64 protein-coding genes, 1 tRNA gene and 1 CRISPR repeat array (2 of these 66 running past the window's edge) are annotated in these 56,270 nt (G+C 46.0%); of the genes, 16 read left to right on the top strand and 49 right to left on the bottom strand.

Annotated elements, in window-relative coordinates:
- A protein-coding gene (locus T2812B_RS06370; RefSeq protein WP_008194834.1) for a ribonuclease H-like YkuK family protein crosses the window boundary here: on the bottom strand, positions 1–342 show its 5' portion. 78 nt of this gene lie to the left of the window's left edge; the window shows 342 of its 420 coding nt (coding positions 1–342); it begins with the start codon at positions 340–342; its stop codon lies beyond the left edge, outside the window.
- Between the two features lie 34 nt (positions 343–376).
- Entirely contained in the window at positions 377–1,522 is a 1,146-nt protein-coding gene (locus T2812B_RS06365) for an alkaline phosphatase family protein (RefSeq protein ID WP_008194831.1), read from the bottom strand.
- A gap of 118 nt (positions 1,523–1,640) precedes the next feature.
- Between T2812B_RS06365 and T2812B_RS06360 the strand changes: the two genes are divergently transcribed.
- Entirely contained in the window at positions 1,641–2,576 is a 936-nt protein-coding gene (locus tag T2812B_RS06360) for a helix-turn-helix domain-containing protein (RefSeq protein WP_081502011.1), read from the top strand.
- On the opposite strand, the gene prfB is transcribed toward T2812B_RS06360, so the two are convergent.
- The 6 genes from prfB to truA are packed head-to-tail and all read right to left on the bottom strand — an operon-like array spanning position 2,568 to position 10,349.
- Entirely contained in the window at positions 2,568–3,671 is a 1,104-nt protein-coding gene (gene prfB, locus T2812B_RS06355) for a peptide chain release factor 2 (protein WP_008194827.1), read from the bottom strand. The two genes, T2812B_RS06360 and prfB, sit on opposite strands and share 9 nt — an antisense overlap.
- A 5-nt stretch (positions 3,672–3,676) precedes the next feature.
- A complete protein-coding gene (gene secA / locus T2812B_RS06350) occupies positions 3,677–6,292 on the bottom strand; it encodes a preprotein translocase subunit SecA (RefSeq protein WP_008194824.1) in 2,616 nt (871 codons plus the stop codon).
- Position 6,293: 1 nt separating this feature from the next.
- Positions 6,294–7,520: a hypothetical protein gene (locus T2812B_RS06345; RefSeq protein WP_008194822.1), complete on the bottom strand. Its 1,227-nt coding sequence runs from the start codon at positions 7,518–7,520 to the stop codon at positions 6,294–6,296.
- Positions 7,517–8,320, bottom strand: coding sequence for a TlyA family RNA methyltransferase (locus tag T2812B_RS06340; protein WP_008194820.1), 804 nt, complete (start codon positions 8,318–8,320; stop codon positions 7,517–7,519). The genes T2812B_RS06345 and T2812B_RS06340 overlap by 4 nt, the downstream gene beginning before the upstream one ends.
- Positions 8,299–9,576, bottom strand: a complete 1,278-nt coding sequence (locus tag T2812B_RS06335; RefSeq protein ID WP_008194817.1) for a PQQ-binding-like beta-propeller repeat protein — start codon at positions 9,574–9,576, stop codon at positions 8,299–8,301. The genes T2812B_RS06340 and T2812B_RS06335 overlap by 22 nt, the downstream gene beginning before the upstream one ends.
- 35 nt (positions 9,577–9,611) lie before the next feature.
- Positions 9,612–10,349 carry a tRNA pseudouridine(38-40) synthase TruA gene (gene truA, locus T2812B_RS06330; protein WP_008194815.1) on the bottom strand — a complete coding sequence of 246 codons (738 nt, stop codon included), beginning with the start codon at positions 10,347–10,349 and terminating at the stop codon, positions 9,612–9,614.
- A gap of 69 nt (positions 10,350–10,418) precedes the next feature.
- Between truA and T2812B_RS06325 the strand changes: the two genes are divergently transcribed.
- Complete coding sequence (locus T2812B_RS06325; RefSeq protein WP_008194814.1) at positions 10,419–12,230, top strand: PQQ-binding-like beta-propeller repeat protein; 1,812 nt, start codon at positions 10,419–10,421, stop codon at positions 12,228–12,230.
- Here the strand turns inward: T2812B_RS06325 and lepB are convergent.
- The 22 genes from lepB to amrA form a co-directional block, all read right to left on the bottom strand.
- Positions 12,227–13,147 (bottom strand): signal peptidase I, encoded by a 921-nt coding sequence (gene lepB, locus T2812B_RS06320; protein WP_008194811.1) that lies wholly within the window; start codon positions 13,145–13,147, stop codon positions 12,227–12,229. The genes T2812B_RS06325 and lepB overlap by 4 nt on opposite strands.
- A complete protein-coding gene (gene rplS, locus T2812B_RS06315; RefSeq protein WP_004081989.1) occupies positions 13,147–13,494 on the bottom strand; it encodes a 50S ribosomal protein L19 in 348 nt (115 codons plus the stop codon). The genes lepB and rplS overlap by 1 nt, the downstream gene beginning before the upstream one ends.
- A 2-nt stretch (positions 13,495–13,496) precedes the next feature.
- Positions 13,497–14,075: an RNA methyltransferase gene (locus T2812B_RS06310; protein ID WP_008194808.1), complete on the bottom strand. Its 579-nt coding sequence runs from the start codon at positions 14,073–14,075 to the stop codon at positions 13,497–13,499.
- Entirely contained in the window at positions 14,069–14,806 is a 738-nt protein-coding gene (gene trmD / locus T2812B_RS06305; protein WP_008194806.1) for a tRNA (guanosine(37)-N1)-methyltransferase TrmD, read from the bottom strand. The genes T2812B_RS06310 and trmD overlap by 7 nt, the downstream gene beginning before the upstream one ends.
- On the bottom strand, positions 14,806–15,336 hold the full coding sequence (rimM, locus tag T2812B_RS06300; protein ID WP_008194804.1) for a ribosome maturation factor RimM: 531 nt from the start codon (positions 15,334–15,336) through the stop codon (positions 14,806–14,808). Before rimM ends, trmD begins: the two co-directional genes overlap by 1 nt.
- Positions 15,337–15,340: 4 nt before the next feature.
- Positions 15,341–15,568, bottom strand: a complete 228-nt coding sequence (locus tag T2812B_RS06295) for a KH domain-containing protein (RefSeq protein WP_004081981.1) — start codon at positions 15,566–15,568, stop codon at positions 15,341–15,343.
- Entirely contained in the window at positions 15,565–15,852 is a 288-nt protein-coding gene (rpsP, locus tag T2812B_RS06290) for a 30S ribosomal protein S16 (protein WP_004081979.1), read from the bottom strand. Before rpsP ends, T2812B_RS06295 begins: the two co-directional genes overlap by 4 nt.
- A 13-nt stretch (positions 15,853–15,865) precedes the next feature.
- Positions 15,866–17,167 (bottom strand): signal recognition particle protein, encoded by a 1,302-nt coding sequence (gene ffh / locus T2812B_RS06285; protein ID WP_008194800.1) that lies wholly within the window; start codon positions 17,165–17,167, stop codon positions 15,866–15,868.
- Between the two features lie 151 nt (positions 17,168–17,318).
- Positions 17,319–17,591, bottom strand: coding sequence for an acylphosphatase (locus tag T2812B_RS06280; RefSeq protein ID WP_008194799.1), 273 nt, complete (start codon positions 17,589–17,591; stop codon positions 17,319–17,321).
- Positions 17,566–18,372, bottom strand: coding sequence for a mechanosensitive ion channel family protein (locus tag T2812B_RS06275; protein WP_008194796.1), 807 nt, complete (start codon positions 18,370–18,372; stop codon positions 17,566–17,568). The genes T2812B_RS06280 and T2812B_RS06275 overlap by 26 nt, the downstream gene beginning before the upstream one ends.
- Positions 18,373–18,376: 4 nt before the next feature.
- Positions 18,377–19,177 carry a hypothetical protein gene (locus T2812B_RS06270; protein WP_008194794.1) on the bottom strand — a complete coding sequence of 267 codons (801 nt, stop codon included), beginning with the start codon at positions 19,175–19,177 and terminating at the stop codon, positions 18,377–18,379.
- Positions 19,174–20,283: a tRNA guanosine(34) transglycosylase Tgt gene (gene tgt, locus T2812B_RS06265; protein ID WP_008194792.1), complete on the bottom strand. Its 1,110-nt coding sequence runs from the start codon at positions 20,281–20,283 to the stop codon at positions 19,174–19,176. The genes T2812B_RS06270 and tgt overlap by 4 nt, the downstream gene beginning before the upstream one ends.
- A complete protein-coding gene (locus tag T2812B_RS06260) occupies positions 20,268–20,876 on the bottom strand; it encodes a cyclodeaminase/cyclohydrolase family protein (protein ID WP_008194790.1) in 609 nt (202 codons plus the stop codon). Before T2812B_RS06260 ends, tgt begins: the two co-directional genes overlap by 16 nt.
- Positions 20,866–21,612, bottom strand: coding sequence for a deoxyribose-phosphate aldolase (deoC, locus tag T2812B_RS06255; protein WP_008194788.1), 747 nt, complete (start codon positions 21,610–21,612; stop codon positions 20,866–20,868). Before deoC ends, T2812B_RS06260 begins: the two co-directional genes overlap by 11 nt.
- Positions 21,613–21,623: 11 nt before the next feature.
- Positions 21,624–22,172, bottom strand: coding sequence for an HD domain-containing protein (locus T2812B_RS06250; protein WP_008194785.1), 549 nt, complete (start codon positions 22,170–22,172; stop codon positions 21,624–21,626).
- Complete coding sequence (radC, locus tag T2812B_RS06245) at positions 22,169–22,837, bottom strand: DNA repair protein RadC (RefSeq protein WP_038050999.1); 669 nt, start codon at positions 22,835–22,837, stop codon at positions 22,169–22,171. The genes T2812B_RS06250 and radC overlap by 4 nt, the downstream gene beginning before the upstream one ends.
- Positions 22,764–23,378 carry a Maf family nucleotide pyrophosphatase gene (locus T2812B_RS06240; protein WP_038050996.1) on the bottom strand — a complete coding sequence of 205 codons (615 nt, stop codon included), beginning with the start codon at positions 23,376–23,378 and terminating at the stop codon, positions 22,764–22,766. Before T2812B_RS06240 ends, radC begins: the two co-directional genes overlap by 74 nt.
- Complete coding sequence (locus tag T2812B_RS06235; RefSeq protein WP_038050993.1) at positions 23,302–23,847, bottom strand: Gx transporter family protein; 546 nt, start codon at positions 23,845–23,847, stop codon at positions 23,302–23,304. Before T2812B_RS06235 ends, T2812B_RS06240 begins: the two co-directional genes overlap by 77 nt.
- A complete protein-coding gene (locus T2812B_RS06230) occupies positions 23,844–24,194 on the bottom strand; it encodes a NusG domain II-containing protein (RefSeq protein ID WP_008194777.1) in 351 nt (116 codons plus the stop codon). The genes T2812B_RS06235 and T2812B_RS06230 overlap by 4 nt, the downstream gene beginning before the upstream one ends.
- 5 nt (positions 24,195–24,199) lie before the next feature.
- Positions 24,200–25,249 carry an FAD:protein FMN transferase gene (locus T2812B_RS06225; protein WP_038050987.1) on the bottom strand — a complete coding sequence of 350 codons (1,050 nt, stop codon included), beginning with the start codon at positions 25,247–25,249 and terminating at the stop codon, positions 24,200–24,202.
- Positions 25,216–26,211, bottom strand: a complete 996-nt coding sequence (gene amrS / locus T2812B_RS06220; protein WP_004081949.1) for an AmmeMemoRadiSam system radical SAM enzyme — start codon at positions 26,209–26,211, stop codon at positions 25,216–25,218. Before amrS ends, T2812B_RS06225 begins: the two co-directional genes overlap by 34 nt.
- Before the next feature lie 12 nt (positions 26,212–26,223).
- On the bottom strand, positions 26,224–26,748 hold the full coding sequence (amrA, locus tag T2812B_RS06215) for an AmmeMemoRadiSam system protein A (protein ID WP_008194772.1): 525 nt from the start codon (positions 26,746–26,748) through the stop codon (positions 26,224–26,226).
- A gap of 76 nt (positions 26,749–26,824) precedes the next feature.
- On the opposite strand from amrA, the gene T2812B_RS06210 reads away from it, so the two are divergent.
- Positions 26,825–27,715, top strand: a complete 891-nt coding sequence (locus T2812B_RS06210; protein ID WP_008194769.1) for a DUF1385 domain-containing protein — start codon at positions 26,825–26,827, stop codon at positions 27,713–27,715.
- Here T2812B_RS06210 and T2812B_RS06205 read toward each other — a convergent pair.
- Genes T2812B_RS06205 through T2812B_RS06195 form a run of 3 tightly spaced genes read right to left on the bottom strand, consistent with a single transcriptional unit; the run spans position 27,611 to position 31,690 of the window.
- A complete protein-coding gene (locus T2812B_RS06205) occupies positions 27,611–28,486 on the bottom strand; it encodes a glycosyltransferase family 4 protein (protein WP_008194766.1) in 876 nt (291 codons plus the stop codon). The two genes, T2812B_RS06210 and T2812B_RS06205, sit on opposite strands and share 105 nt — an antisense overlap.
- Positions 28,467–30,284: a nucleoside-diphosphate sugar epimerase/dehydratase gene (locus tag T2812B_RS06200; RefSeq protein WP_008194763.1), complete on the bottom strand. Its 1,818-nt coding sequence runs from the start codon at positions 30,282–30,284 to the stop codon at positions 28,467–28,469. Before T2812B_RS06200 ends, T2812B_RS06205 begins: the two co-directional genes overlap by 20 nt.
- Positions 30,278–31,690, bottom strand: a complete 1,413-nt coding sequence (locus T2812B_RS06195; protein ID WP_008194761.1) for an HD domain-containing protein — start codon at positions 31,688–31,690, stop codon at positions 30,278–30,280. Before T2812B_RS06195 ends, T2812B_RS06200 begins: the two co-directional genes overlap by 7 nt.
- Positions 31,691–31,768: 78 nt before the next feature.
- Between T2812B_RS06195 and recJ the strand changes: the two genes are divergently transcribed.
- The 10 genes from recJ to T2812B_RS06145 all read left to right on the top strand — a co-directional run bounded on the left by recJ (position 31,769) and on the right by T2812B_RS06145 (position 40,703).
- Entirely contained in the window at positions 31,769–34,636 is a 2,868-nt protein-coding gene (gene recJ, locus T2812B_RS06190) for a single-stranded-DNA-specific exonuclease RecJ (protein ID WP_008194759.1), read from the top strand.
- Positions 34,633–35,253, top strand: a complete 621-nt coding sequence (locus T2812B_RS09575; protein ID WP_008194757.1) for a RuvX/YqgF family protein — start codon at positions 34,633–34,635, stop codon at positions 35,251–35,253. Before recJ ends, T2812B_RS09575 begins: the two co-directional genes overlap by 4 nt.
- Positions 35,244–35,319, top strand: a tRNA-Arg gene (locus T2812B_RS06180). Before T2812B_RS09575 ends, T2812B_RS06180 begins: the two co-directional genes overlap by 10 nt.
- A 67-nt stretch (positions 35,320–35,386) precedes the next feature.
- On the top strand, positions 35,387–36,397 hold the full coding sequence (locus T2812B_RS06175) for a rod shape-determining protein (RefSeq protein ID WP_004081933.1): 1,011 nt from the start codon (positions 35,387–35,389) through the stop codon (positions 36,395–36,397).
- A 4-nt stretch (positions 36,398–36,401) separates the two neighbouring features.
- A complete protein-coding gene (gene flgF / locus T2812B_RS06170; protein WP_008194753.1) occupies positions 36,402–37,151 on the top strand; it encodes a flagellar basal-body rod protein FlgF in 750 nt (249 codons plus the stop codon).
- A gap of 17 nt (positions 37,152–37,168) precedes the next feature.
- Positions 37,169–37,954, top strand: coding sequence for a flagellar basal-body rod protein FlgG (gene flgG / locus T2812B_RS06165; RefSeq protein ID WP_008194751.1), 786 nt, complete (start codon positions 37,169–37,171; stop codon positions 37,952–37,954).
- A gap of 6 nt (positions 37,955–37,960) precedes the next feature.
- Positions 37,961–38,821, top strand: a complete 861-nt coding sequence (gene flgA, locus T2812B_RS06160) for a flagellar basal body P-ring formation chaperone FlgA (protein ID WP_008194749.1) — start codon at positions 37,961–37,963, stop codon at positions 38,819–38,821.
- Positions 38,818–39,417, top strand: a complete 600-nt coding sequence (locus tag T2812B_RS06155; protein ID WP_008194747.1) for a flagellar basal body L-ring protein FlgH — start codon at positions 38,818–38,820, stop codon at positions 39,415–39,417. Before flgA ends, T2812B_RS06155 begins: the two co-directional genes overlap by 4 nt.
- A gap of 10 nt (positions 39,418–39,427) precedes the next feature.
- On the top strand, positions 39,428–40,423 hold the full coding sequence (locus tag T2812B_RS06150) for a flagellar basal body P-ring protein FlgI (protein ID WP_008194744.1): 996 nt from the start codon (positions 39,428–39,430) through the stop codon (positions 40,421–40,423).
- A 10-nt stretch (positions 40,424–40,433) separates the two neighbouring features.
- Positions 40,434–40,703, top strand: coding sequence for a rod-binding protein (locus tag T2812B_RS06145; protein WP_008194742.1), 270 nt, complete (start codon positions 40,434–40,436; stop codon positions 40,701–40,703).
- Here the strand turns inward: T2812B_RS06145 and T2812B_RS06140 are convergent.
- The 10 genes from T2812B_RS06140 to menA form a co-directional block, all read right to left on the bottom strand.
- A complete protein-coding gene (locus T2812B_RS06140; RefSeq protein WP_008194740.1) occupies positions 40,700–42,016 on the bottom strand; it encodes a radical SAM protein in 1,317 nt (438 codons plus the stop codon). The genes T2812B_RS06145 and T2812B_RS06140 overlap by 4 nt on opposite strands.
- Before the next feature lie 57 nt (positions 42,017–42,073).
- Positions 42,074–42,658 carry a DUF981 family protein gene (locus tag T2812B_RS06135; RefSeq protein WP_008194737.1) on the bottom strand — a complete coding sequence of 195 codons (585 nt, stop codon included), beginning with the start codon at positions 42,656–42,658 and terminating at the stop codon, positions 42,074–42,076.
- 12 nt (positions 42,659–42,670) lie between these two features.
- Complete coding sequence (locus T2812B_RS06130) at positions 42,671–43,570, bottom strand: polyprenyl synthetase family protein (RefSeq protein WP_008194735.1); 900 nt, start codon at positions 43,568–43,570, stop codon at positions 42,671–42,673.
- The gene (locus tag T2812B_RS06125) at positions 43,536–43,877 is read right to left on the bottom strand and encodes a hypothetical protein (protein ID WP_008194733.1); all 342 of its coding nucleotides are present in this window, start codon (positions 43,875–43,877) and stop codon (positions 43,536–43,538) included. The genes T2812B_RS06130 and T2812B_RS06125 overlap by 35 nt, the downstream gene beginning before the upstream one ends.
- 9 nt (positions 43,878–43,886) lie before the next feature.
- Positions 43,887–44,165 carry a ferredoxin family protein gene (locus T2812B_RS06120; RefSeq protein ID WP_008194730.1) on the bottom strand — a complete coding sequence of 93 codons (279 nt, stop codon included), beginning with the start codon at positions 44,163–44,165 and terminating at the stop codon, positions 43,887–43,889.
- Positions 44,166–44,171: 6 nt separating this feature from the next.
- On the bottom strand, positions 44,172–45,488 hold the full coding sequence (locus tag T2812B_RS06115) for an NAD(P)/FAD-dependent oxidoreductase (RefSeq protein WP_008194728.1): 1,317 nt from the start codon (positions 45,486–45,488) through the stop codon (positions 44,172–44,174).
- On the bottom strand, positions 45,485–46,501 hold the full coding sequence (locus tag T2812B_RS06110) for an electron transfer flavoprotein subunit alpha/FixB family protein (RefSeq protein WP_004081904.1): 1,017 nt from the start codon (positions 46,499–46,501) through the stop codon (positions 45,485–45,487). The genes T2812B_RS06115 and T2812B_RS06110 overlap by 4 nt, the downstream gene beginning before the upstream one ends.
- The gene (locus T2812B_RS06105; RefSeq protein WP_008194723.1) at positions 46,494–47,351 is read right to left on the bottom strand and encodes an electron transfer flavoprotein subunit beta/FixA family protein; all 858 of its coding nucleotides are present in this window, start codon (positions 47,349–47,351) and stop codon (positions 46,494–46,496) included. Before T2812B_RS06105 ends, T2812B_RS06110 begins: the two co-directional genes overlap by 8 nt.
- 101 nt (positions 47,352–47,452) lie before the next feature.
- Positions 47,453–48,073 (bottom strand): CPBP family intramembrane glutamic endopeptidase, encoded by a 621-nt coding sequence (locus T2812B_RS06100; protein ID WP_008194718.1) that lies wholly within the window; start codon positions 48,071–48,073, stop codon positions 47,453–47,455.
- A 5-nt stretch (positions 48,074–48,078) separates the two neighbouring features.
- On the bottom strand, positions 48,079–48,948 hold the full coding sequence (gene menA, locus T2812B_RS06095) for a 1,4-dihydroxy-2-naphthoate octaprenyltransferase (RefSeq protein ID WP_008194716.1): 870 nt from the start codon (positions 48,946–48,948) through the stop codon (positions 48,079–48,081).
- A gap of 27 nt (positions 48,949–48,975) precedes the next feature.
- Here menA and T2812B_RS06090 point away from each other — a divergent pair, with 27 nt between their 5' ends.
- Positions 48,976–49,398: an RrF2 family transcriptional regulator gene (locus T2812B_RS06090; RefSeq protein ID WP_008194713.1), complete on the top strand. Its 423-nt coding sequence runs from the start codon at positions 48,976–48,978 to the stop codon at positions 49,396–49,398.
- Here the strand turns inward: T2812B_RS06090 and T2812B_RS06085 are convergent.
- The 6 genes from T2812B_RS06085 to T2812B_RS06060 all read right to left on the bottom strand — a co-directional run bounded on the left by T2812B_RS06085 (position 49,360) and on the right by T2812B_RS06060 (position 52,893).
- Positions 49,360–49,797: a ferritin family protein gene (locus T2812B_RS06085; protein WP_008194711.1), complete on the bottom strand. Its 438-nt coding sequence runs from the start codon at positions 49,795–49,797 to the stop codon at positions 49,360–49,362. The two genes, T2812B_RS06090 and T2812B_RS06085, sit on opposite strands and share 39 nt — an antisense overlap.
- A 120-nt stretch (positions 49,798–49,917) precedes the next feature.
- Positions 49,918–50,742 carry an endoglucanase gene (locus tag T2812B_RS06080; RefSeq protein WP_008194708.1) on the bottom strand — a complete coding sequence of 275 codons (825 nt, stop codon included), beginning with the start codon at positions 50,740–50,742 and terminating at the stop codon, positions 49,918–49,920.
- The gene (locus tag T2812B_RS06075) at positions 50,739–51,038 is read right to left on the bottom strand and encodes a glycoside hydrolase (protein WP_008194707.1); all 300 of its coding nucleotides are present in this window, start codon (positions 51,036–51,038) and stop codon (positions 50,739–50,741) included. Before T2812B_RS06075 ends, T2812B_RS06080 begins: the two co-directional genes overlap by 4 nt.
- Positions 51,039–51,083: 45 nt before the next feature.
- Entirely contained in the window at positions 51,084–51,911 is an 828-nt protein-coding gene (locus T2812B_RS09710) for a transposase (RefSeq protein WP_231556570.1), read from the bottom strand.
- Positions 51,872–52,330 carry a transposase gene (locus T2812B_RS09840; protein WP_008194704.1) on the bottom strand — a complete coding sequence of 153 codons (459 nt, stop codon included), beginning with the start codon at positions 52,328–52,330 and terminating at the stop codon, positions 51,872–51,874. Before T2812B_RS09840 ends, T2812B_RS09710 begins: the two co-directional genes overlap by 40 nt.
- 8 nt (positions 52,331–52,338) lie before the next feature.
- Positions 52,339–52,893 carry a hypothetical protein gene (locus T2812B_RS06060; RefSeq protein WP_231556618.1) on the bottom strand — a complete coding sequence of 185 codons (555 nt, stop codon included), beginning with the start codon at positions 52,891–52,893 and terminating at the stop codon, positions 52,339–52,341.
- 213 nt (positions 52,894–53,106) lie between these two features.
- Positions 53,107–54,681: a CRISPR direct-repeat array (repeat unit 30 nt; unit sequence GTTTCCATACCTCTAAGGAAGTATTGAAAC).
- 644 nt (positions 54,682–55,325) lie between these two features.
- Between T2812B_RS06060 and nadX the strand changes: the two genes are divergently transcribed.
- The gene (gene nadX / locus T2812B_RS06055; RefSeq protein ID WP_004082138.1) at positions 55,326–56,051 is read left to right on the top strand and encodes an aspartate dehydrogenase; all 726 of its coding nucleotides are present in this window, start codon (positions 55,326–55,328) and stop codon (positions 56,049–56,051) included.
- 12 nt (positions 56,052–56,063) lie between these two features.
- Positions 56,064–56,270 carry the start of a quinolinate synthase NadA gene (gene nadA, locus T2812B_RS06050; protein ID WP_004082140.1) on the top strand. Its footprint extends 690 nt past the window's final position, so the window shows 207 of its 897 coding nt (coding positions 1–207); the start codon lies at positions 56,064–56,066; its stop codon lies beyond the right edge, outside the window.

Here is a 56,270-nt window from a genome sequence, read left to right as displayed (position 1 = left end):
CACGTAACCTATCACACTAGGCACGAAGTCTTTCGTGAGACCTTCGTAACCTATGTCGAGGTGGACAACGGGTTTTCCCAGCCTCAATATCTCCTCTACGAATCTTGCCATCTCGAGGCTCATCTCCGCTTCTTTGAAGATCCGCGAGTACAGATCTTTTCCATTTCCCTCCCTGTACACCGTGTAAAAGTAAGTGGCACCGCTCCCAAAACGATATACCACAAGTGCTGTGGCGTATATCACTTTCCCGTCCTTCACATCACTGTCCGTCCCGACAAACACGCTGTATTTGTATCCTTCTGTAAACTTTTTTATGAGCTCTCGAACAGTTCTGTAATCCACTTTTCCCCAGGTTGGACTCTTCAGATAACGGAACCTACCACCTCCTGTAGACTACCAACGGCACCACCAGTTCTTGATAAGAAAGGCTACCGTGTCTACCAGACAAGCTTTCTTCCTTTCCTGTGTACCTGTAGTTAAAGGAAAAAGTCTCTTTTGTTATCAGAACAACATCTCCTACTCTGCTGAAAAATTCTGGGTGCTTTCTTCCAGTTCCAAAAAGCTGAATGACGTCTTTTGGGTCAAGAAAAACGGCAAAATCTCCGTACTTCTCTTTAAGATATTCTATCAAAGCTCTCTTTTTTTTCGTATAAAGAAACATCATTCTCTGTTCTCCGGCGGGGGGTCTGTCAAGAAACCTCATGACTTCAGAAGAAAAATCCCACCATATTTCGTTGTCTTGAGGTGTCGAAATCTGCCCGTGGTCGCTCACGAGGAAAAAGAGTGTGTCCTGCTTCAGCCTGCGGAGAAGTTCGGACTTCAAGATCCTGTAAATCCATCTCAGCTCTCTGATGTACTCTCTTCCAACACCGTTTTTGTGCGCTATCGAATCCAACGTTGGCCAGTAGATGAAAACCAGCGTTCTGTCGTGTTTTTCAAGCACTTCAAGAGTTCTTTCGATCATATCCCCAAAACTCGAAAAACCGATCTGCTCCGATCCCTGGGACATTATTCTGGAAAAACCCGTTCCCAGAAGATACCTTGGAATAAAAAAGAAGCTCTTCACTTTGCTCTGAAGTCTCTGAAAGATAGTGGTGAACTTGAAATCGTGAAACCTGAGCACGCTGTCTCTGGGAAGGCCCGGAGGAGACATCTCTATCATGTTCACAAGGCTTCCCACTTCTCTGAGATAAAGAATGTAGCCCAAAAAGCCGTGTTCTAACGGTGTGAGAGCAGAGTAGAGACTGGGAAGAGCAGCAGCGGTGGTGGTTGGAAAAACAGACGAACAGGGAAAAACCTGAACATCGTCATCATGAATCGTGTCCGAAAAGATCTCAAAACTGAGGCCGTCTATTACCATAACGATCACTTTTCTCACGTTTTCAAGAACTCGCTTGGGGAACCTGAAAGGCCTATGTAGTGGTTTTTCGTCGAACAATTCGAGAATCGAATTTGAAAAATTGACGATAGAGTTTTTGTAATCCGGCCAGAAAAGACCTTCATCCAGTTTTTTGAGCTCCATTCCGTTCCTCTTTCCTCCCTTTCGTGTGGTAAGATTTGAAACGGAAGCAACGGGCAACGGGGTTGATACTGTGTTAAGGGTCCTCATCAGAAAGGATATTGTCAACACCTTCAAAGATATGATATCAGAGATATCCCACGATGTGATCTGGGATCTGTACGAAGGAGAAGACTACAAAGACAAGATCCTTGCCGAAAAGTGGGATGTGGTTTTCGGTGAGAAGATCCTGGAACTGGAGGATACCCTTTTTGTCCAGTCTTTGAGAGAGCTGGAAATCGCCTTGAAGTACGCGGCTGTCAGAAAGGATTTTGAAACCATCAAAGCAAGATTCAACCTTTTACTCTACACTCCAGAGCTTCAGGGAGCCAAGATAAAGGAAATTCTGTTCCGAGTTTTGAAATTTTACAATTCTTTTTCTATCTTCGCTCTTGTTTCAGAGAAAGGGGTTCACAGACACGCGTATGTGGATTTTGTAACGGGTGGAAATTACCTTTCCCTCATCTACCATGAAGATCTTCCAATGAACATAAATTCATACACTGTTTTCATCGACGATGTGCCTCCAGATTTCTCGCCTGCTGGTCTTGGTGGCAGAAAGATAATACTGGGAATGAACAGCACGCCGAAAAACAACATCCCTTTCGTCGAAATACCGCCTTTGAGAGAAAGGAAGATGGATATACCCTACATGCTTGACGGGGTCATAAGATCTCTTCAATTCCAGGGAAAAACAGTGAAAATCGATGACGATCTGACAAAGCTCCTGATAGAGTACCACTGGCCGGGAAACACGCAGGAGTTTCTCGAGAAAGTCTACGAAATAATTACTCTGGAGAATCCCGTTGATCAGGCGATGAAAATCGCCAGTGGAATCGATGAGATAAAAGGCTTGAACCTGAAAGAATTCGTTGATTCTCTGGTTGAATTCGTGGAAAAGAAGGTCATAAAGAAAGCCCTCGAGGAAAACGAGGGCAATCGAAAAAAAGTATGTGAAGTCCTGAATATGAACTACAAGACCCTGTCTTACAAGATGAAGAAATACGGTTTAACTTGATCGACGAGCGAAATAGACCAGCTCGGCCTCTATGAACATATCTATGTCTCCATCCATAACGGCGTCAACGTTCGCAGTTTCCACTCCGGTTCTGTGATCTTTAACCATCGTGTACGGGTGGAAAATATAAGATCTTATCTGGTTTCCCCAGGAAATGTCCTTGAGTTCTCCCTGAATCTCCTGTATTTCTCTTCGCTTCTTTTCCATCTCGAGCTGGTACAGTTTCGCCTTGAGTATCTTCAGCGCGGTCTGTTTGTTCTGGTGCTGCGATCTTTCGTTTTGACAGGAGACCACGATCCCAGTTGGCAGGTGAGTGATTCTCACGGCAGATTCGGTTTTGTTGACGTACTGTCCACCGTGTCCAGAGGCTCTGAAGGTTTCTATCTTCAAATCTTCTGGCTTGATTTCTATATCCACATCGTCATCTATCTCCGGAATCACATTCACAGAAGCGAAAGAAGTGTGTCTTCTTCTGGCTGCGTCAAAGGGTGAGATCCTAACCAGCCTGTGAACACCGGATTCGTATTTCAGATAACCGTAAGCGTATTCACCTTTTATGAGGATCGTGGCATCCTTGATGCCGGCTTCCTCTCCTGGCTGCAGCTCTACGATCTCAACATCGAAACCTTTTCTCTCTGCCCACCTCATGTACATTCTGAGAAGCATCTGCGCCCAGTCCTGGGACTCAGTACCACCTGCACCTGGATGGACCGACAGGTAAGCGTTGTTCGGATCGTATTTTCCGTTCAGAATGATTTCAAGTTCCAGTTTTTTGACGGCGCCCTCCAGTTCCTGGACTATTTCTTCCACGTGCTGAGCCATTTCTTGGTCCTCGTCGGAAAGTTCTATAGCGACTTCCAGATCTTCGAACAGAGACCTCACTCTCTTCAAATCTTCAGAGATGTTCTTCAACCTCTTCAGTTTCTGGGTGTACTCACGCGCCTTTTTTTGATCATTCCATACCGATGGATCTGTGAGTTTTTTCTCTACCTCTTCGAGTTCCTTGTTGATTTCATCCTCGTTGACCACCGAAAGAACATCCTTGTATTTCTTTTCAAGTTCTTCTATCTTGGTTTTGGTTTCGAAACTGATCATACCCATCACCTCTTCACTCTTATTCTACCAAAGCTGTGCAGTCCATCTTTTTTCTTTTTCTTTTCTGTGGCTCTTCTCATCGCTCTGTTCACAAGATTGAATTCTTCATGCACGAGTCTTATTTTACCAAGTTCTTCTTTGGCCTCTTTTTCATCCTTTTCCGAGACTTTAACAACTCTGAGGACGTAGTTGGCTATCGTATCGTTTATTCTTCTCATCATTTCATCGAACATGTAGTACGTTTCCTTTTTGAATTCAACGATAGGATCTTTCTGACCGTAAGACCTCAGCTGAACGGCTTCCTTAACGTGCTCTACCTCTTCCAGGTATCTTCTCCAGTGATCGTCTATTATTCTGAGCATCAGGAATCTGATCACTTTCCTGTAATCCTCGCCTATTTCCTGCTTCTTTCTCTGATATTCCTCCCAAAGTCTGTTGAACAGGTAATCGTGAAGTTCTTCAGAAGAACTGAATTGCTTTTCGTCCAGGTCGAACAAACCAGCCGGGAAGAAAGAAAGAGAATTCTTGAGGCTTTCGATATCCCAATTTTTCCCGGAACAGTACTCCTCAACCCTTGTGCTGACAACATCTTCGAAGATATCCTTCAGATATTCGTCGTAGTCTTTTTCGAGAAGGATCTGATCGCGAAGCGAGTACACCGCTCTTCTTTGTTTGTCGAGGACGTCATCCATTTCCATCAAGGTTTTTCTTATCGAGAAGTTGATACCCTCAACCTTCTTCTGAATGTTTTCGATGAGCTTTGAAAGCATCGGATGCTGTATGGGCTGTCCTTCCTCTATTTTGAGTATGTTCATCACTTTTCCAATCTGTTCACCACCGAAGATCCTCAGAAGGTCGTCTTCGAGAGAGAGGAAGAAGATGGACTCTCCCGGATCTCCTTGCCTACCGGCACGTCCTCTCAGCTGATTATCGATTCTTCTGCTCTCGTGTCTTTCCGTTCCTATGATGCACAGTCCTCCAAGTTCCGCCACTCCCGGTCCGAGTTTTATATCCGTTCCTCTCCCAGCCATGTTGGTGGCGATCGTCACCATGCCTTTTTGCCCGGCTTTGGCGACGATCTCAGCTTCTTTTTCATGGTATTTCGCGTTCAAAACTTGATGGGGGATACCTTTCTTTTTCAGCATGGAACTGAGAAGTTCGCTCTTTTCGATGGAGGTTGTTCCGACAAGAACTGGCTGACCTTTTTTATAGCGCTTTTCGATTTCTTCCACGATCTTTTCGTACTTTTCTTTCTGAGTCCTGAAGACCAGATCATCGTGGTCCTTTCTTATCATGGGCTTGTGAGTGGGAATAACCACCACTTCCATACCGTAAACCTGTACGAATTCGCTTTCCTCTGTTTTGGCTGTTCCCGTCATACCGGCGAGCTTTTCGTACATTCTGAAGTAATTCTGAAAGGTAATCGTCGCGTAGGTGATGGATTCTTCCTTTATGGGTACTCCTTCTTTGGCTTCGATAGCCTGGTGGAGCCCTCCACTGTAGCGTCTGCCAGGCAGCAGTCTTCCCGTGAACTCGTCAACGATAATAACTTCACCGTTCATGACGACGTAATCGACATCCTTCTTGAACAGGTGCAGCGCTTTCAAGGCATTTATGAGATGGTAGAGAAGAGACACGTTTCCCGGATCGTAGAGATTGTCGACACCGATGATCTTCTCCGCTTTCGCCACACCCTCTTCGGTGAGAATGATGGTCCTCGCTTTTTCATCTACCGTGAAGTCCTTATCTTTAACAAACTTCTTAGCGATCTGAGCGAATCTCCTGTACACAGAAGGACTCTCTTTGGAGGGACCGGAGATGATCAGTGGGGTCCTTGCTTCGTCTATGAGTACGCTGTCGGCTTCGTCCACAATGGCGTAGAAGTGGCCTCTCTGCACCTTATCGTTGTAATCGAGAACGAGGTTATCCCTCAGGTAATCGAAGCCGAATTCGTTGTTCGTGCCGTAGGTAACGTCGCACAGATAGGCTTCCTTCCTGGTTATCTCTTTGAGTTCCACCTGGAAAGCCTCAACGGCTTCTTTGTTCATAGATTCCTCTTTCAAAACTTCTCCGTTGAACCCATCAGGCCAGACACTCCAGTTTTCCTCTATTGCTTTTCTGGCGAGATCAGGGTTTTTCCACACCACCTCGTACGACTTTCCCAGAGAATTTATCACACCCACTCTCAAACCGAGAAAGAGATACACGGGTCCCATCCAGAGCGCATCTCTTCTGGCCAGATAGTCGTTGACCGTGACCAGATGAACACCCTTTTCGATGAGAGCGTTCAGATAAATCGGCATGGTGGCGGCGAGGGTTTTTCCTTCACCGGTCTTCATCTCGGCCACTTTTCCTTCATGGAGCGCTATACCACCCATCACCTGGACATCGAAAGGCCTCATTCCGAGCGTTCTTCGTGCTGCTTCTCTAACCAGGGCGAACGCTTCAAAAAGGTGTTCATCGGCGTCCTCAAAGGAATTCACTTTCTCCTTCAGCACCATGGAAAGTCTTATCAGCTCGCTGTTTTTCTTCGAGCGTAGATCGGACTCTATTTGATTTATTTTTGAGACCATCTTCGCGTATTTTTTCAAAATGCGCTTGTTCTTATCGAAGAGTATCATTTCACATTACCTCCAATCTGTATTTTATGAGACCATTTTCCTCATAGCCTATCAGGAGAAGGCTCGATCTTGGAGAAAATCCGAGGAGCTTGTCGAAAAGTGTGTAAAGGTCAACGAACACCTCGAGAAAAACGCTTTTAGGAACTTCTTTTTCCAGAAAGACGAAACTCGGATGATTTTCGAGTCTTTTTCTGTTCAAAGTCTGCAGAAATTCCACTTTCTTCATGGATGAAACAACGAGTTCCCCGTTGTAATTGAAAAAGTGAAGAAGCAAATCTCCCACATCGAGCTGCAGTTCTTCTCCCACAAATTTCGCACCACGGCTGGCGAGATCGGACGTCACCTCATCCAGCGTTTTATTCTCTATCAGGAAAGCGAACCGTGGTGTTCCGTACAGAGAAACCAGAAACATAGAGCTCCCCTCAGAAGAAATCGTGTTGAAAAACTTCTCCACATCGCTTCCTTTGAACATATTCGTGAAAAACCACATGAGGAGTTCAGGATCGCTTGTGAATGCAAAAAGATCTCCCAGATACGGCAGTTTACCGATATCTTCTCTGGCTGATACCCTGAATGGACTGGCCTTCTGCGTGATCTCAACGGTGAGGTGAGATTCTTTCACTTGTCCCACGATTTCGACTTCACCTTCTCTTCCAAACACGCTCATTTTCTTGATACGGGCAAAGAACGGTTTATCAGCCGTGTCTTCACTCTCTCCTATCTTTTCGAACACGGTCTCTGTCGAGGAGATCAAGACGTAGTTTCCTGAAATTTTCGAGAAAAGAGGTGTGGTGTTTCCCAGAACATAGAGATCGTCTCTTTTGATGAAAGTGCGGTCCTTCACCTTTGCAAAATCCTCAATGAACCTCTCTGGAGCCGGTGTCTTGAAGGCTATGAATCCATTTATCTTCTCTGATAAGGAGAGAATCTCGTTGATATCCAAGGTGAAGAGGTTCGAAATATCTCCCTTTCCGCAGATCACTATCTCGCTTGAGATACCCTGAAAGAACTCTTCGGGATCGTTCAATCGACTTTCCACCCATTCCACAACCGTTTCCTCGTAACCGATACCTTCCAAGAACAAAAATTCAAAAAGTGGCAGTTTCTTCAAAGCGGAGTAGAGCTCTCCGGTATTCTTTAGATGAATAAAGTAATCGTAGTTCTGCAGAACAGGTACTGAAAAAGACAGAGAAGCCATTAAAAGCAGAAAAACCACTGTTTTCTTCATCTTTCCCTCTCCCCAAAAAACCTCCAGGCTTCTTCCACGATTTTTCTCAGGTCTATTTCAGCGTTCTCTCCTTCCTTTTTGACCCAGAAAAAGTACTCTATGTTCCCTTCCGTTCCTTTGATTTTTGAAAAACAGCATCCTTTCACAACAAAGCCGTTCTCGATCAGGCTCTTTCGTATTTCCTCCAGCACTTCAATGTGAACATCTGGATCCTTTACGATCCCCTTTTTTACGAATTTTCTTGGAGCTTCAAACTGAGGCTTCACGAGCAAAACAGCATCACCGGTGTTCTTCAGTATCCTGGAAATGGCAGGGATGATCTTTTTCAAAGAGATGAAAGACACATCGCAGGTTACAACATCCACTTTCTCTCCCAGATCATCAGGATTTAAATAACGAGCGTTCACCTTTTCCATCACAACAACCCGAGGATCGTTTCTCAATTTCCAATGAAGCTGGCCGTACCCCACATCCACAGCGTACACTTTCTTCGCTCCACGCTGGAGAAGAAAATCCGTGAATCCCCCCGTGGACGCTCCTATGTCGCACGCGACTTTCCCTGAAACGTCTATTTTGAAGCTCTCGAAGGCAGACTCGAGTTTGTACCCTCCTCTGCTCACATACTTTGGCTCCTCCAGGAGTTCGACATCGGCATCTTCTGGAACGAGTTTACTGGCCTTTGTAACCCTTTCTCCGTTCACGAGAACCTTCCCCGCCAGTATCAACACCTTTGCTTTTTCCCTGCTCTCCACGAGTCCTCTTTCCAGAACAAGCTGGTCTAATCTCTTCTTATCAGCCATACTTCATTTCCCACCTTTATCACAGTTCCCCACTCAAAAAGACGTACTTTCTCAACTTCTTCGAACTCCTTTTTTTCCGTACCAAATATCACAACTCGCTTTCCCGAAACAAAGAGAGGCATCCCAAAGTTTCTGATGAAGAACCCTTCCATATCCTCCCCATCTATCCTTCCGTCTTTGTAAACGAGCAATTCCCCTTTCCATACCGCGAAATCATCTGCTTCCATTCTTTCGATCGTTTCTCCGTCCTGCGCGTTCAAAACGAGTACTTCGTCTCCAGCACCCAGGAAAACCCGATCCTTAGAAGAGTCCAGTCCCCAGGCTCCTTCGAATTTTTTCTCCCAGAGAAGCTGTCTTGTTTTGAGATTGTAACTTCTCAAGAAACCGCACACATCGAGTACGTAGAAAACATCACCCTGAAAGGAAAACTCTACCGGTGTATTTGAAACTTTCCACGACCATTTTCCTCTTATATCCATGAGGAAACCCGATGCCGTTAAAACAAAATTGTCCCATCTGAACAGAATTGTATCATCGATCTCTTTACTTCCCATCCTGTGTCTGGTGATCACTATTCCATCAACCACATCAACAGGCTCTTCGACCTTTAGAGTTTTTTCTTCCATCATAAGAAATCCATCGCGATAGATGTATTCTTTTTCTCCGTCCAAAAAGACCATATCGATGTTTCTGTAGAGTCCAGGGACGTCTTCTATGAAAATGTCCCTTCCTGCGTATATCATCTTCCCACCGATCTGGTAAAACCCTTCGTCAACCACCTTTCTGTAGTTTCCTATTTCCAGAGTATGTTTCTCTTTCCACTGAGGAATTATCACCACGGGAGCTTTTCTTCCCGGAAGAGTCGAAGTCGGTTGAAGGCTCCTTTCAAACTTTCCATCTCTGTAAACGACGAGGAAAAACTCATCGGGAAGCTGAGAGTCTGGAAAGATTTCCCTAATAGCTTTTCTGAAGTGTTCCGGGAAGGTGTCTTTTGTTGAGAGATTTTCAAAGTTATCCACGGACTTTTCTTCGAATATCAACTGAAAGGCAACGTAATTTTCCTTAGTTCGAATCTTGACAATGAGGGGTGTTCCCGAACCAGTCAGTACTCCTTCTTCGGAAAGAAAATCTCTCACAGCGCCTTCGTACTCAGAGGGGCCGTCGTAAACAAGGGTCACCACAGGAAGGCGTTTCCATTCCTCGATGATCTCCATCTCATACGACGTTGGCGTCGCATCACCGAGGAAGTAAAGCACTCCGTTTTCCTCAATCCTGTAATTGAAAGCAAGAATCAAAACAGCACTTTGTAAAAGTACAAGCCATGTGCAGGTGCGGTACCAGCCGCCGCGCTCCTGTCGCGTGCTTCGAGCACCTCCTTCATCTTCTCAGGTTCCCACTGCTTCAAACCAACTTTTACAAGAGCGGCAACGATGTTTCGAACCATTCTTCTCAGAAAGGATCTCCCCTCCACTCTTATAAGAACAAGATCGTTTTTTAACCTCAAAATTCTGATTCTGTATATGGTCCGCACAGGATCTCTTTCATCACTCCCCGTCTTGAAAGAGGTGAAGTCATGGGTACCCTCCAGGTACTTCGCTGCTTTTCGCATCGCATCGAGATCGAGCTCGTAAGGAAACCACCAGACGTATTTCCTGAGGAAAACGTTCTTCTGCTTCGAGGTCAGGATGAAGTAGTGATAGATTCTTTTTTTCACATCGAAACGGGGATGAAAATTTTTGGAGACCTCGAAAACCTCTTTCACATAAACATCATCTGGAAGATTCGCGTTCATGGCGTTTTTTATGTCCTCAGTGGTCATTCGATCGTTCGGACAGTTGAAAGCGATGAGCTGACCGTTCGCATGAACACCGGCGTCCGTTCTTCCCGCTGCCTGGGTGTAGATTCTCTGTTTGAATATCCTCTCAAGAGCGTCTTCTATGACTCCCTGAACCGTTCTGACATCGGGTTGCCCCTGGTATCCAAAGAAATTACTTCCATCGTACTCGATCACTGCCGCCACGCGCTTCATCTTTTCACCTCGATTCGTGCTATATTTTTACTGTACCAGATCATATTTTAACAGCCGGAGTTGAAATACATGTGGAGGAAAATCGTCTTCTTTTGCATCCTTCTCGCGTCTTACCTATTCTCAGCGCAACTCATGGTCGTCCAGGGAAACCTCGCCTCCCTTGTGGAAGTGGAAGGAGATTACTTGAAGAAGAACCTGGAGATCGTCCTTCCGTTCTCTCCCCTCGATGGAGTCGTGGTTTCGGATACGGCATATTTTGCGACCGGAAACGCTCTCCTGGAGTACAATCTGAAGAGCAAAGAAATCATCCGATCGCTGAAAATACCGGCAAAGAAATTGAAGTGGAACGATGAACGTTTGGTGGTAATCTGCGAAAAAGAGGTTCTGCTTCTGGATCCCGTTTCTTTCAAATACGGCAAGATCAGTTTTCAACAATCCGTTTCTGACGTCGATTTCTACGAAGGCTACCTGCTGGTGGGTCATGGAAAATACGTTTCTCTCATGAAAAACAGCGAAGAGATCTGGAAGATAGAGGCCAAGGCAGAGATAAACAAGATTTCTGTAAACAAAAATAAAAAAGCGTTCGCCGCCTTAACTTCCGATGGAACGATTTTTCTGGTGGATTTGGAAAACGTTCTGGCACCGAAGGTCGTTTTCTTCTCGAAATTTGAAGAAGCAGAAGACTTAGAATGGATCGAAGACTTTCTGGTCGTCTTTTTCAGAAACAAAGTGATCACCTTGAACGCGGCAAAATTGACGTCTCCCAGAGCGTTCAAGGAGTACATCGCAAGTGGAAACACCACATCGGTTGTAAAACTCCAGGATTCAATCCTCTTCACAAAAGGTAACGACCTCTACAGAGTGGGAGCCTTCTCTTTGAAGAAGATCGGAACAGCTCAAAGGGTTTTTCCGGTTCTTGCTCAGGGTGAGATGTACATACCGGGAGATCTGATCTGGCAGCTGGGTTTGGAAGCCGAGGTGAGATCTTCACCTGTCATTTTTGAGAATCTGCTGGTTGTAGCAGATGTAGAAGGAATCGTTCACGCTATCTCGATGAGCGGAGGAAAACTCTGGAGCTACAGAACAGGTTTCGTTATAACAGCACCACCCCGCGTTTTCATGGAAAGGATCTACGTAACGAGCTGGGATAACTTCCTCTACGCCATATCTCGAAACGGCCAGCTGGTGTGGAAAATCGATCTTGGGGCTGATGTTTCAAAGGCTTTTGAAGTGAATTCCTACGGTATTTACCTTGCCACCGACAGCGGCGAAGTGTACTTCATCGATCACGATTCTTCCATCGTGTGGCGATTCAAAGACGAAGAGTGGATTTCAACCGGTGTAACGGTCGATGAAAACGGAGTCGTCTATTTTGGAACTTCGAGAAGTCTGTACTCTCTCTATTCGAATGGTTCCTTGAGATGGAAAACCCGCGCAGGATATCTTCTAACGATGAAACCATTAGTCATCGACAGATATGTGATCACCGGGAGCAACTCAGGCTGGTTGTTGTGCGTTAACAGAACGAACGGTGATTTGATCTGGAAAAAGAAACTTCCTCTCTCGTTGAATTCACAACTTTCAGCTTTCGGAGATACCGTTTTCGTGAACGCGGAAGATGGAATCTACTCGATCGATCTTTCTGGGAATGTGAAAAGAATCATCTCAGCTTCCACTCCTTCTCCGGTGGCTGTTTCAAGGGAAGGATACGTATACTTCGTGTCTGAGGGCGTTCTTTACTCCTTCACACTCGATGGAAAGAGAAGATGGGAAAGAAAGGTCGGGGAGAGTACCGTAGAACCCGTTGTTGGTGAAGAACGTGTGGTGGTTGTCACCAGAAGTGGAAATCTCTACTGCTTTTTCGATTCTGTTCATCCTTAGTATTTCTGAATAGGACCGAACCTCTCAAAGGGCCAGATCCTCAAGATCGGCCATCCTATGATGTGGTCCTTCGGGACAAAACCGAAATATCTGCAGTCAAGACTTTCCTTTGTGTTGTCCCCCATCAGAAAGTAAAATCCTTCCGGCACCCTTATTCTAATCGTACCATTTTCTGTTTTTTCGATGTACTTCTTGAGATCGAGTTTGGAATAATATTCCTCGTAAAACTCGTGGTAGATCATCCCCGGGATGTAGTAGGACTTCGTTTTCTCGTCGTAGTAAACCATGGATGGATCGAAATAGTTCAACAAACCGGGGAGGAAAGCTTCTCCGTAGCTGAGACCTTCCTCCCCGATGAGGGAGAAAACAAGAACTGCCGCTGTTCTGCCATAATTCTTTGCGATATCGTATATGAAATCTCTGTACGCTTGTTTGTCTTTTCTCAGCTTGCTCGCTGTGTACAGCCATTCGTAAAAATCTTCGTATTTGAAGATCCCTTCCGGCTCGTAGTACCTGTCTTTCAAGACTTCCGGAACCTCACCGTTCACGTAGAGTTTTCCGTCCTTTATTTCGAGGACATCTCCACCCTTTCCAACGAGGCGCTTCACGTACTTTACATGACCCCTGAACTTACTGGGAGAAAAGAGATCCATGAATTTATCGAAAAGTCGGAGCATGTGGCTTGCTCTCTCATCCACGAACGGTGACCAGAAAACCACGATTTCTCCTATCTGCGGTTCACGTACAGTGTACGTGATCTTTTCGACGAAGAGTCGATCCCCAATCTGTATCGTTGGGATCATCGATCCAGTCGGAACCAGCATGGTCTCGAATATGTAGAGTCTCACGATCGTCGCTGCAACCAGTGCATAAAGGAGTGCCTTGATCCATTCCACGGATTCTTTTTTCAAGTTCATCAATCTCTGCGCTCCTTGATCCTGATCTTACCTCTGACGTTCCTGAGGTAGTAGAGCTTGGCTCTCCTCACCTTACCCTTTCTCACAACTTCGATCTTCTCAACAACTGGGGAGTGGACGGGGAAGATCCTTTCGACTCCAACACCGTGGCTGCCTATTCTTCTCACTGTGAACGTTTTGTTTATTCCAGAACCTCTCTTTGCGATGACGATTCCTTCAAACACCTGTGTTCTTTCTCTGTCACCTTCTATAACTTTCACGTGCACCCTCACGGTGTCTCCTGGTCTGAAATCGGGAATCTCCTTTTTTTCATATTTCTTTTCGATGATTTTCACAAGATGATCCATCTTCAATCCCTCCTCGCGTAATTTTCTCCTATCAGCCGATCGATGATGATGGCAGCAGCCGCTCTCACGGAAAGATGGTTGAAATCAGACTGCGCCCTTATGGGCTCCAGTACGTAATCGGATATCTCGAGAATTTCATCGGGAAGACCCCAGCCTGTACCGAGAAGTATGAGAACAGGTTTCTCGGTTTCCATGATTATTCTTCTTCCCTCTTCGAAAGAAATGTCATTTTCGCGTTTTTTCGCAGAGGTGAAGAAGATCAAAGGTCTTTCTCCTTCGACACTTTCTATGTCTTCCAGCACATCCTCCAGATAGGATTTGAGCTTCACGAGCTTGAGAGATTCCGCTCTGGAAGGATTGTACCGACTTCCAAAGCCTTCTCTCCAGAATTTTAACATCTTGCTTACCATATCCTGCTGTGCTCTGAGGTTGGTCACGATGTAGTATCCCTTGAGGTTGTACGTTCTCGCGGTCCTTGCTATATCGTGGACATCGAGGTTTGTCACGGCCGTTGATATGATGCTGCCGTCTTTTCCTCTTATTGGGTAGTGAATCAGGGTCACGTACACCTTCTCTAACATTTCTCCATCAACTCCCTGAACAACTCTATTATAGCCAATTTGTCCATTTCGTCCAGTTCCTTTGTCAGGAAAAGATCTGGCCTCTTTGCCAGTGTTTTCTTTATGCTCTCCTTTCTTCTCCAGAGCTCCACCTTTTCGTGGTCTCCAGAGAGGAGAACATCTGGAACTTTCATGCCCTTGTACTCATACGGCCTTGTGTAAACGGGATGATCAAGCAGTCCCTGATGAAACGATTCTCTTTCTACAGATTCTCTCTCGACAACACCCGGTACAAGCCTCACAACAGCGTCAGTTATGACCATTGCGGGTAGCTCTCCACCTGTGAGTATGTAGTCTCCTATGGATATTTCATCGTCAACGATGCTCATCACTCTTTCATCTATTCCTTCGTACCTTCCACAGAATATAACGATGTCGTCCTTCTTTGAAAGTTCTTCTGCTATCTTGTAGTTGAAAATTCTCCCCTGCGGACTTGTGAGAATAACGTAAGGTTTTCCATATTTTCCTACGTAACTTTCGTAGAATCTGAAGAAAGGTTCAGGTTTCATCACCATGCCGTATCCGCCGCCGTATTGATAATCGTCAACCGTTCTGTGCCTGTCGGTGGTGTAATCCCTCAAATTCTCCACGTTTATCTCCACGATACCTCTTTCTACCGCCCGGGCTATGACGCCGTACTTCTTTATAACTTCGACCATTTCAGGGAATATAGTCACTATCGTGATTCTCATCAAATCCACTCCATTTCCTTTGCTATGATCTTTTTCGCACCTTTGTCGATTTCAACTATACAGTCCTTTGTCATGGGGATCAGGGTTTCCTTCTTCTTTTTTCTCACTACGAGTACGTCGTTCGAACCGGTTTCTATTATGTCAACTACTTTTCCAACGTTTTCGCCCGACTCGTAGAAAACATCGCAGTCCAGTATTTCGTAAAAGTAGTATTCGTCTTCGTTGAGCTTTGGAAGTTCCTCGTATTTTATGAAGACTTCACAGCCTTTGATCTTTTCTGCGGCTTCTATCGTGTCTATCGATTTGAACCTGATGAGAAAGAGCTTGTTCATCCTCCTCACAGACTCAACGGTGAGGTTGTAAAACGCCTTCTTCTCGCTGTTGTAAAGAACCACACTGGAGAGGTTCTTCACGATTTCCTCAGAGTTCGTGTAAGGGAAGAACTTGACCTCTCCTTTGAGACCGTGTGTGTTGACTATCTTTCCAATCGCCACTCTTTCATTCAACAGGTCTTGAATGGTTCTTATCATACTCTCACCGGACCACCTTGATGGTGATCTCCTTAGAATCTCCCATGAGCGCACTCAAAAGTATCTTCAAAGATTTTATCGTTCTTCCATCTTTTCCTATGACCTGTCCAACATCTTCTTCGTTCACAACGATTTCGTATACTTTCTTTCCTTCTTCGTCGAACTCCATGACCACAACCTCTTCGGGATGCTTCACTATTCCCCGAAGAATCTTCTCGAGGAGCTCCTTCATTCAGCCGTGGCCTCCTCTTTCTTTCCGTACTTTATCTCGTGGACCCTCTTCATAACCCCGAATTTTCTGAAGATATCCCTCACAGTGTCGCTCGGCTGGGCTCCTTTCAGAATCCATTCCACGGCTCTTTCCACATCGATCTTTATTTCCCCTTCTTTCAGAGGGTTGTAGTATCCAAGAGACTCGATGTAAGCACCATCTCTCCTCTTCCTGCTGTCAACAACGACTATTCTGTAGAAAGGCTGGTGTCTCTTTCCCATCCTTGTGAGTCTGATCCTTACCACCGAACACACCTCCTCAGAATCCAAATGGTATTTTGAATCTACCTTTTTTCATCCTCTTCATGAGAGTTTTCATCTGTTCATAGCTTTTGAGAAGTTTGTTCACATCCTGGACGGTAGTTCCACTTCCACGTGCGATTCTCCTTTTTCTACTGGCGTTTATTATACCGGGATTTCTTCTCTCTTCTACGGTCATCGAATTTATGATGGCCTCGATCTTTTTCAGCTCCTTTTCACTCATTTCCACATCGACCTTCGGTGCACCTGGAAGCATCTCAAGAATGGAAGAAAGAGGTCCGAGTTTTTTCATCTCCTGAAGCTGTTCTTTGAAATCTTCCAGGGTGAATTCTGCCTTCAGGAACTTTTCTGCGCTCTTCTTCATCTTTTCCTGATCGAGTTCCTTTTCCACTTTTTCGATCAGTGAAAGAACGTCCCCCATTCCCAGGATTCGGTTTGCGATTCTGTCTGGATGGAACGGCTCCAGACCATCGAGTTTTTCACTCGTTCCAATGAATTTAACGGGTTTCCCAGTCACGTACTTTATGGAGAGAATGACTCCGCCTCTTGCATCTCCGTCCATCTTCGTTACAACGAATCCTGTTAAATCGAGCCTTTCATCAAACACCTTGGCGGTATTGACCGCGTCCTGCCCCATCATCGCGTCAACGACGAGCAGGATCTCATCTGGGTTCAGGATTTTCTTTATCTCTTCCAGCTCTATCATCATCTCTTCGTCTATGTGAAGCCGGCCAGCGGTATCCACTATCAAAACATCTTTTCCTGTACTCTCAGCAACGTCTACAGCTTCTTTCACTATCTCAACGGGTGTTTTGTTGTAATCGTGAACAACGTTTACACCAATCTGATTTCCAAGCTTCACAAGCTGATCAACGGCTGCGGGACGGTACAGATCCGCTGCGACAAGCAAAGGATTCCTTCCCTCTTTTTTGAGGAGCTTTGCGAGTTTTGCACACGTTGTGGTCTTTCCGCTTCCCTGAAGTCCCACCATCATTATGGGAGCTGGCCTGTGGACGAGTCTCAATGGTTCGTTCTTTTCTCCCATGATTCTTACCAGCTCGTCTCTCACTATCTTTATGAACTGCTGGTCCGGTGTGAGACTCCTGAGAACTTCATCTCCGAGAGCTTTCTGGAGGACGTGGTCCACGAATTCTTTCACAACTTTGTAGTTGACATCAGCTTCGAGCAGGGAAAGCTTCACTTCCCTGATAGCGTCTTTTACATTCTTTTCTGTGATCTTTCCGCGTCCAGACAGATTCTTGAAAACTCTGGACAGCTTCTCCTGAAGATTCTCGAACATCGAAACACCTCCGAAGGACCTTCTCTCATATTAGACGCTTCTCATTAATACCAGGTTTCCAATCATCTAAGGAGTAGCGCACTTAATGTTACAATTTATTTTCAATGAATAGGTGGTTTAACTTAATCCACCTACTAAACTACACATGTTTTTAATAATACCTGATCGTGAAGTCCTCGTATCCTTCAGGCGTAGTTTCTTCCACACTCACGTTCGTCACAACCGCCGCAGGTGGGCCTTTCGCGACCTCACTCAAAAAACGCCGAAGGGCATTTTCATCACCTTCGGCGTGTATAAAAACAGACCCATCATCCATGTTCATCACGTAACCCTTCACACCAAGAGATTTCGCAACTCTCCTTGTGAAATATCGAAAGCCCACTCCTTGAACGATCCCCTCAACTCTTATTTTCAGAGCCTTCATGCTTCCACATCCTTATGAATTCTTCGTCAAAATGCACGTCGAGTTGTGGGAAAGGTATGTAGATACCCTCTTTTTCTAGATAATCCTTTATTCTGAAAGCCAATCTCTTCACACCTTCGAAGAAGTTATCACGGTTGACCCAGAATCTGATAATGAAGTCTATGGAGGAACTGTTGAACGCGGAGAAAACAATAGCTGGTGCCGGATCTTTTTCAACGGTTTCTTCGTCTTCCAGCGCTTTCTGGAAGATCTCCACCACTTTCCTCAAATCAGCCGAGTAAGGAACTCCCACCACTATTTCCTGTCTTCTAACGTTTGAAGGCCAGAAGTGTATTATCTTGTCGTTCCAGACAGCCTTGTTTGGTATCATCACCCTTCGACCATCCCAGGTCCTGATCACGGTATGATTCAAATTCACCACTTCGACGGTTCCAGAGACTCCACCAGCTTCCAGAGCCTCTCCTTCCTTGACAGCTCGAGACACGAGAAGGAACAGACCGGAGAAGAAATTGGCCAGCGGTTCCTGAAGAGCAAGACCTATGACAAGACCTCCGATACCCACTCCAGCGAGAAGTGGTGCAAGACTCAGATCCCAGATGTCGAGAATTATCATCACCGCGATCACAGAGATAATCAATCCCAGGAAGAATCTGATGGTGTTTCTCATTTGAAGCTCTTTTCCGAGCTTTTCTACACTCTTTTCGATGAGCTTGAACAGCCATTTGAAAACCAGATAAGAAACAACAACCGTAACCGCCGTGAGGATCAGTCTGGCGAGCATGCTCTCACCACCTCACAGCGAATTTGATGCCTGTTCCCTGAGTGTAGTAGTACTCAGAGAAAGGATCGCTGCTCACGGGTGAACTGATGATGAACGTGCCAAAGCCCACAGAGACGTTGTTCACAGTTGCGTAGAAACCAAGAGAGATTTTCACGGCATTTTCTTTCGTTTTGGTGTTGCTCAGCACCGAAACTCCCAGACCCGCTTTTTGTTCCGATCCGATCGTGAAGTCTATCCTGTTTTCCAGCACTTCCTGGTCAAATACCAGAGAGTAGGAGAATCTGTTTTTCCTGGAGGAATCGTAGAAAAGCTTCAAAAGATAAGTTCCTCCCATGTAATTTCCTTTCTGACTCCAGAGAGTGAAATCCCGAACGCTGACACCAAAACCAACATCTTTGAACAGGTAACCAGAGACACCCCCGTGGAGATCGATCTCTTTTCTTTCTTCCTGATCCATGGTGAAAGAAACACCAGCTCCGACATTCAAGCTCTCTTCTGGCGAAAAGGCCGCATCGTATTCGATCGTGGTCCTGTAGCTGGATTCCGTTAGAGTGCTTCTTTTCAAATACAACACTCCAGCGATGTTTGGTGCGGGAGTCTGGAAGAGTCCAACCAGGAAGGTTCCCAGAGATTCGCTTCCGCTTGAAAACACCTGATACGAACCCATGACTCCCTGTTTGTTCATGGAAAGAAGCCGCGCGGGATTTTCGAAGAAAGCCCACTCACCAGAATAGGAAAAAATCTCGAGCTGGGAAGCCACCGCCAGTGTTGAAATCACGAGAATCAAAAGAAAGACCTTCTTCATACATTCACACCCCCTGAAGAATAGACTTCTACTACTCTGCTTTTCAGTTCCTTGAAAGTTCCACTCTCTATAGAACGCCTTACTTCCTTCATTAGAGAGATCATGAAGTTGATGTTGTGAATCGTGAGGAGTATCTGCCCAAGAACCTCTCCGCGATCGAAGAGGTGATGGATGTAAGACCGTGTGAAATTCTTGCAGGTATAACACCCGCACCTTTCGTCCACCGGTTCGAGGGATCGCTTGTTGTAAGAGGCCTTGAGGTTGAGTTTCCCATTCCAGGTGAGCGCAGTTCCGTGTCTTGCTATCCTGGTTGGGAAGACGCTGTCGAACATATCCACTCCTCGTTCAACGAGTTCGAGTATGAGTTCTGGAGACCCTCCTCCCATGAAATAACGGGGCTTATCTTCTGGAAGAAACTCCACCGTGACTTCGGTCATTTCAAGAGTGAGGGATCTTTCTTCACCTACGCTCAATCCTCCTACGGCGTATCCATCGAATCCAATCGATGTGATCTGAAGAGCGCTTTCTCTCCGCAGATCCGGGTAGATCCCTCCCTGAACGATTCCAAAGAGTGCTTGATTCTCTGTTTTGAAAACCTTTTTAGATCTCAAAGCCCACCGATAGGTCCTCTCTGTTGCCTCTTTCACCTCTTCGTAATCGGCATCGGGTACAGGACAGTGATCGAAAACCATGCAGATATCCGATCCCAGAGCGATCTGAACCTCCATGGATATCTCTGGATTCAGGAAAACTTTCGAACCGTCAATAGGAGATCTGAAGACCACACCTTCATCGTCTATCTTAATTTTTGGGAGGCTGAAAACTTGAAACCCCCCACTGTCGGTGAGTATCGGTTTTTTCCATCCCATGAAGTTGTGAAGTCCCTTGTGGAGCTTTATGATCTCCACACCGGGCTTCAACATGAGGTGAAACGTGTTCGAAAGAATTATCTCCGCTCCCGCTTCTTCCAGATCTCTGGGAGTGAGAAGCTTCACGTTCGCGTTGGTTCCAACCGGCATGAAAACAGGAGTTTCAACAGCTCCATGGTGAAGCTTTATGGTTCCCCGTCTTGCTTTTCCGAAAGTTTTTTTCACTTCGAACTCCACACGATTCCCTCCAGCATCTTCTTCACCCTCTGATAGCACCCTTCAATCTGTGCTTCCTGTTCTTCGAGCTCTTCCAGCATGTTTTTCCTGAAAGTCTCGTCTGAAATCTCTTTCAAATTGATCAGAACGTTCACCTTTTCAACCTGAAAGACCGCGCGGCAGAGATCTGCGGCGTTCAACGTGTCCGATGCCAGATTCTTGTTTCCAAATTCGGCGAGCTTCTCGAGCTCGTGTGCGAGGTCTTTCATCACCCTTATCACGTCCATCGGTACAGAAGCGGCTTCCTTCAGAGCATCCTGAAGCTCTCCTTCAGAGGATTTGTAAGCTTTCATGACCTTTTCAAAGGCTTCCATGTCTTTCTTTGAAAGATCGAAGAGTTTCAGTCTCGCTTCTTCCATTGCCTCAACTATCCTCTCCATCTCCGGTTCCACATCTTCGTAACCCTTTTTCTTCCTGGTGAAATTCGCAACCATTTCAGCGAGGGCACACGCCATGGCTCCCACGACTGATCCAACTGCTCCCCCACCAGGAGTTGGCTTTCTCTCCGCAACCATATCACAGAATTCTTTGAGCGAAAGGCGTTCAACCTCCATATCTCTCTTCTCCCTCCTGAACGATCTTAACTCCCGAACTCGTTCCTATTCTATCAGCACCGTGCATGATCATTTTAACAGCGTCCTCGAAGGTTCTGATCCCTCCGGAAGCTTTTACACCCATCTCATCTCCCACGATCCATTTCATGAGATGAACGTCTTCTGCGGTCGCCCCTCCTGTTCCAAATCCCGTGGAAGTCTTCACGAAATGAGCTCCAGCGAGTTTGGAAATGACACACGCCGCTATCTTTTCTTCCGTATCCAGATAGCACGTTTCGATGATCACCTTCACGACTTTTCCTTTCACCGATTCGACAACACTTCTTATATCCTCGTAAACGTACTCCCACTCCTTTGCCTTGAGCATGCCAACGTTGATGACCATATCGATCTCATCGGCTCCATTCTCAACAGCGAAGATCGCTTCATGGGCTTTCGTCCGAGTTTCGTTCGCTCCCAGTGGAAAACCAACAACGGTGACGACTTTCACATCGGTTCCTTCGAGTTCTTCACGAGCCAGTTTCACATAACACGGATTCACACAGACTCCATAGAAACGATTTTCCCTTGCTTCAAGACAGAGTTTTTTTATATCGTCTGGTGTGGCAAACGGTTTCAGATTCGTGTGCTCTATAGCACTTCTCACATCTTCGATACCCGCGCTTTCTCTGAAAGGCTTGAACTCGTAGGACTCTCTGTACTTCGCTATTGCCTCCTCAATCCTGTACTCTATCATGAGAAATCACCTCACAGACCGATTTCAGAAGCGATCGATTTCATCGCCTCAAGAGAAATTTCCAGGAATTTCTCAAGAGAGAGCCCGAAGTTCTCACAGGTTCTCATCTGTTCCCTACTCGCTCCCTTCGCAAAGGCCTTTTCCTTGAATCTCCTCAGCAGAAAATCCACATCGATAACATCCAGTTTCTTCTCTGGTCTGATCAGTGCGGCCGCTACTATAAAACCAGTGGTTGGATCCACCGCATACAAAGCCTTCTCCATCAAAGTTTCTGGAGTTTTCTTTTCGCAGTGGGCCAGAATAGCGTTGAGAACGTCTTCGGGTACGTCCTCATCTTTCAGGATCTCCAGGGTCTTCAAGCCATGTTCCTCGGGTTTATCTTTGGTGTAGTCGTAATCTAGATCGTGAAGAAGTCCGGCAAGACCCCATTTTTCTTCGTCCTCGTTGAATTCCCTAGCGAGAGCTCTCATAACAGCTTCCGCTGCAAGACAGTGCTTCACAAGATTTTTCGTTTTAACGTGGGTTTTCAACAGCTCCATTGCCCTTTCTCTGCTGATCAAAGTTCTCCCTCCTCCCTGAAGCTGAAATATCCTCGTCTCGATACGATGACGTGATCCACAAGACTCACCCCAAGGATCTCTCCCGCTCGTTTCAACCTTTCCGTGATCAAACGATCTTCTTTGCTGGGAGTGGGATCACCAGAAGGATGGTTGTGAACGACGATCACTCCAGATGCATTAGCCCTGATAGCCGTTCGGAACACGTCCCGCGGATGTATCAAACTCCTGTCAGAAGTTCCAACAGTGAGTGTGTTTTCTCCTATAACGTTGAGCTTCGTATCGAGACAGATCACCTTCACAATTTCCCTCTCAAGATACACCATCTCCTGGCAGTATTTGTAAACTTTCACGGAAGAGTCCAGCTTCTCCGGTATCCTTTCCAGTTCTCTGTGAAGTCTTTTTCCAAGCTCCAGAGCGGCTTTCAGAGTGATGGCCTTGACCATACCGACCCCTTCGACCGAAGCTATCTCTTCGAGACCTGCGTTCGAGAGTTTTATCAACGAGCCGTCAAACCTTTCAAGAAGATCCTTTGAAAGTTCGAGAACGTGTTTTCCCTTCTTTCCAGTTCTCAACACTATGGCGACGAGTTCTTCAACCGAAAGCGACTCTGGCCCCGCCTTTATCATCCTCTCTCTTGGAAGCAACCTTCCACCATCCCTTTTCATAGAGGTACTGCCAGACCATTCCAAGAGGAAATCCCACCACAGTAAAGAAATCTCCTTCTATTTTTTCAACGAAGACGGCCGCGAAATCCTGTATCCCATAAGCCCCCGCTTTGTCGAGAGGTCTGTATTTCTCAACGTAGTAATCAATCACACTCTCTGGGAGTTCTCTGAACCTGACCTTCGTTGAAGAAACGAACACGTCTTTCGTTTCACTGGAGACGAACGCCACCCCTGTGTAAACCACGTGCCATTTTCCAGAAAGATTCTTCAGCATGTATTTCGCTTCTTCCAGAGACTCCGGCTTTCCCAGTATGTTACCATCCAAAACCACCACCGTATCGGATCCAATGACGAGTATTCCCTCTTCTTTCCTCTTTTTGAACACCCACTCCGCTTTTCTCAACGAGAGTTCTCTAACGGTCTCTTCGGGACTTTCAAGAAACTCCTCTTCAACATCAGGCTTTTCAACTTCGAACTCTATCCCCAGCAACTTCATCAGCTGCCTTCTTCTGGGCGAAGAAGAAGCGAGAATAATTCTCAAACACTATCCCTCCCATTCTGCTTGCCAGGAAGGCGTTGACTGTTCCCGAGACAAGACCGAGTATCACCATCAAAGGAAAGAGCAAGAAGGTCTTCGTGCTTTCAACTAGAAAAGATATGACGATGAGCTGAACAAGGTTGTTCACAAAAGATCCCATTGCACTCAAGCTCAAGTAACCAAAATCGAACCGGGCCAGAAGTGATTCCACCAAGGCAGCGGAAACGGCACCGAAGAATCCAGTTAAAAAAGATGGAGAAAGAAACCTGCCGGAAAAGAGAGCACCCAAAATGCTCTTTGCAGATGCGACGATCAGAGCATCGCCAAAACCAATTTCCGAAGCTATCATAAGGACTACCGAGTTGGAGAATCCCCATCTTCCAAATGGCACCGGAAAAGGGAGCAAGTTCTCCAGGACATAAAAAGTAGAAGAAAGAGCCGTCAAAACAGAAAGAAATGTGATTCTCCTCACCAGGTCACGGTATCGTAATCTGTCTTTTCTTCGAAGAATATTATCACCTCGTTTGGCACACAGATGATGGTCCCTCCTGGACCAACCCATCCCGTTTTCACGCACAGTTTCAAAGGACAGGTTGACTCGACGACTCTGACCCTGTTCCCATCGAATTCCACCTTCATGAGGAATTTTCCGCTCTCTGTTATGTCGTACGTTCCTGGTTTCGACAGAATCTTTCTGAAATCTTTCCCTTGAACTACAACTTTGCTTCCTTTTTTCTCCGAAGCGAGTATTGAAAAGATAAGGACAACAAAGATCAAAATGATCAGCACCACATCTTTTTTTCTGAAGAAGCTCCTCACCTTTTTCACTCTCTTTCGAACAGCTTGAAGGTCTCAGACCTTTCGATCGCTCCTCCTTCAAGAACTATCAGCGGATGAGCTCCCATATTTGGAAAATCGAGTACCACCTTTCTCCAGTCTTTTCCGGCCATCACAAAACCCGCTGTGGAGAGTGCGTCGGCTGTGGTGGCATCTTCGGCTATGATCGTTACGCTCCACACACCACGAGCAGGATACCCCGTTGAAGGATCGAGAATATGATGATACCTGACACCGTCCACAACGAAATATCTTTCGTAATCACCGGAAGTCGCAACCGCTCCAGATTTCAGATAGATGTAATCTATCACATCGTCTCCCCTGGGATCCTTTACTCCTATCACCCACGGATACTTTCCGAACTTTGGCCCGATGATACGAACATCCCCACCCGCTTCGACAAACCCCGTTGCGTTCTCATCAAAAGAGAGTGCTATCTGTCTAGCCCTGTCGAGGGCGTATCCCTTCGCTATACCACCAAGATCAATCTTCACACCGTTTTTAACCATCACTCTCATGTTCTTATCGTCGAAGAGAACGTTTTTATACCCGGTATGCTTCAGAACCTCTTCGATCTCTTCCCGAGAAGGCACCCTGAGATTTTCGTAGTTCCCGGTAAACCCCCAGAGTTCGAGAAGCCTTCCTATTGCTGGATCGAACGCTCCATCTGTGAGCTCTGCGAACGCGCAGGCCGCTTTGATCAAACTGTAAGTCTCTTCGTCCACCTCGACCCATTCGTCGGGATGATCGTTTATCTTTTTCACAACGCTTCTTTCATCTGTGAAAGAAAACTTGTAGGTAATCCTCTTCATGTCTTCCAGAATGGCTTCTGCGATCGTTCTGGGATTTATCTTCTGAGAGGAAACGACTATCCTCACACTCGTTCCGAGAGCGAAATCTCTGAGCTCATAATACTGATCTTTCGTTCGGATGAGAAGTAAAGTCAAGAGAATCGCAAGAGAACCTAGAAGAAGTGAAGAAAAGATGATGACGTTTCTTCTGGTTACCCGATGATCGTTGCTATCTGACGGCCACATTTTGTGCACTTCCCTTCCTCATCCAGACCCACTTTTTCCACTTCATATCCCTGTCTTCTGATCACAAGATTTCCGCAATCCGGGCAGAAAGTGCTCTCGTATCTTTCGTCCCACACGTTACCGAGGTAGACGAAATTCAGATACTCTCTGGCCATCTCGTATATCTCGATGAGCTCTTCTATCGGCGTTGGAGGTATGGTGTACTTGTAATTTGGAAAGTAGCGGCTTATATGAAGAGGGATGTCTTTGTCCAGATCAGCGATCCACTCGAATTCTCTCCTCAGGTCTTCTTTGTCGTCGTTCTTTCCCGGAATTATCAGCGTGGTGAGCTCAACGTGAATTCCAGCGTTGTAAACCTTCTCTATGTTTCTGAGGACCACGTCCAAATCTCCCCCGATCTCCCTGTAGAAATCTCTGTTGAATCCCTTGAGATCTATGTTCATCGCATGCACGGACTGAAAGAGGAGTTCCAGAGGTTCTTCGTTTATAAAACCGTTGGTCACAAGAACGCAGTACATACCTTCTCTCACAGCCACACGAGACGTGTCGAGAACGAACTCGTACCAGACAAGAGGCTCGTTGTATGTGAAAGCGATTCCTTTTGAGTTTCTGTTCATCTGGGCTATCTTGACAAGCTGTTCTGGAGTGACTCTTTTGGTTTCTGGCTTTGCTTGCGAAATCTCCCAATTCTGACAGAAACCGCACTTGAAATTGCAGCCGAAAGTTCCCACGGAGAATATCTGCTCACCAGGATTGAAGTGGAAAAGCGGTTTCTTTTCTATGGGATCCATGGCGATCGCTGTTACTTCACCGTAGTTCAGACTCACCAGAGAGCCGTTTTTGTTCTTTCTCACACCGCACAACCCGATTTGTCCGTTATCGAGTACACATTCATGCGGACACAGAAGGCACTTAACTTTTCCATTCTCAAGAATTTCAAAGTGCAAAGCCATCCTCTCCATGTCCCATCCTCCTCATTTGTAGCGTTCAACTGTGAACCTGTAAATCTCCACATCGTCGTCCCACTCGGGGATTCCGGCTTTCAGCTTCGCTATTCTAAGCTGTTCTTCGACCGTATCCACACCTTCTATGTCAGGAAGAAGGAGACCTCTCCTCCAGCCCTTCACCACTATCACACCGTATTTTTTCGGGTCGAGCTCGGAGATATCCCTCACCGGTTCAGGAGGGCTGAGAATGTCCACGTGCACAATGATATCGTCGAGTTCATCGGGCGAGACCGGAGGAAACCTTGGGTCCTGAGTGGCAGCCGCGATGGCGTTATCTCTTATCTCGAGAGCGAGATTCGGCTTTGTGGGAAGATAAGTTCCTATACAGCCCCTCAGAGAACCGTCCGTTTTGTGAAGAGTTACAAAAGCTCCCGCTCTTCTTTTGAAGAGCTCTTCAGGAACACTTTCATCGGGTTCAATCACTTTTCCATATCTCACGTAATTCTCTATGACCCTTATTGCCCATTTCACGTAAGGATGCTCACCTATCATGCTCCCACCACCTGTAACAATTATAGCACCTGTTGTATCATAGAATTTGGGAGATCGTGAAAGGAGAGGATAGAACGTGAGAGCAGGTGGTCAGGCGGTAATAGAAGGAGTGCTTATGATCGCAAGAAAGGTTTCCCTTGCCGTCAGAAAGCCAGATGGGAACATCGAAGTCAGGGTACTCGGGAAAGTAAGATTTCCAGGTTGGGCGAAGATACCTTTCTTGAGAGGTTTTTATTCGCTTTTTGTTTCTCTCTACTTTGGAATAAAAGCCCTCAATCTTTCCTCCGAAATCTCCTCCGGTGAAAAACTGAAGGAAAGCGAGAAATTCTTTTCTCTCATCACAGCCGTTGGACTTGCCGTTGGTCTTTTTGTGATAGTACCCATTTTTCTGACCAACTTTCTGGTGCCGAAGAAAGGAGAGTTTCTCTACTCGCTTGTTGAAGGCTTCATAAGGGTTGGACTCTTCCTTCTATACGTCTGGATCATCTCCCTGTTCAAGGATGTGAAACGCGTGTTTCAGTACCACGGTGCGGAACACATGACGATTCACGCTTACGAACATGGAGAGGAACTCACACCGAAAAATGTGAGAAAGTATTCGACGATACACCCAAGATGCGGGACCAACTTTTTGATGATCTTTCTAATAGTGGCCATCCTTCTTCTCAGTCTGGTCGGTGTCGTTGTGGAGATGAACACCTGGACGAGGATCGTTTCAAGGCTCGTCCTTCTTCCTTTCGCAGCGGGGATTTCTTACGAACTCCTGAAAGTCATAGCCTTTTTCAATGGAAAGGGACTGGTGAAGCTTCTCTATCTTCCAGGGTACCTTCTTCAATACCTGACCACGGCAAAACCAGATGATTCACAGCTTGAGGTTGCCATCACCGCGCTGAAGCACGCAGTAGGTGAAGAGAAGGACACAATAGAGGACAACGTAAAGGAAGATGAAGTAGAGCTTTTGGGATAGTCCAAGAAGATTGAACATCAATGAAAAGGAAACGAGGATCAGAAGTGTTTTCCACTTTCCAATTTTTCTGGAAAACACGTGGTGAGTGTGTTTCTCATCTGGAGAGAACGGGTTTTTCTTCGCAACTAGTCTTCTCACAAAACTGAACACGATCTCGTAGAACGGAAATCCAAGGAAAAGTGTGGCGTATCCGAGATCTCCATCGAAGAAAACCACCGATGCCGTGGAGAGGTAAGCCCCAAGAAGAAACGAACCACTGTTTCCCAGAAAAACCTTTGCGTCTGGGAGGTTCCATGGAAGAAAACCGATTATCGAAAACGCAAGAGACCTTTCTCCAATCATGAGCGAAGAAAATAGAGATATTCCGCTCAAAAGGCCGTCCAATCCATCGACTACGTTGAACGCGTTAACCATACCGACAAACCAGATCACGAAAAAGACAGGATGTATCCTCGCTCCAAAGATACTGACCTCGATGGTCACAGCGGTGGAGAACCAGACAGCAACCAGAGCGGTCACGGCGAGTTTGATTCTGTAGGAGAGGTCAAAAAGATCATCCAGAAGCCCAAGAAAAAACAGGGGAATCGAAAAGAGAAAAAAGGGATTGTCTCTTTCGAAGATGAGAAGCGTCAGGAATATGGAAACACCACCGACCGGTGGAACCGCTCTCCCGTGGGATTTTCTGGAGTCAGGATGATCGAGAAATCCCGTCTTCTTCGCAAAAACAGACAATACCGAAGTCAGGAAGAAACTAATTATCGCTTCCCACATCTATTTGTGCCTCCGGGACTAATTTTTTCATTTCGGTGAGAAGTCCTTTTACGTCGCTGTTTTCGAAGGCTTCTTTCATTCTGTTGATTGCCTGTTCTACACTCTCTTTCCCTGGAAGAACGGATGTCTTCACTCTGAAGATTTTCGAGTGTGGAGTCAACTCTTTCACTTCGTAAGGGTAGAGCAACTCTTCGTACATCTTCTCCCCCGGCCTGATTCCGGTGAAAACTATCTTTATGTCCTGGTAAGGGGTGTATCCAGAAAGCGTGATCATGGTTTCCGCAAGTTTCAAGATGGGTATCTGCTCTCCCATGTCGAGAATGAAGAGATCCTTTCCGGAAGAGAAGAGAAGGGACTGGAGAATTAGGGAGACGGCCTCAGGTATGGACATGAAGTAGCGCTTCATTCGTGGATCCGTCACCGTTACAGGACCACCCTTTTCTATCTGACGGCGAAATTTTTCCACTACGCTTCCCCTGCTTCCAAGAACGTTTCCAAACCTCACGATCGAGAAATTCGTGCTGTTTTTTTCTCTCGAAAGGATGTAGAGTTCCGCTATCCTCTTGGTGAGGCCCATCACAGAAGTGGGATTCACCGCTTTGTCTGTCGAGATGAAAACAAAATACTTCACACCGAACCTTTCGGAGATTTCCACGAGATTCATCGTTCCCAGAACGTTCACTCTGAAAGCCTCAAGCGGATTTTCCTCCATCAAAGGAACGTGCTTGTGCGCCGCCACGTGGAAGATCACGTCCGGCCTCAGCTGGGTCAACCAGTGTTCCATTATCTTTCTGTCGGCAACGTCCGCTATGATCCTTTTTTTCTTCACCTCCGGAAAGTGTTCGGTGAGAAACTCGTTTATGAGATATATACTGTTTTCTCCGTGGCCCAGAAGAAAGATCTCCGCTGGGTTCATCCTGGCTATTTGTTTGCAAAGCTCAGAACCGATACTGCCCCCTGCTCCGGTCACAAGAATTTTCTTCCCTTTCAAGAATTTTCCTATTTCATGAAAATCCACCTTCACCTCTTCGCGCCCCAGAAGGTCTTCTATGGATATTTCCTTCAAATGGGAGATCCTGACACGTCCTTCTATCAGCTCTCTCACACTGGGGAGGGTCTTTACTCTGACCATTTTCAAATCGATGCTTTTGAGAATTCGTTCCATCTCAGCTCTGGAAGCTGAAGGTATAGCTATCACGATTTCGTCCACGTTCATTTTCTCCACGAATTCCATTGTTTTCTCTATTGGTCCAAAAACCGGAACTCCCCTCACCTTTCGACCGATCTTTCTGGGAGAATCGTCCACGAAGGCCACTATTTTTCCTAAGTGTGGGTGTTTCTCGAATTCCTCGAGGATAGAGACTCCCGCATCTCCTGCCCCTATGACCAGTATTCTCTTCTCCCCTGAGGTTTTTCTTAGCCTGTTCACAGTCAGCCACTGCCATGTGATCCTGCTCAGCACAAGAAGGACCATCGAACCAAGAAAGGTGGCAAACCCCACGGATCTGGGAAGAACTATTCCCCTGTAAACATAAAAAAACGCAAGGTTGGAAAGATAGGAGATAACGCTTCCTCTTATGAGAATGAGAAAGTCTCTGGCATTGGCGTATTCCCACACGATGGAATAGATTCCGTTCAGAATGTAGACAACAGCCGAGACAGCGGTGTATATGATCACGGATTCGTCATAACGGCTCATTTCCTGAAAATCAAAACCGAACCTCGAAAAGAGCGCCACCACACCCGCAAAGTACGTCAGAGCCACGTCGATTACAAAAAGGAGTGCCTTTCTCACCATCTCGTAATCACCCTTCTCCCATCTTCTGGTATAACTCCGTACTTGAAAAGTACCTCACGTACATCTTCGGTTACGTACACCCTCACGATCTGAATCATGTTGCTCACCATCAACCTGTATGCGGGGTATTTCTTCACGTACTCGTCCACCGTGAGAATCTCATCATGTTTGGGATCGTAGAGAAAAACGTTGTTCTGGAGAAACTCATCGGGATGAAAGATGGTGAGTTTGTACGGTGTGTCGATCCTGAAGAATTTCTCTCTGTTATCGCGAATTTCTTCGAGAATGTTTCTGTCGGGATCTTCTACGTTTCCGCTGGACAGCACACGGTCGATATTTTCGATGATCTTATCGATCAGGTTTCTGGCTGCGGACAGGCTGAGTTCAGATGGATCAAACCCTTCAGCGGAGAAGGGGCGCTCAACCACCATCTTCCACAGATCGCGATTTTTGAACCGCTCCACGAGTTTTTTCGTTTCACTGTCCCCCTTCAGTTCGAGTTCTCTGAGAATGGAATAATCTGTCAATTCGAGGAATTCGTCGAGATCTTTCAAGCGCTCTTCCAAATCGAGAATCTCACAGGCCCTCGAGAGTATCTCCTGAATCATGAGATCGGCAGCACGGGACGTTTTGTGGAAATACACATTTTTGTACATCATGAATCGGCTGAACAGTATCGAATATATGTTGTCAACCACCTTCACGTGGTAACAGAGTATCTCTTTTCCATCTACCTTTTTGACAAGAGAATTTCTCAGCACCCTGTCCACGTTCATCGGAGCAAAATGCCCCACTCCGCTGTAGTAAGAGTCCCTCAGCAGGAAATCGAGCCTGTCGGCTCCCAGCGGTCCCTGGATGATGTTGAAATCCACACTCCCCGTTTCCTCTCCTCTGTATACCTCAACTACCCTTTTTGCTATCTCCTGAAAGGCGTCTTCCAGGGAAACCTCTCCCACCGATTCTCTTATATCTTCGATTACTGCTCGTTTCAATCTTTCGTTGTATGAGTTGAAAACCCTCATCATCTCTTCTGGAAGCTTTTCCGTTATGAGTCTGTTTCTGAATTCGTCGTGACCATCCTCGTAACCGTATCTTTTGAAAACCACATCGTCGAACTGATGACTGAACGGACCGTGTCCAACATCGTGCAGCAAAGCGGCAAGACGTACTATCCTTATTCGATCGCTTTCTTTGAAAAGGTTCCTCGCGTACAATCCGGCGACGTGCATGGTTCCCAATGAGTGCGCAAAGCGCGTGTGAGTCGCGCCGGGATACACGACGGTCGCCCCTGCCAACTGCGAAAGAAAGCGAAGCCTCTGAACCACTTTCGTGTCGGTGGCTAGTATTTCCAGTGGATAGAGATATATTTCCGAATGCACAGGGTCCCTTGAAACCTTTTTGAACACACTATCACCACCCTTCTGTTAAATTGTATCACTCAAAAATATGGTAAAATTATTAAAAAAGAAAAGGAGAAGCGGAGGATGAAAAAGTGGGAACTTTCACAGCCTGATGAAAAGGCTGTGTCAGAGATTTCTCAGCATTTTGGTCTCAATGAAATTGCATCGAGAATACTCGTAAACAGAGGCTTCACCACCAGGGAAGCGGTAGAGGCTTTTTTGTTCGTCAATGAATCCCACCAGCACGATCCCTTCCTCTTCAACGATATGGAGAAAGCGGTTGAAACCCTGCTTGAAGCCCGTTCCAGAGATGAGCTTGTTCTGATCCACGGAGACTACGATGTGGATGGTATAACTTCCACCGTTATGTTGAAGGAATTCCTCGAGGAGAACGGCTGGCGTGTTGATGTTTATATTCCCCACCGTATCGAAGAAGGATACGGTATCCAGCCAGAAAACATCTCGACCTTTAAAGAAAACAACGTCTCCTGTCTTGTAACGGTTGACTGCGGAATAACCGCGCTGGATTCAGTTGCTCTCGCGAAAAAATTCGGAATGAAAGTGATCGTCACGGACCACCACGAGGTGAACGGCGATCTTCCCCCCGCCGATGCCATTGTGAACCCAAAAGTACCTGGAGAGAACTACCCATTCAGAGATCTTGCGGGTGTCGGTGTAACTTACAAACTCGTCCAGGCTCTCTCTGAAGCGACCCATTATCCCCATCCCGAGAGATTTTTGGAGCTGGTAGCTCTTGGAACGGTCGCCGATATGGTCACCCTCCTCGACGAAAACAGATACTTCGTGAAAAAGGGAATAGAGCTGCTTTCAAACACAAAACGTGTGGGTTTAAAGAGACTTCTGGAAAGACTCGGACTGAGAAATCTCACATCGCACGATATCAGCTATAAGATAGCCCCCCGTCTCAACGCAGCGGGCCGCATGGGAAGTGCCAATGACGCCTTCAATTTACTGATAATGAACGATCCAGCAAAAGCAGACAATGTTGTGGATAGATTGATGGAGCTGAACAGTATCAGAAGGAAAACAGAATGGGCGATATACAAAGAAGCAATTGAAATAATCGAGACAAACGACCTGTGGAAAGATCCCGTCATAGTCGTTGCGAAAGAAAACTGGCACGTGGGAGTCATCGGCATAGTCGCTGCCAAACTGGCAAATCGTTATGAAAAACCCGTTGCAGTCGTCTCTCTGGACGAAAAGATAGCGAAAGGTTCCATAAGGAGCTACAATGGTTATGACATAATGAACATTTTCAACGAAGATATTCTCAAAATATTCGAGGAAATAGGGGGTCATTCCTCGGCGGTTGGCTTCTCCTTGAAAAGAGATCAATTGGAACCGTTCAGGGAATACATCAGAAACATTTCTCTGGAGGAACGAGAAGAGAAGGTAATCGTTGATGCTGAAGTCAGAATGGAAGATATCGATGATCGCTTCATTGAAGACATAAAAAAACTCATGCCCTTCGGTCAGGGAAATCCGGAACCTGTTCTTCTCTTCAAAGACGTCCTGGTAGAAAAGATCCATTTCTTTGGAGAAGACGGCAGCAACGTGTTCCTTCACCTGAAAAACGGTGAAAAGAACCTGGAAGTTGTGGGATACAATTTCAAGAACCTCTCGAGTTCTCTTTCTACATTACCAGTAACTCCCACCAGAGGAGACGTTGTGGTGAATCTGCGCCCCATGGGAAATGGAATTTCTTACTATCTCGTCTCGCTGGATGTGAAGCCTATTCTTTCTGTAAAAAACAGAGAAGTGAGTCATATACTGAGTAGATCTAAAGAAGAAAAAACACTGATAAAAGTACCTTACCCATCAAAAACAAAGCTTCTGCTTTCCATAAAAGAAGAGCTTCGGGGAAAACTGGCGATCGTTTCTTTAACGAACGCTACGACTCAAAACATTCTGGGGTGCCTTTCGAGGTACTACACCTCCAGAAACTTGGGATTTGTAAATTCCACCTTTTCTAAGGAAGAAGAAAGCGATATTGTTCTCTTCACCCTTGCTGGTTTTCTGAAGAAACACCGTCTGGACGATTTTGAAGTATTCGTGGTGAACGAGTTCCAGGATTTTCTGGCGCATCGCGACAGCGAACTGGTCAAAAACTTCCTGGACATAGTCGACAAACACCCGGGAAAATTCATCTTCGTTGCCTCGATGGAACACCCAGGGTTGGAAGAGTTTCTGAAAAAGGAAAAATACGATGTCGTTGAGTTGAGAACTGACGAACCTGAGAAATTTCTGTTCTCCGATCAGAGAAATTCTTTCGACTTAGGTTCTCTTGTGGACGCTCACAGTTTCGCGGTGGTTGTTTCTGAGAAAAAACTCATACCAGATCTTTATCGGAAGATTGGCAAAGATGCAATCGTTTATTACGCAACCATGGACATGGAAAAGAAAATAAAGGTAATTGGATTGATGGAAAGCGGTTCTGCTCGAAAAGCGATCATCACAAGCAACACCGATGGGCTTCCGACACACATAAAAGGCGATATCTTCTTTTACGACTTCCCGCTCAGCATTTACGAAATAGTGGATCTTTTGAGAAGAAAATCGGTGGTTAACCTCTGCTACTCTTCCTCCGACATTGAAAAGCGTCGATACGAGCTCAACAAGCTGTTTCCGGATCGTGAAAAGCTAAAAGAAATAGCGATCACAGCGATGAATCTGAAAGACAAAGAAAAACTGGAGAAGATTTTGGAGAGCGAGTACGATCTGAGCAGTGCCACTTTGAGAAAGATTTATTTGGACCTTCTGGAAGAATCCGGGTTCAACTTCGATAGATGGAGCTTCTCAGAAGATGAAAGGATACCCTGGAGACTACTTGAAAGGGAACTCGAGATAGCCCAGTTCGAAGAGACAGCTTCTGTTCTTTCAAAGGATCTGAAATGTATATTCAACTTTTTTAAGGATACGGTGGTAAAGTGATAGTCGCTGTGGATTACGGAGAAAGGAAATGTGGAGTCGCATTTGGAGAAATTCTTCCTCAAAAAAGTCTTGTGATACCCACAAAGAACCTGAAGGAATTCATCAGAAAGCTGAAACCTGATAAAATAATCTTTGGATTACCTCTTTCGATGAGTGGAAAATACACCCAGCAGACGTTCAAAACAGTCGCAGTTGCCCTTAAATTTTCAAAAGAGTACGAAACATATCTCTGTGACGAAAGACTCACCACGAAAATAGGAGAAAGAATCTCGAAGAGAGATGACGCCGTGAGCGCCGCTCTGATTTTTCAGTCTTTCTCCGAAAATCCCTTTGCATGTGAAAAAGTCACAGATCCAAGAAAAAAAGTCGATTTGGCTTTGGAAAAAGTCGATGGAGAAGTTCTCCTGTACGAGTTTCCGGATCCTTCTTTGAACATCGAAGCGAGAGAAGTTGATGTGGTCACGAAAAATCCGGTTCTTGCTTATTTCTACAGTAAAAATGGATACTTCGTTGAAAGAGAACCTCAGGAAAAGAAGTACGACCTGATCATTTCTGGAAAAAACTGCGAAGAGTTGAAGAAATACCTGAAAGAAAACGGTAGACTGGTGTGCCTGTAGCTCAACGGATAGAGCGCTGGACTCCGGATCCAGAGGTTGCGGGTTCGAGTCCCGCCAGGCACACCAGATTTTTTTTTAATTCTTAGGAAAAGTACATTTTGAAGAAGAAATATCATGACGAGGAGGTTTTAAAATGCCAAGAGGTGACATCGGAATAGATCTCGGAACAGCATCCATAATCGTTTACAAGAGAGGAGAAGGAATTGTCCTGCACGAACCTTCTGTCGTTGCGATCTCAGAAAAAACTGGGGAAATCGTCGCCATAGGAGAAGAAGCGAAGAAGATGCTCGGTAAAACTCCGGAAGGTCTCAAAGCGATAAGACCCATGAAAGACGGCGTGATAGCGGACTACAGAATGATCGAAGCGATAATAAGAAACTTTCTGAAGAAAATCATAGGAAGGTTCAGCTTCGTGAAACCTTCTCTCATCATAGGTGTTCCCACGAAAATAACCGAGGTAGAAAAGAGAGCGGTGTTCGAAGCCGGTTTGAACGCTGGTGCCAGAAGGGTTCACATCGTTTCTGAACCGATCGCAGCCGCGATAGGTGCCGGAATAGATGTGATGGCTTCAGAGGGAAACATGGTGGTGGATATCGGAGGAGGGACCACGGATATAGCGGTCATCAGTCTCGGCGGCACGGTTGTGGGAGAGTCTGTTAGAATGGCCGGAGACGCGATGGACGAAGCCATCGTGAAGTTCATAAGGAAAAAATACGGCCTCATCATCGGAGAATCCACCGCTGAAGAGATCAAGAAAAGAATAGGAAAAACACATCCAGCTTTTGAAAACTACGAAATAGAAATAAAGGGAAGAGATGTGGTGACGGGTCTTCCGAGAACAGATCGCGTGAGCTCGGAAGACGTGAGAGAAGCGATCGAACCCATCATCTTCGCGCTTCTTACAAAGCTCAAGAACGTCTTGGAAAGAACACCACCAGAACTCTCTGCCGACATCATAAACAACGGCATTCGTCTGACCGGTGGAGGTGCACTGCTCAGAGGACTGGACAGAACCATATACGATGAGATACACGTGAAGACGATCGTGGCAGACGATCCCATAACCTGTGTCGCGAGGGGAACGGGGATCCTCCTCGAAGATGAGAAGCTCCTGAAAACCGTGTGCGAAACCTACTCGAGGTGATGTTATGACGAGGGGCATATACAACGCCGCGATGGGAATGCTTGTCGACATGGCCAAACTCGACAGAATCGCCAACGATCTGGCAAACGTTGACACTGCGGGCTACAAACAGGACCGGGAAGCCTTCAGGGCCTACCTGAGACGAGAAGTGTTCAGGCAGCAGCCAGACCCGGTGGAGAGCAGAACGAAAAAAGTGCCGATCGGACCTCTGGAGTACGCTACTGTCCTCGACGAGGTCAGAACAGATCTCTCCCAGGGTCCCGTTGAGGAAACAGACGTTCCTTACCACCTCGCAATAAATGGAGAAGGATTCTTCAGAATAGAATTCAACGGAGAGGAGTACTACACAAGAAACGGGGAATTCACTGTGAACAGCGAGGGATACATCGTTACGAATTACGGAGGCTATCTCCTCGATGAAAACGGTGAAAGAGTCAGATTCTTCGATGATTTCACCGTGGACGAAGAAGGCTACGTAAGAGACGCCTATGGAAACATTATCACCAGGATCGGTGTGTACAATCTGGAAAACCCAGAAAAATTTGGAAACACACTCTTCACAGGTGAAAACCCATCACCTTCGGAGAACTTTAGGATTATGCAGGGATACGTAGAAAAATCAAATGTGGATGCCCTGAAAGCCATGGTGGATATGATCTCAGCGATGAGACATTACGAACTATCGCAGAGAGCTGTGACAGTGAACGACGAACTGAACGGAAAGCTCATCAATTCACTCGCCAGTCTGAAATGAACCGGAGGTGTTGAAAAATGATGATATCGCTTTACTCTGCGGCAACGGGGATGTCAGCACAACAATTCAAACTCGATACCATAGCGAACAACCTCGCCAATGTGGACACAACAGGCTACAAAAAAGTGAGGGCGGAGTTTCAGGACCTTCTTTATCAGTACGTGAAGAACTCTGGAACTCCGACCGCCGCGACGTCATCCCTTCCAACAGGACTCTACGTGGGTCACGGGGTGAGAACGGCAGCGACGACGCGCATCTTCACCTTGGGTAACTTCGAGCAAACGGGAAACGCGCTCGATCTCGCGATAGCCGGAGACGGATTCTTCCAGATCCAGCTTCAGGACGGTAGAATCGCTTACACAAGAGACGGAAGCTTCAAGATGGACAGCGAAGGAAGAATAGTCACTTCCAACGGACTTCTTCTGGTACCGGAAATCACCATACCTGAAAACGCCGTCTCGATAAACGTTTCTCCCGATGGAATCGTCTCCGCCGAACTCCAGGATGGTACGATACAGGAACTTGGAACGATCACCCTTGTGAGATTCGTGAACCCATCTGGTTTGAAATCCATAGGAGACAACCTCTACATCGCAACTCCGGCCTCTGGAGATCCGATCGAAGGTGTTCCAGGACAGGACGGCTTCGGTGCTATAAAGCAGGGCTTTCTGGAGAAGTCCAACGTCGATGTGGTGCGGGAAATGGTTGACATGATCACAGCACAGAGGGCTTACGAATTCAATTCTCGAGTTATCCAGACAGCCGATGAGATGCTCAGAACGGCCACAAACGTGAAGAGATGATGAGTTATGAAGGTCCTTTTGATTCTGATAGTGCTCATCTCCTCCTTCCTCTTTTCTGAAACTCTGACGTTGAAGGAAACGCTCCTGGCTTCGCCAGGAGTTCTTTTCTTAGATGACATCACAATCGAAAAGGTAGAATCTGAAAAGAGCCTGATGATTCTCCTGCCCGGGCTCGAATATCTCGTGACCAGAGATCTCCTCAGAACAAAATTTCCGGAGTACGATTTCACAGGCCCAGAAAGCGTGAGAATAACTGTGAAAGGATACAGCAGTCTCAAAAACGCTGTTTTCGAAGAGATAGGAAAGAAAGCGGGAACGGAAGACTTCGAAGCCTTCGTGGTGAAGACCTTTGGAACTTTGCCAGAGAAATTTGAACCTCAAACGATCAGAGTAACGAAAATCTCGAAAAATCTCTTCAGTGTTTTTCTGAGGTTTCCAGACACGTACGTGACCCTCAATATATTGCTACGCAAAGAAAGGAATGTGGTGGTTCTGAAGAGAAATATAAATGTGGGTGATGTGATAAGGGAAGAAGACGTAAGACTGGAAAAGAGAAACGTGTTCGAGATCTACGGAGAGCCGTTCTTCGACGTTTCAGAGGTGGTCGGAAAGATATCCAGAAGATACCTGAAAGAAGGAACTGTTTTGACGGCAGACATGGTAAAAGATCCCCCCGACGTGGTGAAAGGCCAGGTGGTTCCAGCTTACGTGGACATGGGCAGCATAAAGGTAACAACGTTCGTTGAAGTTTTGGAAAACGGCTATCTCGGTGAAACGGTAAGGGCAATGAACGTGGAGAGCAGAAAATACGTCTTTGGAAGAGTGGAAAGAGGACCCGTGCTGAGAATTCTGGAGGTGGTAGAGTGAGAAAGATATCAATCGTGCTGTTGATCGTTTTCATGACAAGCATCTTCCCCTTCTCAATTTGGAACTCCGCGGGTGAATCCGAGTACAAAAATCTCCTTTCCATACAGAAAGCCTCGAAGGTTGGAGATATCCTCACCATCGTGATCCGGGAAAGCAACAACGTTTCTTCGGAGAGGGAAAGTCTCGAGATCCAGAAAACTCTTTTGAACATCTTGGGAAATGTTGTGAACGCAGCCGCAGGTGTCAACCTCAACAACTTCATTCCTATAAACAACAACTCTCCTGAGAGACAGCGCGGTGGAAAGGTGCAGTCTTCCGTCGTGGCGAAGATCTCGGCAGTGGTCATCGACATCGATCCCTACGGTAACCTCGTGGTGGAAGGAAGAAAAACGATAAAGGTGGACAAGGACTATCAGGAAATCATTGTGAAAGGAAAAGTGAGGCCAGACGACATAGAGATAGGAAACGAGGTGGATTCCTCCAAGCTTGCGGATTCCGAGATATGGGTGAACGGAAAACTCGTTTTCAGCGAGGAACCTGGAAAAGAGAGTTTCTTCGACAAAATACTCGCATTCTTAGCAGGACTCTTCACATGAGGTGATGGACATGAAGAAGAGATTGACTGTCCTGTTAGTCATCGTTCTGACGATAACCTTTTCGTTCTCTGTGACCACAAGGATAAAAGACATAGCGTTCTTCAGAGGTGCCCGTGACAACCAGCTCTTCGGAATAGGGCTCGTTGTTGGTCTCAACGGAACGGGAGATTCCGGTAACGTGAACTCTCCTCTTCTTCTCGAAATGATGAAAAAGTTCGGCGTTCAGGTTTCGGAAAACGACCTGAAGTCCAAGAACACAGCACTTGTGATGGTCCTCGCAGACATTCCTCCCTTTGCCAAAGAAGGCATGAGAATAGACTGTGTAGTCGCTTCCATAGCCGATGCGAAATCACTTGCAGGTGGATATCTCCTCCAGACACCTCTCTACGGTGCCGATGGAAAGGTGTACGCTGTGGCGCAGGGTTCCGTGGTCATCGGAGGAGAAGACGTAAAGCTCTCTTCCAATCTCCAAAAGAGGTATAGAGTGGTTGGCTACCTTCCAGAGGGTGCCATCGTGGAAAGGGACATTCCATCCGACATGCTCGATGGGGACAGTGTGACGATCCTTCTGAGACAGCCGGACATCACCACCGCAGCCAGGGTGGCGAGGGCGATAAACGAGAAGTTCGAGATGGATCTTGCAAAGGCTATCGATCCATCCGCCATCAAATTGACCGTTCCCAGTGCGTTCCAGGATGACCTCATCACATTTCTTTCGCTTGTTGAAGAGATAGAAGTTCAGCCGGACGTTCCGGCAAGAATTGTGGTGAACGAAAGAACGGGAACCGTCCTGTTCGGAGGGGATGTGAAACTATCTGACTTTGTGATCTCCTACGGAAACTTCACGATAAGTGTGACCGGGGGAAAAATAGGAGACAAAGATGCCACGATCTCCAATCTCGTCAGTGCTCTCAAAGCAGCGGGTGCCACTCCTCAGGACATCATAGCCATTCTGCAAGTGATCTACGAATCGGGATACATCACAGGAGAACTCATAATCATGTGAGGTGAAAAGCGTGTTCATCTATGGAGTTTCTTCAGATATAAAGAATCTGCGGGACGCAAGCGTTGAATTCGTGAGTGATCTCTTCTACAGAATCTTCAAGGAGATGTACGAGTCGATTCCGAAGTACGATCTCGTACCTGAAACAACTGCCGAGAAGTGGTTCAAAGAAATGCTCCTCCAGGAGTACTCGAAACACGCCGCAGAGCAGAGCCCTCTGGCCGACATGGTCACGAAGAGTCTCGGTGGAAAGAAAATCTCCAGCCTTCCTCAGAGAGATTAGGCTTCTCTGTGAGAAAGCAGACGTACAAGGAACGGTATGCCCCGTCTGAATATCAGCCTCGGTGACGTGTAAACGGCATAGTAGGCCTTTATGAAGAGTCTCTTCAGCTCCTTTGGTGAGAAGTTCGGATGCTTGAAAACCAGGTGCGTCCCGTCGAATTTTCTCCAGTCTTTCTCGAAGATCAGGTGTTTCAGTTTTTCGAAAAGGTCGGTGCCGGGATACGGTGTGAGAATGGAGAACTGAACGATGGAGGCTTTCAATTTTTTGGCGAATTTCACGGTTTTTTCTATGGTTTTCCTCGTGTCCTTCAGCGCTCCAATCACAAAGCTCGCAAACACGTCTATCTTGTACTTCTTCAAAAGCTTCATCACGTCGAAAGCTATTTCCGATTTCAAATTCTTTCCGTATTCCTCGAGCACCTCATCGTTCGCACTCTCGAAACCTATGAAAAGCATTCTACAACCGGCCTTCGACATCGCTTCCACCATATCTTCTCGTCCCAGAAGTTCATCAGCCCTCGAAAACGCCCACCACTTGAAACGAAGGTCTTTCCTCATCATTTCCTCGCACAGATTCACGACTCTTTTTGGATTTATCGTGAAGTTGTCATCGAAGAAGATGACAGATCCGTATCCCATCTTTTTCAAGATCTTCAGCTCATCTATCACGTTTTCGATGCTTCTCCACCTGATTCTCCTTCCCATGAACTGAGAAGCACTGCAGAACTCGCAGTTGAAAGGACAGCCCCTTGAGGTGATCAGACTCGTCGCTCTCTCACCCGCAAATTTCGTTCTGTAAAGATGGACTTTCTCTCTATCGGGGAACGGCAGATCGTCCAGATTCTCCAAAAATCGAGAAGGTAAAGCTATCACTTCTCCATCCTTCATGTAGACAACACCGGGTATGAGAGGATATTTTTCACTGCTTGCTATGCTCTCTACAAGATCTGAAAAGGCTCTTTCTCCTTCTCCGAGCACGACGTAATCGCAGAGTCCCTTCTGAAGGATCTCATGGTAGTAGGCCGTTGCGTGGGGGCCTCCCATCACCACCGTTACGTTCTGCGCTTTAGCCTTCTCTGCGATCCTTTCCACAACGGGAAACCGCACAGTATCGGCAGATATCCCCACCACATCGTAATCTCTGAAATTGAACCTTTCCAGATCGAATTTCTCCACGTTCATGTCTATCAGAGCCACGCTGTGTCCTTTTCTCTTGAGGAAGGAACTGATGTACATGAGACCGAGGGGAGGATAAACAGCACCGAGTCTGTAGTAGTACCCACCGCTGTAGGGATTTATGAGGAGCACTCTCATGAGAATCACCTCTGTGGGTATTTTAACACAGAAAGAAGGGGCCGAAGCCCCTTCTTTTTACCTCATCGGAATTGGAGTCCATTTTCCGAAACTACCTTGCGGGTTTATATGTCCTGTGACGGAACCGTACATGGTGATAAACCAGAGAAGAAGTGTCAGGGCAAGGAGCACTACACCAAGGAACCTTATGACCTTGTTTTCTCTGAGTTTCCACACCACAGGACTCAAAACACCCACAAGACCCGCTGCGATGAATCCAAGACCAGAAGTGAACGGATGTCTTGTCATACCGTAACCTATGATGGAACCTCCAACTATGATCGCGTATATTCCCGCAAACAGCGCAAAGATCGTCGTTGGCATGAGATCCCATCCCTTCGCGACAGCTATTGCCGCGGCGAGAAAGACGAAACCGTAAAGAAGGAAAGGTTCTCCGAACGCTATGTTGTGGCTGCCGGGAAGCGGCCAGGTCAAAACCATGTGGAGTCCTGTTGCGATCGCCAGAAGTCCAACCGCCGCAAAAGCTGGAGCAAAAGACTTCGCCTTCTCAGAATCGTTTAGACCCTTGAGAACGAAAGCGATGAGAACACCCAATCCGGCAACAACATCTGCCATGAACACAGTCAAGTAATCAACAAACATATGCACCCCTCCTCATGAAAAGATTTCGATTTTAAAAATTCCATCCACAAAATCTCTCAACCATGAATTCTCTATCATCACATTCTTCACAAGAACCTTCAGAGTCTCTTCACATTCTTTCAGAATCCCTTTTTCTCTCATAAACGACATCAATCCATTCCAATCTCGGTTTTCAAACATCTGTCTGGCTTCTGGAAACTTCTCCATCGCCGTCACCAATGGAAAAGAAGCGACGCCATTTTTGAGATCGAGAAATCCGTCTTTCCCAATCTTTTCCATTCCAGCAAAATCCATGATGTCATCAAACATCTGATAAATGGTTCCAATGGTGACCCCCAGATTGTAAAGATCTTCTCCGAGTTCCCCCTCGAGTAATGCGGGAAGCTGCAGCGCCAGGCCGAAAAGCGCACCGCTCTTTCCCTCAACTATGCGAAGATATTCTTCTTTTGTAATCGGTTTGTATCGACTCAGCTGTTCGATCAGCTCCGCTTCCGACATTCTCCTGATCACATTCAAAAAAGCCCTTCTCAGTCTGTCATTTCCTATCTCTTCAACCGTATAGAACGCGCTGACAAGTACAAGATCCCCCGCTGCTACCGCCGCTTTATCACCGTACATGAAATTTATCGTCTCTTTTCCTCTTCTAAAACGAGCCCCATCGATCACATCGTCGTGAAGAAGTGAAGCAAGGTGAACGAGTTCGAGAGCCGCAAGAGAAGATATCGCATCTTCACTGATCTCTACTCCTCTATTTTTGAAAGAAAGTATCGAAAGTCTCACCCTCAACATCTTTCCGTAGAGCGGAAGATCCTTCATTATCTGTTCGGGGAAGAATCGGGAAAGAATCTGTTCGATGCGTTCTTTGACTTTTTCCAGTTCACAGGAGTTTTGGTTCAGCCTGTTTTTCATCATCTGCTTTGAACACCTCCGGATAGTTGTCGACAAAGCCGTTCTGCTGCATCTCAATTTCAAGGGACTTCTTCAGCTCCATCAGATCCTTTCTCAGCCTGTCTATCTTGGATAAGACCTCTTCTATGAACTTTACGCTGTTTGTCACAACGTTTATGTTCTGATGGCCACAGTGCGGACACGTTGTAACTATGATGGAGTGCAATTTTTGCCGGGGTTCTATCTGATAACTGTTTCCACAGGTGGTACACAGAACCGTTCCTTCAGTTTCCACACAGGGAAGCTTCTTTCTGTCGATCTTCACATACATAAAATCACCTCACCCGAATTTGTAGAGCACACCGTAATTTCCCCTTGGATACTTCCATTCTATGTTTCCAAAGGGGCAGACAATCCTACAGGTACCACACTCGAGGCACCCTTCGAATTTCACTTCCATTCCACTCTCCGTCCACTCGTACACATCCGCAGGACAACAGCTCACACATGGTCGATCGGAACATCTTTCTGCACAGATACTTTCATCTTTTATTTTGAGATGCGGATTTTCCTCATCCGTTCTGTATCTGTTCAAATAGAGTTTATCTTCGATCCTCACAGTACATCACCTCACAGCTCTCCAGAATCTGAGCAGATCAAGGGAGATTCCAATCAAACTTCTCCTGGAAAGCACCATGTCCGCAATCTGTTTTTGAACGTCCCACTTTGGAGTCCCGTCAACCTGCAGAAATCTCTTCAAAGCATCGTTTGCAAGATCCGGATAGATTTCCACGAACTGGTGGTTCTTTTCCATAGTGGGCATGAGATCTTTGTACTTTTCCAGGTCTTTCAATATGAAGGATTCTTTCAATCTGAGGTAGTAATTTTTCAGGGTTTTTTCAGAAAAATCTCCCTTTTCGAAAGCTTCGAGAAGTGTTTCAGCAGCGAGTCTTCCCGATGTGATCGCGTGATTCGAGCCCTCTCTATGTATAGAGTTCACAAGCATTGCCGCATCTCCACAGACCAGAACCCTGTCTCCATAGACCTTTGGCATCGCGTAGTATCCACCTTCAGGTATCAAATGTGCCAGATACTCCATCGTGTTGTTTCTGTATTCTCCCAGCATATCGGAAATGACAGGGTGATTCTTCAAGTTCTCAAGAAGTTGATACGGTTTGATCTTCTTTTTTCTGAGATCTTCAAGGAGAACCCCACAACCCAGAGATACGGAAGATCTGTTGGCGTAAAGGAATCCCATTCCGAACATACCTTCGGACCAGCTTCCAAGAAGTTCTATCGTTGCTCCATCGTTTCCCTCCACACCGAAGACCCTGTTCACCACCTCTTCAGGAACACTGATCACCTCTTTCACAGCAACGGCCACCATGTGTGGTTTCAGATCTTCCTTCCTGAGCCCAGCTTTCATCGTGAGGATGGGATTCACACCCTCCGCGATCACAACCGCCTTGCTGTGTATTTCTCCCTTTGGTCTCGAGGTCACCACGCCTGCTATTTCTCCTTTTTCGTTCCTCAGGAAGTCTTCCACCTTGGTTTTTGGTATGATCAGGGCACCTGCTTTTTCCACCTCCTGGGCAAACCATCTGTCAAAGTTTGCCCTCAAAACAGTGAATGCATTCGGATTTTCTTTCCATTCCACGTTTCTGTGACCGATCTTGATGACACCTTCATTTCCGAGGAGCCAAAGGTTCTGCTCTATAACGTTTCTTTCAAGAGCTTTCGAATTTGCCGTTTTTTCCAGAAAATCTGGCATGATCTCTTTCAGAGGATGTACGTAGAGAACCCCTCCCATCACGTTTTTGGAACCCGGATATTCTCCTTTCTCCACGACCGCAACTTTGAGACCATTCTTGGCAAGAACGTATGCGCAGGACAGACCAGAAGGGCCAGCACCAACGACGACAACGTCGAATTCTATTTTCATTTTTTCACCCCGCTTTTGTTCAGAAGCTCTCTGAGTTTTGCAGTGAGAGCGGGAACTACTTTGTGCAGGTCACCAACGATCCCTATATCGGCTATATCAAATATTGGTGCTTTCTCGTCTATGTTTATGGCCACTATTATTTCTGACTCTTTTATTCCAACCACGTGCTGGATTGCACCGGAAATGCCACACGCGAAGTATAGAACGGGTCTCACTGTTTTTCCGGTCTGGCCAACCTGATGCTCTGGAGAAATCCATCCAGCTTTCACAGCCGCCCTTGAAGCTCCCACTTCTCCTCCAAGGAGATCCGCGAGTTCCTTCAATTTCTTGAAACCTTCCGGTCCCCCAACTCCTTTTCCACCTGCTACCACAACTGGAGCGTACTCGAGGTTCACCTGGGTCTGAAGCGGTATGGTTTCCAGAATCTCGATCAGTTTGTCAAAAGTTCCTAAATCGTACTCCTCTTCTATGATCTCTCCCGTTCTCTCTGGATCCGGCGGAAGCTCTTTCATAACACCCGGTCTCACCGTTGCCATCTGCGGTCTGTGATCCGGACACATGATGGTTGCCATGAGGTTTCCACCAAATGTGGGCCTCGTCATGGCAAGAAGCTTTTTGTCCGGTATTATATCCAGTCCTGTGCAATCGGCAGTCAGACCTGTTTCAAGTTCTGTTGCCACCATTCCGGCGAGCTCTCTTCCCTCGAGAGTTGCACCTATTAAGAATATCTCCGGTCTGTACTTTCTCACCATATCCACGAGGGCTTTCTTGTAGAGATAGTTCACATACGTGTTGAACTCCCTGTTCTTAACATAAAGAACTTTGTCCGCTCCGCGTTGAATCGCTTCTTTTGCCACACTCTCCAGACCTTCTCCCAGCAAAACACCCCATACTTCTGAATTTTCCAGTTTCGAGGCGAGATCTCTTGCCTTTCCAATGAGTTCCCAGGAAACAGGATGAGCTTTTCCACCGTGATGTTCTATGAGAACGAAAATTATCTTTTTCTCACTCATCTTTCTCACCTTCCAACACAGGTTTCAATGCTTCCACGAGTCGAACGGCTTCAAATTTTTTCAAAGCTTCTATGAGTTTCTCCGCTGCCACTTCCGGATCTTCATTTTTTGAAATGATGTCTCCGCCTTTTCTCGCAGGGGGTATGTTTGTGCTCACAACCCTTGTAGGTGATCCAAAGAATCCACATTTTTTTGGATCGAGACCCAAATCTTTGTGAGTCCAGACGATGGGCTCGTACCTGATCGCTCTGATGAGATTGGGCAGATCTGCGTACCTTGGTTTGTTCAGCTCGTCCGTGATTGTGAGGACCGCTGGCAGTTTGAGCCGTATCTTTTCAAATCCCCGGTCCAGTCTTCTGACTATCACCATCTCTTTTTTCTCTGGATCTATTTCTTCTATTCGAACGACGTAGGCACCGAGTGCGTATCCGAATCTTGTAGCAAGACCAGGTCCCACCTGACCGGTGTCTCCATCCACCGCCTGCTTTCCTGTCAAAATGAGATCTATCTTTCCTATTCTTTCTTCGATCTTCTTTATTCCCCAGTAAAGTGTGTATGTCGTGGCGAGCGTATCCGCTCCCGCGAACGCCCTGTCGCTCAAATGGACTGCTTCATCGAGACCGAAGGCAATGGCATCCTTTAGAGCCTCTTTTGCCTGCGGTGGTCCCATAGTGATCACATAAACCGTGGCTCCGAATTTTTCTTTCAATTGTGCGGCAAGTTCGAGTGCCCTTTCATCATCGGGATTTATGATAGACGGGACACCTTCTCTCACAAGGTTGTTCGTTTTTCTGTCGATTCTGACGTTCGTTGTATCGGGAACCTGTTTGATACAGACAACCACATTCATGCTCTTCGCCTCCTCAGATATCTCCTCCAAAGGTCAAATCCCACGAACATGAGAACAGCTGCAGCAACCGGAAACTCGATTATCAGCTTCAGTGCTTTCATTCAAAAACCCCCTTTCAGAGGCAAAACAACGAATATGAGAAGGCTCCACAGCGCATGCGCAAAAGCTGGTGTGCTGACCTTTCCAGTGATCACATAAAGAAGAGAAAGAATTATCCCAAGGACAAACGCCCCCACTATCAAAGCCATATTTCCAGTGAACACGTGGACTACGCTGTAAAGAAGCGAAGAGATCAGTATTGAAGGAACAACGTCCATCCGTTGGAGAAGGAATTCTGTTACAAAACCACGCCATATGATCTCTTCAAAAAAGGCTATGAACACGAGAAGAATGATCACTTTCAATGCATTTTGCCCTTCCGCGAGTCCGTAAACACTGACAACATCCCTGTGAAACGGAGGAATCAAAAGCGAAATCAAATATCCAACGACGAAAAGAAGATAAGCTGCTACAGCGGAGTAGATCGCAAGGGGCGCCTCGTACTGATTTGGCTTTATGTTCCCCTTTCCACCAAGAAAGATCGAAATCACAGAAAAAATCAAAGTGGTTATGAACATTCTCCACCAGAAATCGAGCACATTCACCTGAAAGACGAAATACCATCCTAAAAAAAGTCCGATCAAAACTGAAAGGAAACTCATCTCAGAGATTCTTTTAACCATCGGCATCACCTCAAAAGTCCCAAAATCATAGAAACAAAGAGTATCATTTCCGCCAGCGCACTCATTTTATCAACGTCAGCGATCTCTCGTGCATTTTTCCTTCCCGCTGATTTTTGAAACAACTGCTTTATCACCCGTATGTACAGCGGAAGAGAAACTAAGCTGACAAGAGAAATTACTCTAAAAACTCCCGTCGATACGAGAATCACGATAAAGACGTAGATCAAACCAGTTAGGACCGCGTAGAGAAGGAACGCTGCTCTGTCTCCGATCAAAATGGGAAGGGTTTTGATACCACTTCTTTTGTCAAACTCGGAGTCTCTAATTTCATTGGCGAGGAGAATGAGATCTGTAGCGATCCCCACGGGAATAGAGACCAGAAGTGCTTCCAGTGAGAACCTTCCCGTCTGAACATAATAGGCTCCCAGCACCATCAGGGGTCCCATGAGAATAAACACGAGAAACATACCAAGGGATTTGTATTTCAGATAGAACGGATGTCCAGTGTAAGCGTACCCGAGAACCAGGCCAGTAAGTCCTAGCCACAGCAGAGCAGGTCCAGAGATCTTTATGAGAACAAGCCCCAGAACCACACTCACCGCGTAACAGAAAACACTCAAAAGGAGCTCTTCACGTGGTGTTATTTTCCCGGAAACAAGAAGTCCACTCGAACCGAGAGAATCTTTAGTATCTACACCTTTTTTGTAATCGAAATAATCGTTCGTGGTGTTGACACCTGCATGTAAGAAAATGGAAGCGATCAGTGATAGAATGTATCTGGTCAGGGAAAATTCCTCAGCCAGCATGGCTCCCACAGTAACAGGAAAAGCACTTGCAACGAAGGAAAACGGTCTTACAGCCACGAAATACTTCATTATCTATACCTCCCGGAGGTGCGCTTGATGTTTGGAAAGTGTCAAAAACACGTGAGATACGCTCTTAGACTTCTCGTGAGATTGTCGCTGGAGAACAGACCTATGTCTTCTTCGGAACTCGCTGAGAAAGAACTCATCACCAGAAATTTCGCCTTGAAAGTCCTTCATTACCTCAAAAGATCGGGCCTTGTGAATTCGATCAAAGGAAAAAACGGTGGTTTTGTTCTTGCAAAGTCGCCAGACGAAATATCGTTTCTGGATGTTATCAGCGTCTTTGAAAAAGACCTTGTTATTGTGGACTGCAACAGCCGGTGCAAGAATTACAGAGCCTGCAGAGCAAAATACTTCTGGAACTGGCTTTCCGATTATTTGAAAGATCTGTTTTCTAACATCACCATCAAAGATATCGCCTCAGGTACTTTCACGTTTCATCTCGAGAAGCTTTCTTAGATGTTCTTTTTCCTGATCGATGATCTTTTTCACTGTTTTCTGTGCATCGGAATTCACAAGACCATCTTTGAGTTCATAGTAGAGAATTATGCTGTCTTTTTCAACGGATATGGCTATATCCAGAACCTCTTTCAAGGTTAGATCCTTTCTCCTTAAAATTTCACTCGTGTCAGGAAAAACCTCATAGAAAGCGTATCCTGCGAGATAAGAATCCACCTCATCCCAGTTTTCCTGGTCTGACATCTTTCTAAAGATTTCCGCATGAATCCTTTCCTGATCGGCAAGCTCAAGGAAAGTCTTTTTTATCTCTCCATCAAAATGTTCTGAGAGTTCTCTGTAGAATCTTTCGCCTTCCTCCTCCAGCCTGATGGCCATCGTCAGAATGTCGCTTACTTTCATAGAATCACCTCATTGTTCTGATTTTCACACATTGCATAGAATATTATACTACTTGTGTATAAATTTGCCAAAAGAAAAAGGCAGGGAAGCCCCCGCCTTTCTCGTTGGTGATTCTGCGATTTATTTTACAACTTCGACGGAGAAGTCTCTGAAGGTCCAGCCGAATTTAGCCGCTGTTGTGTTTGGATCTCCAAACTCCGTTCCGATCTCCCAGACGCAGAAATACAGCTCTTCGAAATTGTCTATTCTCGTTGAGTGCTTCTTGACAACTTCCGCGGCTTTCTGAACGAAGTCCTTCACGTTGATTTTTACCTTTCCTTCTTTCATCGGTGTTGTCAGTCTGAAAGCAAGGTAATCCCATCCCCACGGTGCGAAATAAACATCCCACTTTGCTTCCTGCTTCACACCGTTTATCTCGACTGTTGTGGTGAACTCATCCACTTTCTGACCACCAGGCATCAGGACGTTGTTGTAGAACCAAACCATGATCTCTGCGTCACCCGAAGAAACAGAAGTCTGGTCGGGACTCTTCGTGATCCACGTCTCCATGGCAAGGTTGATAGGCAGGTTGTTTTCGTACCAGATCGAGTAATCAAGAGTCACGTAGAAATCTGGAAGATCTTTCACCTTCACAGGAAGAAATTCCACGCCGCTGTTGTGTCCCGCCCAGGGCTTGTAACCGTAGTAGATCTCCGGATAACCATGCACCCAGCTGTCTGGATTCTGAAGAACGATGTTGTACAAATCCGCGTAGAACTCAACCTTTTCTCCATCGAATTTGAGCCATGTTTCTCCCTCGTAAGATTTCACGTTCCAGAAGTTGAGCTCCATGGTGACTGGAAATCCGTTGAAGGAAATGTCTGTTGCACCAACGCTCGTGAGAACCACTTCAGAGGAAAAGAGCAGAGCGGAAAACACCACCATCAGAAGAACTGCCCACCTCATTCTCTCACCTCCAGATCAATAGAGAAGTTTTCAAACTTCCACCCGAACTGTGCACTTTTTGTCTCCGGACTTCCAAATTCTGTTCCGATTTCCCAGACAGTGAAGTAAAGATCTTCAAAATCTTTCACTCGAGCAGAACTCGAAAGAGCTTTTCCGGCGGCATCGAGAAAATGCCTCACATCGAACTTCACCTTTCCTTCCTTCACGGGATCCTTCAAACGGAAAGCGAGGTAGTCCCATCCCCACTCCGCGTGCCACAGTTCCCAGGTACCTTCGACACTCTCTCCGTTCAGCACGAACGGGATCGTCAGCTACCCTCTCCCTGAAGGAGGAGGGCTTGCTCAACCCAAACGGGGAGCATCAGGCCGGCTGACATCGACCCCTAAAAGCTTTTCAAGATTAACCTGCTGGTCTTTGGCAAGAACTCTCAGGGCTATGTTGATCGCACCAACTATGTCTGCGTGTTCTTCGTAGCCGCAGTTCTGACATACAAAACGCTCTCCATGGTCTGGTCTGTTTTCTTTAGAGACGTGGCCGCACACAGGACATGTCTGAGATGTATATGCTGGATCGACCTTCTCGGACCGAACTCCGTAGTACAATCTTGCTTTGTACTCTATCTTTTGCTGAAGACTTGCAAACGGCCATTGTTCTGACTGTCTTCTTGCTTCTTTGTCTTTGCCGCGGTAGGTGATTCTGTTAGCTCTGATCTGAGTCAGGTCTTCGAGAACGAATTTGGCACCAGGGTGGCTTGTGATGAGCTTTTTTGCAATGATGTGTAGCACATTCTCAGTGAACCGTTTCTCTCGCCTGCTGATCCTGGCAAGCTTTCTCTTAGCAGAGCGAGTGCCTTTTGACATGAGCTCAGAGCGCAGACGCTGATAGTGTTGTTTTCTTTGTTTGAACTCTTCAGGAAGGTCTATCAGATACCTGGTGCCTTTGGTCGAGGCGGCAGCAGCAATGTGTCTTTCTCCAACGTCAACACCGACGATTTCTTTTGGTGGCTGTTCCTGAACTTCAAGAGTCACAGGAACAAGCAAGAAGAAGGTTTTGGATGATTTGTCGTAAGTCAGTACTGGATCGCCGATCTTGCAAGACTCGAGGTACTCAAAGTGTCTGGACCAGCCTTTCATCGGGATCCATTTGATTCGACCTTGAAGTGTGGACAAAGAAGCATGCCACTCTCCGTAGATCTTTTTGAAGAGATCTTTTTGAAGCTTGCAGTTCGGTTGTAGGTGTATTTGACGATCAAGCTCTTTCGCTTCGGTGGTTTATCCCAGAACTTCTTGACTGCTTTCGAATCGGGTTTTCGACGCTTGAGTTCTTTGAACTGAGCCCACAGGGTTTTGTATGTTGCGGAAACGTCTCTGTAGGCATTGATGGTTATTTGTGCGGGAAGACTGAACGTTTCACGAATTGTACTGTAGTAAAGCTTGTGGAGTTTTTTGACGTTCGTTGATTTGTCCTTGAGGTTTTGTTCGAGCACATAGTTGACGGCGTTTGTGTAAGCCGTCGCAATATCCAGGAACTGCTGTTTTTGGTCTTTGCTGAGTTCGAGTTTGAATCTGCACGTCAGAGTCACAGTCATTTGTTTAATCACCTCATTTGTATGTTAACACTATTGAATCTGGAGGTGGTACACATGTCTGCTTCCTCCCAATCCCCTAAAGGGGATGGGTCTCCGCAGACAATTTCTGTGAACTCTTCTATCTTTTCGCCCCCGGGTGTGAGATTGTTGAAATAGAACCAGACCATGATTTCAACATCGCCGATCGATGCTTCCGTCTGGTACTTTTCTCTTGTGAGCCATGTTTCCATGGCAAAGTTCAAAGGCAGAGACGGTTCGTGGTGAATATCGAAAGAAACTTCAACGGAAAGTGATTTCATAGAGGAAACTGGTACCGGAAGTTTCGAGCCTTCTGCCGTGTGATTTTCCCAGGGTTTATAACCGTAATAGAACTCGGGATAGCCGAGAATGTACCTTTCCGGTTCTTTCGGAGAAAGATTCTGAATGTCCGCGTCGAAAGTTACCTTTTCACCGTCGAATTTCATAGTTACAGAACCGGAGTATTCCTTTATGTTCCACAGATTCAGCTCCATGGAAAGGGGAACGCCATTCCACACAAAATCCGATGTTCCCGGTTTTGTCATCAGTATCACCATTATCACCTCCAGAAAACATCTTATTATGAAAATGTTTACATTCAAAATCTGAAAATTCGCAAATAGAACTAAATACACCCAAAAATAAAAAAACAGGGGTATTAATCCCTGCTTTTCTCTTTTTATCGGATTTTTGTTCTTGTACCTCTGAAAATGCATTGAAACTGATTCAATATCGTGGGCCACGACTACAGGGGGAGCGTTTCCAAACCTCTAAGGAATTATTGAAACTTGAAACTCAATACTCATACGCATCCACCATATTCCCCGTTTCCATACCTCTAAGGAACTATTGAAACATCGTTGAATAGCTCGAACTGCCTGGCGTGGAAGAAAGTTTCCATACCTCTAAGGAAGTATTGAAACATCTGGCAAATGATCGAAGACCTTGACGATGCTTCTCTGTTTCCATACCTCTAAGGAAGTATTGAAACACTGGAAGCCTCTTTCGATGTCGCCTCAGGAATTCGACGTTTCCATACCTCTAAGGAAGTATTGAAACAAATACAGCAACGCTTTTGAAAGTTACATCGGATATCCGTTTCCATACCTCTAAGGAAGTATTGAAACGTTTTGTAGTACCGGGCGACGTTGTCAAAGAGTTGGTGTTTCCATACCTCTAAGGAAGTATTGAAACTCTTTTTTGTCTCGTTGTAGAGCGCGTCCGCAACGGTTTCCATACCTCTAAGGAAGTATTGAAACCGTCAAGCCTGTAGTCGTCGGTGTCGAGGTTGTTGTGTTTCCATACCTCTAAGGAAGTATTGAAACTCTACGTCGAGAGAAAGCTTTTTGATTTTCCCGCGTAGTTTCCATACCTCTAAGGAAGTATTGAAACACGCTATTACGTCACCAGGCCTCAACTGTTCTTCAGGTTTCCATACCTCTAAGGAAGTATTGAAACCCCTCCTACCAGCCTTCTCCAGATGTCGGGATACTTGTTTCCATACCTCTAAGGAAGTATTGAAACAGGCGGGAATCCTCACACCGAACGAAGCAAGAGAAATGTTTCCATACCTCTAAGGAAGTATTGAAACACGATGATCCGGTAATGGGCAAAGTATATGTAGGAGGTTTCCATACCTCTAAGGAAGTATTGAAACGTGCCGTTCGATTGTTCCGTCGTATGTTCTATAAAAGCGTTTCCATACCTCTAAGGAAGTATTGAAACCGGTAGCCCTGCAAAGGGCATAACCAAGTACTACCCGTTTCCATACCTCTAAGGAAGTATTGAAACAAGATGATCGAGCACCTGCAGTTCGGATGCAGCGGAGTTTCCATACCTCTAAGGAAGTATTGAAACCAAGTCTATCAGAGGTGAGAGAATGTCACAAACACGTTTCCATACCTCTAAGGAAGTATTGAAACACAAAACACCAGAGGAAGCAAAGGAAGAACTCAGAGAGCTAATGTTTCCATACCTCTAAGGAAGTATTGAAACGTCCACCTTCCAGAATGAGCGGTCGTCCTGCGTTGTGTTTCCATACCTCTAAGGAAGTATTGAAACAACCAGAGGAGGTGTTTCTTATGTGGAAAATTAGGACGTTTCCATACCTCTAAGGAAGTATTGAAACGCGGGACAGAGCGACGGAAACATACGCGTTGACGAAATGTTTCCATACCTCTAAGGAAGTATTGAAACTTGTTGAGAACATCAAAAGATGGGTCAAAACATATCGGTTTCCATACCTCTAAGGAAGTATTGAAACGTAGGCGGGATAGGATCAGGAAAGACGTTCGCGGGGGCTGGTTTCCATACCTCTAAGGAAGTATTGAAACCCGTTGAGTTCAAGAGAAATTATACCACAAACACACTCTGAAAGCAAGATGTTTTTTGAACTTCCATATTCTCTCTTTCCATAAACCATTCTAACACACAAGAGAGCACCTTCAAGTACTGTTTGGAAAAATGGAATAATTGCATAGTCCAACAACGAAAGAACACAAGCAAAAAACAGAAGATAAATTATATCAACCTACGTCAGGGCATTTTGGGGTGTTTCTGGTAAAAATCGATTAGTTCTATGTTTCACAAATAGATGAAAGAAGGTCTCCCTCAATGTGTTAGAAGTTAACTATTGACTCCTTGAATTCAAATCACTTACATGTCATCGATTATCACAAATTCTCTTCATATTGTCTCTTCATATCATCCATTATTCCCTTTTTAACGCATAGCTTCCGGTACCACAAACCCGCATGAAATTTTTCGTTACCGGTAATTGCATACTCTGTATCGACCTTCCAGTGCCAGATACACGTATCACCCACTTTGTGAATGATTGGAACTAACCTGGTTTGTATGCATAAAATAATGTTGTTGGATATTAATATTTTTCACACTAATATTACAGCGACTTTTGATCAAAACAACTTGTCTTTTGTTTACAGCAGGTGTAAACTTATTTCTGGGGGTGTTGAGCATGACTGTTCTGATCATCGGAATGGGAAATATTGGGAAAAAACTCGTAGAACTGGGAAATTTCGAGAAAATCTACGCTTACGACAGGATTTCAAAAGACATTCCGGGAGTCGTTCGCCTCGATGAATTCCAGGTTCCTTCAGACGTCAGCACGGTTGTCGAATGCGCTTCTCCAGAAGCCGTTAAAGAATACTCACTTCAGATCCTGAAAAACCCTGTGAACTACATCATAATCAGCACCAGCGCTTTCGCGGACGAAGTTTTCAGGGAAAGGTTCTTCAGCGAATTGAAAAATTCACCAGCCAGGGTCTTTTTCCCATCCGGTGCCATCGGCGGTCTCGATGTTCTCTCTTCCATCAAAGATTTCGTCAAAAACGTCCGCATAGAAACAATAAAACCTCCAAAGAGTCTCGGCCTGGATTTGAAAGGTAAAACAGTCGTGTTCGAAGGAAGTGTTGAGGAAGCGTCAAAACTATTTCCAAGAAACATCAACGTAGCGTCGACCATCGGCCTTATAGTGGGCTTTGAAAAGGTAAAGGTAACAATAGTGGCAGATCCCGCCATGGATCACAACATCCACATTGTAAGAATCTCCTCCGCTATCGGAAACTACGAATTCAAAATAGAGAATATTCCATCACCAGAAAACCCAAAAACAAGTATGCTAACAGTCTATTCGATTCTCAGAACCTTGAGAAATCTCGAATCAAAAATCATATTCGGATGAGGAGGAAAAAACATGGTGGATGAAATTCTCAAACTGAAAAAAGAAAAAGGCTACATCATTCTTGCGCACAATTATCAGATTCCAGAGCTTCAGGACATAGCCGATTTCGTCGGTGATTCCCTTCAGCTCGCAAGGAAGGCAATGGAGCTCTCAGAAAAGAAAATTCTGTTTCTTGGGGTAGATTTCATGGCGGAACTGGTCAAGATACTGAATCCAGAC

This window comes from Thermotoga sp. 2812B (genome assembly GCF_000789335.1).
Classification (GTDB): domain Bacteria; phylum Thermotogota; class Thermotogae; order Thermotogales; family Thermotogaceae; genus Thermotoga; species Thermotoga maritima.
The sequence above is the reverse complement of the archived record's forward strand: the minus strand, read 5'-3'. Positions and strand labels throughout refer to the sequence as shown.

Coding starts and splice junctions, on each gene's coding strand:
- T2812B_RS06365 (WP_008194831.1), bottom strand. CDS start 1,522: ATGGAGCTCAAAAAACTGGATGAAGGTCTTTTCTGGCCGGATTACAAA.
- T2812B_RS06360 (WP_081502011.1), top strand. CDS start 1,641: ATGATATCAGAGATATCCCACGATGTGATCTGGGATCTGTACGAAGGA.
- prfB (WP_008194827.1), bottom strand. CDS start 3,671: ATGATCAGTTTCGAAACCAAAACCAAGATAGAAGAACTTGAAAAGAAA.
- secA (WP_008194824.1), bottom strand. CDS start 6,292: ATGATACTCTTCGATAAGAACAAGCGCATTTTGAAAAAATACGCGAAG.
- T2812B_RS06345 (WP_008194822.1), bottom strand. CDS start 7,520: ATGAAGAAAACAGTGGTTTTTCTGCTTTTAATGGCTTCTCTGTCTTTT.
- T2812B_RS06340 (WP_008194820.1), bottom strand. CDS start 8,320: ATGGCTGATAAGAAGAGATTAGACCAGCTTGTTCTGGAAAGAGGACTC.
- truA (WP_008194815.1), bottom strand. CDS start 10,349: ATGAAGCGCGTGGCGGCAGTGATCGAGTACGATGGAAGTAATTTCTTT.
- T2812B_RS06325 (WP_008194814.1), top strand. CDS start 10,419: ATGTGGAGGAAAATCGTCTTCTTTTGCATCCTTCTCGCGTCTTACCTA.
- lepB (WP_008194811.1), bottom strand. CDS start 13,147: ATGAACTTGAAAAAAGAATCCGTGGAATGGATCAAGGCACTCCTTTAT.
- rplS (WP_004081989.1), bottom strand. CDS start 13,494: ATGGATCATCTTGTGAAAATCATCGAAAAGAAATATGAAAAAAAGGAG.
- T2812B_RS06310 (WP_008194808.1), bottom strand. CDS start 14,075: ATGTTAGAGAAGGTGTACGTGACCCTGATTCACTACCCAATAAGAGGA.
- trmD (WP_008194806.1), bottom strand. CDS start 14,806: ATGAGAATCACGATAGTGACTATATTCCCTGAAATGGTCGAAGTTATA.
- rimM (WP_008194804.1), bottom strand. CDS start 15,336: ATGATAAGAACCATTCAAGACCTGTTGAATGAAAGAGTGGCGATTGGA.
- T2812B_RS06295 (WP_004081981.1), bottom strand. CDS start 15,568: ATGAAGGAGCTCCTCGAGAAGATTCTTCGGGGAATAGTGAAGCATCCC.
- ffh (WP_008194800.1), bottom strand. CDS start 17,167: ATGTTCGAGAATCTTCAGGAGAAGCTGTCCAGAGTTTTCAAGAATCTG.
- T2812B_RS06280 (WP_008194799.1), bottom strand. CDS start 17,591: ATGAAGGCTCTGAAAATAAGAGTTGAGGGGATCGTTCAAGGAGTGGGC.
- T2812B_RS06275 (WP_008194796.1), bottom strand. CDS start 18,372: ATGCTCGCCAGACTGATCCTCACGGCGGTTACGGTTGTTGTTTCTTAT.
- T2812B_RS06270 (WP_008194794.1), bottom strand. CDS start 19,177: ATGAAGAAGGTCTTTCTTTTGATTCTCGTGATTTCAACACTGGCGGTG.
- T2812B_RS06260 (WP_008194790.1), bottom strand. CDS start 20,876: ATGGAGGTTGAACGCCTTTCGCTCAAAGAATTCTGTGATATGGTTGCG.
- deoC (WP_008194788.1), bottom strand. CDS start 21,612: ATGATAGAGTACAGGATTGAGGAGGCAATAGCGAAGTACAGAGAGTCC.
- radC (WP_038050999.1), bottom strand. CDS start 22,837: ATGAAAAGGGATGGTGGAAGGTTGCTTCCAAGAGAGAGGATGATAAAG.
- T2812B_RS06225 (WP_038050987.1), bottom strand. CDS start 25,249: ATGTGGCCGTCAGATAGCAACGATCATCGGGTAACCAGAAGAAACGTC.
- amrS (WP_004081949.1), bottom strand. CDS start 26,211: ATGGAGAGGATGGCTTTGCACTTTGAAATTCTTGAGAATGGAAAAGTT.
- amrA (WP_008194772.1), bottom strand. CDS start 26,748: ATGATAGGTGAGCATCCTTACGTGAAATGGGCAATAAGGGTCATAGAG.
- T2812B_RS06205 (WP_008194766.1), bottom strand. CDS start 28,486: ATGTGGGAAGCGATAATTAGTTTCTTCCTGACTTCGGTATTGTCTGTT.
- T2812B_RS06200 (WP_008194763.1), bottom strand. CDS start 30,284: ATGGTGAGAAAGGCACTCCTTTTTGTAATCGACGTGGCTCTGACGTAC.
- recJ (WP_008194759.1), top strand. CDS start 31,769: ATGAAAAAGTGGGAACTTTCACAGCCTGATGAAAAGGCTGTGTCAGAG.
- T2812B_RS06175 (WP_004081933.1), top strand. CDS start 35,387: ATGCCAAGAGGTGACATCGGAATAGATCTCGGAACAGCATCCATAATC.
- flgF (WP_008194753.1), top strand. CDS start 36,402: ATGACGAGGGGCATATACAACGCCGCGATGGGAATGCTTGTCGACATG.
- flgG (WP_008194751.1), top strand. CDS start 37,169: ATGATGATATCGCTTTACTCTGCGGCAACGGGGATGTCAGCACAACAA.
- flgA (WP_008194749.1), top strand. CDS start 37,961: ATGAAGGTCCTTTTGATTCTGATAGTGCTCATCTCCTCCTTCCTCTTT.
- T2812B_RS06150 (WP_008194744.1), top strand. CDS start 39,428: ATGAAGAAGAGATTGACTGTCCTGTTAGTCATCGTTCTGACGATAACC.
- T2812B_RS06140 (WP_008194740.1), bottom strand. CDS start 42,016: ATGAGAGTGCTCCTCATAAATCCCTACAGCGGTGGGTACTACTACAGA.
- T2812B_RS06135 (WP_008194737.1), bottom strand. CDS start 42,658: ATGTTTGTTGATTACTTGACTGTGTTCATGGCAGATGTTGTTGCCGGA.
- T2812B_RS06130 (WP_008194735.1), bottom strand. CDS start 43,570: ATGATGAAAAACAGGCTGAACCAAAACTCCTGTGAACTGGAAAAAGTC.
- T2812B_RS06125 (WP_008194733.1), bottom strand. CDS start 43,877: ATGTATGTGAAGATCGACAGAAAGAAGCTTCCCTGTGTGGAAACTGAA.
- T2812B_RS06115 (WP_008194728.1), bottom strand. CDS start 45,488: ATGAAAATAGAATTCGACGTTGTCGTCGTTGGTGCTGGCCCTTCTGGT.
- T2812B_RS06110 (WP_004081904.1), bottom strand. CDS start 46,501: ATGAGTGAGAAAAAGATAATTTTCGTTCTCATAGAACATCACGGTGGA.
- T2812B_RS06105 (WP_008194723.1), bottom strand. CDS start 47,351: ATGAATGTGGTTGTCTGTATCAAACAGGTTCCCGATACAACGAACGTC.
- T2812B_RS06100 (WP_008194718.1), bottom strand. CDS start 48,073: ATGGTTAAAAGAATCTCTGAGATGAGTTTCCTTTCAGTTTTGATCGGA.
- menA (WP_008194716.1), bottom strand. CDS start 48,948: ATGAAGTATTTCGTGGCTGTAAGACCGTTTTCCTTCGTTGCAAGTGCT.
- T2812B_RS06090 (WP_008194713.1), top strand. CDS start 48,976: ATGTTTGGAAAGTGTCAAAAACACGTGAGATACGCTCTTAGACTTCTC.
- T2812B_RS06085 (WP_008194711.1), bottom strand. CDS start 49,797: ATGAAAGTAAGCGACATTCTGACGATGGCCATCAGGCTGGAGGAGGAA.
- T2812B_RS06080 (WP_008194708.1), bottom strand. CDS start 50,742: ATGAGGTGGGCAGTTCTTCTGATGGTGGTGTTTTCCGCTCTGCTCTTT.
- T2812B_RS09840 (WP_008194704.1), bottom strand. CDS start 52,330: ATGACTGTGACTCTGACGTGCAGATTCAAACTCGAACTCAGCAAAGAC.
- T2812B_RS06060 (WP_231556618.1), bottom strand. CDS start 52,893: ATGACAAAACCGGGAACATCGGATTTTGTGTGGAATGGCGTTCCCCTT.
- nadX (WP_004082138.1), top strand. CDS start 55,326: ATGACTGTTCTGATCATCGGAATGGGAAATATTGGGAAAAAACTCGTA.